The 48,733-nt window shown below is 70.7% G+C and carries 43 protein-coding genes and 6 pseudogenes; 20 read left to right on the top strand and 29 right to left on the bottom strand.

The window, feature by feature from the left end:
- Window positions 1–279: 279 nt before the first annotated feature.
- Together JJV70_RS17725 and JJV70_RS17720 are read right to left on the bottom strand one after the other, a co-directional pair.
- Window positions 280–834 (bottom strand): hypothetical protein, encoded by a 555-nt coding sequence (locus tag JJV70_RS17725; protein ID WP_219048981.1) that lies wholly within the window; start codon window positions 832–834, stop codon window positions 280–282.
- Window positions 835–917: 83 nt separating this feature from the next.
- Window positions 918–3,314, bottom strand: coding sequence for a type II toxin-antitoxin system prevent-host-death family antitoxin (locus JJV70_RS17720; protein ID WP_219048980.1), 2,397 nt, complete (start codon window positions 3,312–3,314; stop codon window positions 918–920).
- A gap of 318 nt (window positions 3,315–3,632) precedes the next feature.
- On the opposite strand from JJV70_RS17720, the gene JJV70_RS17715 reads away from it, so the two are divergent.
- Window positions 3,633–4,682 carry a helix-turn-helix transcriptional regulator gene (locus JJV70_RS17715; protein ID WP_219048979.1) on the top strand — a complete coding sequence of 350 codons (1,050 nt, stop codon included), beginning with the start codon at window positions 3,633–3,635 and terminating at the stop codon, window positions 4,680–4,682.
- A 163-nt stretch (window positions 4,683–4,845) separates the two neighbouring features.
- On the opposite strand, the gene JJV70_RS17710 is transcribed toward JJV70_RS17715, so the two are convergent.
- Window positions 4,846–5,811: a hypothetical protein gene (locus tag JJV70_RS17710; protein WP_219048978.1), complete on the bottom strand. Its 966-nt coding sequence runs from the start codon at window positions 5,809–5,811 to the stop codon at window positions 4,846–4,848.
- Between the two features lie 965 nt (window positions 5,812–6,776).
- On the bottom strand, window positions 6,777–7,070 hold the full coding sequence (locus JJV70_RS17705) for a hypothetical protein (protein WP_219048977.1): 294 nt from the start codon (window positions 7,068–7,070) through the stop codon (window positions 6,777–6,779).
- Window positions 7,071–8,015: 945 nt separating this feature from the next.
- Here JJV70_RS17705 and JJV70_RS17700 point away from each other — a divergent pair.
- Together JJV70_RS17700 and JJV70_RS17695 are read left to right on the top strand one after the other, a co-directional pair.
- On the top strand, window positions 8,016–8,435 hold the full coding sequence (locus tag JJV70_RS17700; RefSeq protein WP_219048976.1) for an MBL fold metallo-hydrolase: 420 nt from the start codon (window positions 8,016–8,018) through the stop codon (window positions 8,433–8,435).
- Complete coding sequence (locus tag JJV70_RS17695; protein WP_219048975.1) at window positions 8,413–9,012, top strand: MBL fold metallo-hydrolase; 600 nt, start codon at window positions 8,413–8,415, stop codon at window positions 9,010–9,012. The genes JJV70_RS17700 and JJV70_RS17695 overlap by 23 nt, the downstream gene beginning before the upstream one ends.
- Before the next feature lie 30 nt (window positions 9,013–9,042).
- Here the strand turns inward: JJV70_RS17695 and JJV70_RS17690 are convergent, their stop codons facing one another.
- Window positions 9,043–9,450 carry a glyoxalase/bleomycin resistance/extradiol dioxygenase family protein gene (locus JJV70_RS17690; protein ID WP_219048974.1) on the bottom strand — a complete coding sequence of 136 codons (408 nt, stop codon included), beginning with the start codon at window positions 9,448–9,450 and terminating at the stop codon, window positions 9,043–9,045.
- A 295-nt stretch (window positions 9,451–9,745) separates the two neighbouring features.
- Between JJV70_RS17690 and JJV70_RS17685 the strand changes: the two genes are divergently transcribed.
- A complete protein-coding gene (locus tag JJV70_RS17685; protein ID WP_308294879.1) occupies window positions 9,746–10,936 on the top strand; it encodes a winged helix DNA-binding domain-containing protein in 1,191 nt (396 codons plus the stop codon).
- A gap of 229 nt (window positions 10,937–11,165) precedes the next feature.
- Here JJV70_RS17685 and JJV70_RS17680 read toward each other — a convergent pair whose 3' ends face one another.
- The 6 genes and pseudogenes from JJV70_RS17680 to JJV70_RS17665 all read right to left on the bottom strand — a co-directional run bounded on the left by JJV70_RS17680 (window position 11,166) and on the right by JJV70_RS17665 (window position 14,627).
- Window positions 11,166–11,879, bottom strand: coding sequence for an NADPH-dependent F420 reductase (locus JJV70_RS17680; RefSeq protein WP_219048973.1), 714 nt, complete (start codon window positions 11,877–11,879; stop codon window positions 11,166–11,168).
- 13 nt (window positions 11,880–11,892) lie between these two features.
- Window positions 11,893–12,483, bottom strand: coding sequence for an aldo/keto reductase (locus tag JJV70_RS17675; RefSeq protein ID WP_219048972.1), 591 nt, complete (start codon window positions 12,481–12,483; stop codon window positions 11,893–11,895).
- A gap of 19 nt (window positions 12,484–12,502) precedes the next feature.
- Window positions 12,503–12,655, bottom strand: a pseudogene (locus tag JJV70_RS23565) (aldo/keto reductase); the annotation flags it as partial.
- 139 nt (window positions 12,656–12,794) lie between these two features.
- On the bottom strand, window positions 12,795–13,739 hold the full coding sequence (locus tag JJV70_RS17670) for a Gfo/Idh/MocA family protein (RefSeq protein WP_219048971.1): 945 nt from the start codon (window positions 13,737–13,739) through the stop codon (window positions 12,795–12,797).
- Window positions 13,740–13,830: 91 nt separating this feature from the next.
- On the bottom strand, window positions 13,831–14,010 hold the full coding sequence (locus JJV70_RS22930; RefSeq protein ID WP_257574141.1) for a VOC family protein: 180 nt from the start codon (window positions 14,008–14,010) through the stop codon (window positions 13,831–13,833).
- Window positions 14,010–14,627, bottom strand: coding sequence for a VOC family protein (locus tag JJV70_RS17665; protein WP_257574148.1), 618 nt, complete (start codon window positions 14,625–14,627; stop codon window positions 14,010–14,012). Before JJV70_RS17665 ends, JJV70_RS22930 begins: the two co-directional genes overlap by 1 nt.
- Before the next feature lie 134 nt (window positions 14,628–14,761).
- On the opposite strand from JJV70_RS17665, the gene JJV70_RS17660 reads away from it, so the two are divergent.
- The 6 genes from JJV70_RS17660 to JJV70_RS17640 all read left to right on the top strand — a co-directional run bounded on the left by JJV70_RS17660 (window position 14,762) and on the right by JJV70_RS17640 (window position 20,033).
- Window positions 14,762–15,736 carry a YafY family protein gene (locus JJV70_RS17660; RefSeq protein WP_219048970.1) on the top strand — a complete coding sequence of 325 codons (975 nt, stop codon included), beginning with the start codon at window positions 14,762–14,764 and terminating at the stop codon, window positions 15,734–15,736.
- A gap of 987 nt (window positions 15,737–16,723) precedes the next feature.
- The gene (locus JJV70_RS23300; protein ID WP_306823487.1) at window positions 16,724–17,371 is read left to right on the top strand and encodes a hypothetical protein; all 648 of its coding nucleotides are present in this window, start codon (window positions 16,724–16,726) and stop codon (window positions 17,369–17,371) included.
- Window positions 17,372–17,383: 12 nt separating this feature from the next.
- The gene (locus tag JJV70_RS23295; protein ID WP_306823486.1) at window positions 17,384–17,668 is read left to right on the top strand and encodes a hypothetical protein; all 285 of its coding nucleotides are present in this window, start codon (window positions 17,384–17,386) and stop codon (window positions 17,666–17,668) included.
- Window positions 17,669–17,914: 246 nt separating this feature from the next.
- The gene (locus JJV70_RS17650) at window positions 17,915–18,073 is read left to right on the top strand and encodes a hypothetical protein (RefSeq protein WP_219048969.1); all 159 of its coding nucleotides are present in this window, start codon (window positions 17,915–17,917) and stop codon (window positions 18,071–18,073) included.
- Window positions 18,074–18,195: 122 nt separating this feature from the next.
- Window positions 18,196–18,471 (top strand): hypothetical protein, encoded by a 276-nt coding sequence (locus JJV70_RS17645; protein ID WP_219048968.1) that lies wholly within the window; start codon window positions 18,196–18,198, stop codon window positions 18,469–18,471.
- Window positions 18,472–18,632: 161 nt separating this feature from the next.
- Complete coding sequence (locus JJV70_RS17640) at window positions 18,633–20,033, top strand: hypothetical protein (protein ID WP_219048967.1); 1,401 nt, start codon at window positions 18,633–18,635, stop codon at window positions 20,031–20,033.
- Window positions 20,034–20,409: 376 nt separating this feature from the next.
- Here JJV70_RS17640 and JJV70_RS17635 read toward each other — a convergent pair whose 3' ends face one another.
- The 3 genes and pseudogenes from JJV70_RS17635 to JJV70_RS17625 form a co-directional block, all read right to left on the bottom strand.
- Window positions 20,410–22,170 (bottom strand): hypothetical protein, encoded by a 1,761-nt coding sequence (locus JJV70_RS17635; protein WP_219048966.1) that lies wholly within the window; start codon window positions 22,168–22,170, stop codon window positions 20,410–20,412.
- Window positions 22,171–22,578: 408 nt separating this feature from the next.
- Window positions 22,579–23,483, bottom strand: a pseudogene (locus tag JJV70_RS17630) (methylenetetrahydrofolate reductase).
- Between the two features lie 6 nt (window positions 23,484–23,489).
- Window positions 23,490–24,471 (bottom strand): annotated as a pseudogene (locus tag JJV70_RS17625) (PfkB family carbohydrate kinase).
- Between the two features lie 191 nt (window positions 24,472–24,662).
- On the opposite strand from JJV70_RS17625, the gene JJV70_RS17620 reads away from it, so the two are divergent.
- The gene (locus JJV70_RS17620) at window positions 24,663–25,712 is read left to right on the top strand and encodes an IS630 family transposase (protein WP_219048965.1); all 1,050 of its coding nucleotides are present in this window, start codon (window positions 24,663–24,665) and stop codon (window positions 25,710–25,712) included.
- 32 nt (window positions 25,713–25,744) lie between these two features.
- On the opposite strand, the pseudogene JJV70_RS23560 reads toward JJV70_RS17620, so the two are convergent.
- From JJV70_RS23560 to JJV70_RS17600, 7 genes and pseudogenes are all read right to left on the bottom strand, one after another.
- Window positions 25,745–26,032 (bottom strand): annotated as a pseudogene (locus JJV70_RS23560) (methionine adenosyltransferase domain-containing protein); the annotation flags it as partial.
- Window positions 26,033–26,155: 123 nt separating this feature from the next.
- Window positions 26,156–26,269: pseudogene (locus JJV70_RS23555) on the bottom strand (hypothetical protein); the annotation flags it as partial.
- 119 nt (window positions 26,270–26,388) lie between these two features.
- Window positions 26,389–26,934, bottom strand: a pseudogene (locus JJV70_RS23550) (S-adenosylmethionine synthetase N-terminal domain-containing protein); the annotation flags it as partial.
- A complete protein-coding gene (locus JJV70_RS17610; protein WP_219048964.1) occupies window positions 26,922–27,944 on the bottom strand; it encodes a 2,3-diaminopropionate biosynthesis protein SbnB in 1,023 nt (340 codons plus the stop codon). The gene JJV70_RS17610 and the pseudogene JJV70_RS23550, both read right to left, overlap by 13 nt.
- A 73-nt stretch (window positions 27,945–28,017) precedes the next feature.
- Window positions 28,018–28,488: a DUF2000 domain-containing protein gene (locus tag JJV70_RS22925; RefSeq protein ID WP_257574140.1), complete on the bottom strand. Its 471-nt coding sequence runs from the start codon at window positions 28,486–28,488 to the stop codon at window positions 28,018–28,020.
- 52 nt (window positions 28,489–28,540) lie between these two features.
- Window positions 28,541–30,289, bottom strand: a complete 1,749-nt coding sequence (locus JJV70_RS22920; protein ID WP_257574139.1) for a hypothetical protein — start codon at window positions 30,287–30,289, stop codon at window positions 28,541–28,543.
- Between the two features lie 86 nt (window positions 30,290–30,375).
- Window positions 30,376–31,344: a cysteine synthase family protein gene (locus JJV70_RS17600; protein ID WP_219048963.1), complete on the bottom strand. Its 969-nt coding sequence runs from the start codon at window positions 31,342–31,344 to the stop codon at window positions 30,376–30,378.
- Between the two features lie 162 nt (window positions 31,345–31,506).
- On the opposite strand from JJV70_RS17600, the gene JJV70_RS17595 reads away from it, so the two are divergent.
- From JJV70_RS17595 to add, 9 genes are all read left to right on the top strand, one after another.
- Window positions 31,507–32,226, top strand: coding sequence for an AzlC family ABC transporter permease (locus JJV70_RS17595; protein ID WP_219048962.1), 720 nt, complete (start codon window positions 31,507–31,509; stop codon window positions 32,224–32,226).
- Window positions 32,223–32,534 (top strand): AzlD domain-containing protein, encoded by a 312-nt coding sequence (locus JJV70_RS17590; RefSeq protein WP_219048961.1) that lies wholly within the window; start codon window positions 32,223–32,225, stop codon window positions 32,532–32,534. Before JJV70_RS17595 ends, JJV70_RS17590 begins: the two co-directional genes overlap by 4 nt.
- 86 nt (window positions 32,535–32,620) lie before the next feature.
- Window positions 32,621–33,289: a class I SAM-dependent methyltransferase gene (locus tag JJV70_RS17585; protein WP_257574137.1), complete on the top strand. Its 669-nt coding sequence runs from the start codon at window positions 32,621–32,623 to the stop codon at window positions 33,287–33,289.
- Between the two features lie 480 nt (window positions 33,290–33,769).
- Entirely contained in the window at window positions 33,770–35,236 is a 1,467-nt protein-coding gene (locus tag JJV70_RS17580) for an FAD/NAD(P)-binding protein (RefSeq protein WP_219048960.1), read from the top strand.
- Window positions 35,233–36,468, top strand: a complete 1,236-nt coding sequence (locus JJV70_RS17575) for an ATP-grasp domain-containing protein (protein ID WP_219048959.1) — start codon at window positions 35,233–35,235, stop codon at window positions 36,466–36,468. The genes JJV70_RS17580 and JJV70_RS17575 overlap by 4 nt, the downstream gene beginning before the upstream one ends.
- A 28-nt stretch (window positions 36,469–36,496) precedes the next feature.
- A complete protein-coding gene (locus tag JJV70_RS17570) occupies window positions 36,497–37,492 on the top strand; it encodes a hypothetical protein (protein WP_219048958.1) in 996 nt (331 codons plus the stop codon).
- A gap of 182 nt (window positions 37,493–37,674) precedes the next feature.
- On the top strand, window positions 37,675–38,256 hold the full coding sequence (locus JJV70_RS17565) for a TylF/MycF/NovP-related O-methyltransferase (RefSeq protein ID WP_219048957.1): 582 nt from the start codon (window positions 37,675–37,677) through the stop codon (window positions 38,254–38,256).
- Between the two features lie 2 nt (window positions 38,257–38,258).
- The gene (locus tag JJV70_RS17560) at window positions 38,259–39,539 is read left to right on the top strand and encodes a nucleotide sugar dehydrogenase (RefSeq protein ID WP_308294878.1); all 1,281 of its coding nucleotides are present in this window, start codon (window positions 38,259–38,261) and stop codon (window positions 39,537–39,539) included.
- A gap of 33 nt (window positions 39,540–39,572) precedes the next feature.
- Complete coding sequence (add, locus tag JJV70_RS17555) at window positions 39,573–40,658, top strand: adenosine deaminase (protein ID WP_257574135.1); 1,086 nt, start codon at window positions 39,573–39,575, stop codon at window positions 40,656–40,658.
- Between the two features lie 183 nt (window positions 40,659–40,841).
- Here add and JJV70_RS17550 read toward each other — a convergent pair whose 3' ends face one another.
- The 8 genes from JJV70_RS17550 to JJV70_RS17520 all read right to left on the bottom strand — a co-directional run bounded on the left by JJV70_RS17550 (window position 40,842) and on the right by JJV70_RS17520 (window position 48,252).
- Window positions 40,842–41,519, bottom strand: coding sequence for a hypothetical protein (locus tag JJV70_RS17550; protein WP_219048956.1), 678 nt, complete (start codon window positions 41,517–41,519; stop codon window positions 40,842–40,844).
- A 50-nt stretch (window positions 41,520–41,569) separates the two neighbouring features.
- Window positions 41,570–42,745: a hypothetical protein gene (locus JJV70_RS17545; RefSeq protein ID WP_308294877.1), complete on the bottom strand. Its 1,176-nt coding sequence runs from the start codon at window positions 42,743–42,745 to the stop codon at window positions 41,570–41,572.
- Between the two features lie 23 nt (window positions 42,746–42,768).
- Window positions 42,769–43,293 (bottom strand): hypothetical protein, encoded by a 525-nt coding sequence (locus JJV70_RS22910; RefSeq protein WP_257574134.1) that lies wholly within the window; start codon window positions 43,291–43,293, stop codon window positions 42,769–42,771.
- Complete coding sequence (locus JJV70_RS22905) at window positions 43,188–43,640, bottom strand: hypothetical protein (RefSeq protein WP_257574133.1); 453 nt, start codon at window positions 43,638–43,640, stop codon at window positions 43,188–43,190. The genes JJV70_RS22910 and JJV70_RS22905 overlap by 106 nt, the downstream gene beginning before the upstream one ends.
- Window positions 43,637–44,893, bottom strand: coding sequence for a hypothetical protein (locus JJV70_RS17535; protein ID WP_257574132.1), 1,257 nt, complete (start codon window positions 44,891–44,893; stop codon window positions 43,637–43,639). Before JJV70_RS17535 ends, JJV70_RS22905 begins: the two co-directional genes overlap by 4 nt.
- Before the next feature lie 196 nt (window positions 44,894–45,089).
- Window positions 45,090–45,848, bottom strand: coding sequence for an ATP-binding protein (locus JJV70_RS17530; RefSeq protein WP_219048954.1), 759 nt, complete (start codon window positions 45,846–45,848; stop codon window positions 45,090–45,092).
- 62 nt (window positions 45,849–45,910) lie between these two features.
- Entirely contained in the window at window positions 45,911–46,738 is an 828-nt protein-coding gene (locus tag JJV70_RS17525; RefSeq protein WP_219048953.1) for an ATP-binding protein, read from the bottom strand.
- Complete coding sequence (locus JJV70_RS17520) at window positions 46,735–48,252, bottom strand: Mu transposase C-terminal domain-containing protein (protein ID WP_308294876.1); 1,518 nt, start codon at window positions 48,250–48,252, stop codon at window positions 46,735–46,737. Before JJV70_RS17520 ends, JJV70_RS17525 begins: the two co-directional genes overlap by 4 nt.
- Window positions 48,253–48,733 lie beyond the last annotated feature (481 nt).

The raw sequence follows: 48,733 nt of genomic DNA, 5'->3' as shown, positions 1-48,733 counted from the left end.
CGCGCCGGTCTGCTGCGCAGCCGCGGAGCGCCGTCGCTGCGCGACGGGGAGGAGCTGCGCTCCTGCGGAACGCTAGGGTTTTTAATGCCGCTGCGCGGCATTAAAAACCGGCGCGCTGCGCGCGCCTTGGCTGGCTAGGTAAGTGGTGTGGCTACGGCAGCAACTGACGAAGGCTCCGAGTGAATTAGTTCCACGAGAAAGGGAGGCGAATTCTTTCAGGCGATTCCGGGCCAGTTCCGTAACTCTGATATCAGTCAACTCAGTTGAGTTCGCTTCATGCTAAAGCGTGAAACCAATATGTGCAACTTCATAGTAGAGTTCTGGTGGTGAGTCAATTTCACTGGCGAAGTCCATCCAGGCGTCTTCCATGAGGGTTTCATCTCCAGTTGCCCAGCTGTCGATGAGTCTGTCCCAACTGCGTTGGGACGGGCGGACGGTGCGTTCGCTGGCGGTACTCTGGGCTCCTTGAGCCTGACGGGCGACATCACGCGGGTCGACGGGCTCGATGGTCATGCGGCGCCCATGGGCACGCTGCCGGAGCTGGGGGGCGATGGCCTGACGGACGGTAGGGGGCAGTGTCCGTCCGGAGCGGCGCCAGTTGGTGGCGCGCAGCGTCCAGTAGGCCTGGTTGATCTTCTCGCGGTTGATGCGACTGACGTTGCGCGCGCCGGCCTGCCAGCGGCGAGCGGTGCGCCTGGGGACTCCGGCGCGATCCAGGGCTGCTCGTCCCCCGCGTCTGCTGGTGAGGTAGTCCAGTTGGGCTTCGGTGTCGATGAGTTCCTGGGGGGGAATGATGTCGCCGGATTCCACGAGGTCTTGAACCTCGCTGTCCATCTGTTCGCCGAAGGTGACTCCGCCGCTGTCGGGGCCGCGCCCCCAGTTCCCGAGCGGGCCGCCTGTGTGTTGTGGGCGCGCCACTACCTTTCCCCTTTCCGGGAAACCCGCTTCGCCTTAATCTGGTTCAGGGCGAACCCTTGAGAGAACAGCGGCTTCCCGTTCCGCTGGGCGGCCCAGGCGTCACCAGTGACGTGGAGTTCGTCGACACCTCCCACATGAACGACTCCCAGGCCTGCTTGGTAGGCTCTGACTGCTTTTCGGCGTAGGTTCGCAAACGCCTGACCGCGAATAATATGTTGCCAGTCTGGACGCTTGAGCTCATGGTTCTTCCGGCTGTCCCCCATGGTGGAGATGAGTTTTGCATACATCGCGGCGACGTATGCCTTGGTGAGTGTGTCGCCGTCCTCGATTGCCCGCATGCGGGCGGTGTTGAGTACCTGTACCAACCCTTTGAAAAGTGCCGCGCTGCCTTTGGCGACGTAGGCCTCCCGGATCACCGGGGGCTCGCATAGCTCTCCGTACGAGGGTGATGCCAGGTCGCGCACTCCGAGTACGGTCGATGTCGGCACCCACAGCGGACCGGATGTTTCGCGGTCGTCGCCTAGTGGGTGGGGAAGGTCGGGGTGGTCCCACTCGATGGGGTCGACCAGGCAGATGCCGGCGTAGTCGATTCCCTTGCCGTAGTTGGACAAGTCTTCGAATCCGTCGGGGTTGTGGGTGATAGTGCGCACTGGTAGGTGCGCGGATTGCAGGGCCGCGAGGTAGGCGGCGTTCACATCCAGGTGCGTGATCTCGACACCTTCCGGTACGACGGGGTGGGTGAACTTCGGTCGGGCTTCCCACACGTCATCGGCCTGGTCCTGCCGTTTCCGGATCAGTGGCTCCGGCAGTTTCGGGTAGGTGGTGTGCTCGTAGTTGGTCTCGACTCGAGTCGCCTCGAACAACTCCATCACGTCCGGGATCGCTGAACCGCCGTCACCGGCCAGTGCGTTGAGGGCCGCGTCTGTGTCACCGCCGTGCTCGGCCAGTGCCTGGGCCACCCGGTCGGAGACGAACGTGGCCGGTGCGGCCTTTGCCGGGCTGACACGCCGCTGGCGCGCAGGGTTCTTCGTGGGTGTCTCCCGTGACGGTGTCTGTGCGGGGGCTGCCGTGGGTGAGGTGCTGGAGCGGTCTGGTGTCTTGATGAAGGGCATGGCAGGTGGGGAGGGCTGGTGCGCGGCGACCTGTGTGGGGCCGGGGCTGGTGGGGATATCGGTGAACCGGGCGCACAGCAGGTCGGCGTGCAGGTGGAGGGTGGCGAGCGTGCCGAAGTCGCGTTCAGCGACGGCTAGGTGGGCTTGGTCGCTGGTGCGGGTCAGGGTGAGGGTGATGTCCGTGTCCAGCGCGGCGACGGTACGGGGGTCGTCGGTGTCCAGGACGGCAAGGACTGGCAGGTGCCGGGTACGGGCGAGGTGGGCCAGGGCCTGGACGGCGTCCGCGATCGCGGTGGGGCCGGACAGGGGCAAGCGTGGGTTGTGGACGGTCTGCAAGCGGTCGACGACCACGAGGGCCAGGCCGTCGACGTCGGGGGCTGTGGAGACGATGGCCTCGGCGTCGAGGTCGGCGCCATCGTCGATGAACAGCGGGGCGCTGGCGAGAAGTTGGGTGGTGCCTGTGACGGCTCGGCGCTCGTCCGCGGTGAGGTTTCCGGCTCTGAGTCGGCGGTAGTCGACAGGAGTGTGTGCGGCGATCGCGCGGGCGGCGACATCGCCGCTGGTCAGGCCGGAAGCGGCGTACAGAACAGGCAGGTTGCCGGTGAGGGCCGTGGTGCGCGCGGCCGTAGTGGCAATCAGGCTGGCGCCAGCGCCGGGCGCGCCGGCGACGAGGTAGAAACGGCCTGGCTGCAGGCCGCCCAAAGCCTGGTCGAGGACTGCGAGACCGGTGGGCAGGCCCGGCATGGCGGGCACGACCTCGGTGTCAGGGTTCTCCGTCCCGGTAGTGGGGGTGGGGAAGGTGGTCAGGGCGTCTGAGAGGGGAGCGAGGCGCCGTGGTGCTGGGCCGGCTGCGGGAGTGGCGGGGGCAGGCGGCTTGGCGGGGGTCGCATGCGGTTGCTGGAGCGTGGCGGCAGGGGTAGTGGGGTCAGGCGTTGGTGACGGGTCGGTGGCGGGGGCGTGGGCGTCGGGGATCAGGACGGCGACCGGGGTGGAGTGGCGGCGCAGGACCTGTGGGGAGCCGGTGGCGGCGTACTGGATGAGTTCTCCGAGCTTTCCTCGCGCCGCTGCGGTCGGCCACGACGCAGCGGCGGCCAGGTCCCATCCGGCTTCCTCGGCGGCCTGGGGGGACGCCAGGAGTGCCCGGTACTCCCGCCCCTCGCTCTTGCGGGTCAGGGGCGTGGGCCGACCCTCAACTGCGGCCTTCACCAACTGCGGCAGCATCCCTCGTGCCTGATGCAGCGTCGATGGTGTTGGTTGGGTCGGCGGTACACCTTCGTCGGACACCACGACGCCCCTTTCTCACCTGTCACAGTCTCCCAGGGAGTGCACGCCTCACCGGGATGTTGTCACGCCAAGCATAGCGGTACAGATATGAGTTCGGTACAGAAATTGGGATGGTGGTGGTACAGAAATGCAGAGGTCGGAGGCGGGCGCGGTAGGGACGTGCCGGGTTGCAGGTTGGCGCCAGGTGGCCGCCGAGGCGTTGTCTGATCGTGGGCTGGGTCCGGTGCGGTCGGCAGCACGTGATGCCCAGACCGAACCGATGAGCGCTCAATGAGTGCTAAACTCGCCGGAGCTCAGCGGGCAACCAGGAGGAGTGGTATGGCCAAGGGGACGGCGAACAACGCGGTGAAGCGGCGTCGCGCCGAGCTCAACCTCACTCAGCAGGAAGCTGCGCGGCGCTCTGACGTATCCCTGGCGACGTGGCGGCGCTTCGAGAACGCCGCAGGCGATACCCACGCGCTGGACGGGTTCCGGGCGGGTAACCTGCAAGGATTCGCACGGGCGCTGAAACTCAGTGTCGCAGCGCTGAGGCAGCTGGGCGGCGCCGATGTGTCATCGGGCGCGGGTGAGGGGCCTGCCGAAGTCGATCGGCAGACGACGGATGTCGTGCGTCTGTTCAACAGCTCGTTCAAAGGTGATCCGCTCACCCCGGCCGATGCCATGGCCCTGGCAACCACCGTCGATTTCTCCGACTTCGCGCCCACTCAGGACGGCAGGCTGCACCTGGACAGCTCTTTCAGCTACGAGTTCGCCGCTTTCCTGAAGGGCGAGGCGACGATCCGGGACGTCGGTCTGCTGTGCGGCCTCCCGGAGCTGGCGCTCACCCAGGTCAACGATCACTGGCTGGTGCGCATGGGGGAGCGCATCATGCGGATTGGCAGCGAGCTGGGAGCAGGGCGCGTCCCGCGCGCTCAGTGCCTCGCCGACGAGTACGCGCTGTGGCTCGTCATCCAGAACACCGCCCCTCCCCAGCTCGACGACCTCCTCGACACGTTCCCCGGACTGCGCGATGCGAACGACGTGTTCGGCTACGACCCCGATGCCGATGACCCTGATGACGGAGCCGCGATCCGGGAAGAGTGGATGAACCGCATGGTGGGCGGTCTCCTCCCGCCGGACGAAAGTCACAACCACCGCCGGTACGACCTGACCGTCATGGAAGCGTACGGACAAGGCGTCTATGACCCTACCGACCCCCGTCACCCCCTTCGCTGGTTCGACCGAGACGACCTGCGCGAACGGTGTACGTCAGAGCTGGACTTCGTCAGACTGCCGAGAGAAGAACAGGAAGCACGAACCGCCGAAGCACTCGGCCGCATGTCCGAGTTGCTGTCTCCACGAGCGGCCAACACCTCACATGAGCGGTAGCGGCCCGCCGGTCTACCCCGCTGAGGCTCCCCCAGCTCTGCATACTGGTGCGAAGACGATGGTCCACAGACCCCATGGACCATCCGGGATGCCCGCAGCACCTGCGGCAACTCCGACGCCCTCTGACCGGCAGCCTGGGGGATGAATGCCGTCCCAAGCGCGATTACGCCTCCCTATTCGGATCTTCGCCAGCCAGACGGCTGGACAGCTCAGCCCGCAGCTCGGGCATCGGGATGTGAGCACCCAGCAAGCCTGCGAACTCTCCCAATCCCCAGGTGATCAGCTGCCCGCTGCGGGTGAGGTAGAAGCCGACCCGCTCCAGACGGTAGAGATCCTCGAAGTCCAGCAGCGCGTACCCGGCCAACTGGTACGCCGCCGCTGGCGGGAGACGGACTGGATCCTTCAGCGCTTTGAAGTCCAGCAGCAGCCGACCGGCGATCAGGTCCGCGTCCGCGCCGCCCACCGCGCGCGAGCCGGCGAAGACAGGCCCTGAATGGCACTCCTCGGCCCCGGAGCCGACGCGCAGCTCACCGAGGGCGTCCTGCGCAAGCCGCACCTGCGCCGTGAGGTCGTCCACCATGTAATCGGGGACCTGGGCAAGCAGCGCGGGCAACGTCAGCCCGGCAGCCAGACGCACAATCGCCGACCCCGGGTACAGGACACCGGAGCGGTAGACCTCCTCGAACCACACCATCGCCACGCACAGGCGGGCCAGCCGGTCCTCAGCCGCGGCGGCCAGCAGTATCGGCTGGCGCCGGTCCTCGGGCCGCTCCTGCTTGAGCAGAATGCGCAGTTCACTCTCCAGGTCCCGGCCGGTTGCCAGAATCGCATCGGCAACGTCGGGGCGCCGCATACTCGCGCACCAGGCGGCCGCGCTCGCGATACCCTCGCGGACCGCGCCGTCGATCACCTGCTGGCAGGTGAAGGCGTAGCGCAATCGGTGGTCAATCGCCGCGCCGAGCGTGCCCCATGCCGGCCGTACCCCAGGCGGTGGTGTCGGCAAGGACACCGGCCGCTGCGCGGCGCGGGCTGCGGCGCGGTAGGTATCCATCGCCGCACGCGGACGTGGCAGGTGTAACGCGGTAAATCGGGTGAACGGGCTGTCGGGCGAATCGATCTGGGACGTCAAGGACAATCCATCGCTCCTCTCTCCAGGCGCGGACTGGCCGCAGGGCAGCCACACGCATCGATCCCATCGTCGCGGTCCTACAGGGCAGATGCGGCAGCTTGCCAAGTCAGGGCTTCCGCCACGCGTCGCAGCGATGCTGTGCACCCTTGCTCACGGCTCCCCGATCACTCCTGCGCGTCGGCTCCCCGTGGGGTGGACGATGACCGGCCAAGGCGTGAGGCTGCACGGCGGCACGGCAAGCGAGGTCCTTGACCGCACGGCGGTTCGCGGCTGGCAGTGCCCGTGATCAACGGTCTGGGCTGCAGTCCGAGCAGACGTTGTCGTCGTTGAACTCGAAGTGCACATCGCTCGGCAACAGATGATTGAACCTGCAGGCGGTACACAGGTCCCCGCCGCAGTTTCCACAGCCGACATAGCGCCCACCGGCGTACTCGTAACGTCGCTTCTCGATCCAAGGGTCATCACACGCCATGTCGAGTCTCTCTTCGTCGAGATCGTCTTCTCCCGCCCCAGGCCAACGAGCGCACCCATAAGGTGGTCACACGGTCAGTGTGGCGTACGCGACCGAGCTCGCCAGGCTCTGGTTCCAGGCCATGCCCGACAGCAACGACGCCCAACGTGCCGCGACCGAGGCCGCCGCGAAGGCGCAGACCCGCACCGCCGAGCACCTCCCTCGCCGCGCGGCTGGAGCAGCTGCACACCCAGGCCCGTCCCGAGCCGGTCCGGCCGGCGCCGTGGTCGTGGCGTCTGCCCGAGCTCGCTGCCGCCCGCTGGACGGTGAGGCCCTGGAGGTGATCGCGTGAGCACCGTCCCGGAGATGTCCGGCGTCGACCTCGCGCGCCGGGCCCTCCTCGCGGCTCTGGAGGCGGCGAGGAAGAACGGCGCCGCCCGGCAGAAGCCGAAGCGGCGCACCGGCACCGCCGTACGTCGGGACGGCCGCGAGCCGCTCGGGCTGGGCGCCGCAATCACAATGATGATGACCGAGCGGCCTGGTCGCCCCGGCCGCTGGCGGCAGCGTCCTGGCTCAGTGGGAGGCCATCCTCGCTGCGGCCGCGCCCGAACTCGTCGGGCGCGTCCAGGCCGTGGCGTTCGATGCGGACACCGGCCGCCTGGATGTCGCCGCCGACGCCCCCGCGTACGGCACGAAGGTCCGCTGGAGCGCCGAAGATGCGGGTCCGGGCGGGTGTCAGGCTGCCGGTGTCGGGTGTCGCCCAGGCGGCCTGGCGGTTGCCGGTCGCGCTCCCTTTTGTGCGTCCCAAGGGAGCCGGTCCGGTCCCCGGCTGGAGAAAGCCTCACTGCGGGCCCACGCCAAGTCAGCAACGCTCCCTTCACTCGTGCTTCCGGTTCTGGTCGACGTGTCGTTCTGGAAGGCTTCGATCTTCGCCAGAGCGCGTTGCCCAGGTCTCGGACTTCGGGGGTGTACTCGATCCCGCATTCCTGGGCGGCTTCCCGGGTCCGGGTCTCGTTCTCCGCCCGGGTGAGCGTGGCGGGCTCCCTGTCGAGGATGCCGTCGATGAGCAGGCCGGTGTTCACAAACGGCTCAGCGGCCGGGCCCTGCCCCTGGGCCGCTTCCCGAAGGAGCTCACGCTTGAGCTGTCCGTCGCGTGCCCCTCTCGTGGCGGCCTGCCGGACATAGGCCGCGAGAGGAACGTCGAGCTCGGCCGCGTGCTTGCTGATCAGGGCATACTCTTCGGGCGGGAAGGCCGCCAGGACCTCGAGGCCCGAGGGCTCTGTGTCGGTCATGGCACCCAGGATGGCCTTCGACTCTGACAATTCCGCAGCATCCCGCCCTGTCGATCGCGGTTGCACACCCCATGAACGGCAGCAGACCCGCGACCCTACGGCTCCACTATCCGTGCACCGCCGGGCCGGCAGGATCCAGTGTGTGCGGGCGCCTCGATGAACTGTCGCCGCTGGTCTTCTGGTCTTGCTGCGCCCAGCGCCGCCCACATGATCTGGCCGCCCGGTGGATGTGTGAACGCCCAAGGGGGCGGGGGCGCTCTCATAGGAACCGTCGATTCCTCGCCGATGGCTGCGTTGCTCTACTGGAGCGGCCTCCCCCCAGCACGCTCACCGGCTCATTCTTAGGGAACGATATGAGTGTTCTGCGCAGTGCCCCGTGCCCGGATTCAGCCGCCGGCGGTCCCGCCGCCCGCACCGGGCCGGTGATTGGTCGGCGTCCCCTGCTCGGAGGGGCGGTAGCGATGTCGCTGGGACTGCTGGGCTGCACGTCGAGCGGCTCGAAGGACCAGCCCGCAACGGACGCCCGCGCAGCCGCGGCAAAGGAGGACCCGGCTGTCGTGAAGGTCCATCTCCTGGGAACCGGCGGCCCGGAGATGTCGATAGCCCGTGAGGGCATATCCACCTTGATCGATGCGGGCGGCCAGCGGCTGCTGTTCGACGTGGGGCGCGGTGCCACGCAGAACATGTACGAGTCGCGCATCAACCCCAAGAACGTCACCAAGGTCTTCTTGACACACCTGCACAACGATCACTACGAGGGTTTGCCGAGCTTGTGGCTCAACCCGTGGTTCATGCTGGGTCGTACCGAGCAGTTGGAGGTCTGGGGGGCCGCCAGGGACCGCCGGGATGGTCACCGGCATGCGCGCGATGTACGCCCATGATCTGGAGCACCGCTCGAACGAGCTGTTGAAGAAGGAGTACCTGGACATCAACGTCCACGAGATCGAGCCGGGAACGGTCTATTACACCGGCGGCGTCAAGGTCACCGCCTTCACCGTCGAGCACAGGGACGGCAATCCCGCCTACGGCTACCGCGTCGACCACGCCGGCAAGTCTGTGCTGCTGTCCGGAGACACCACGTATCACCCCAACGTCGTCGAGCACGGCAGGGGCGTGGATCTGCTCGTCCACAACGTCATCGCCTTCGACGAGGAGCTCACCCGGAGCGGGAAGCTGAAGGCGGTCGAGGAGAAGCTCACCACGCCCGAGCAGGCCGCACGGGTCTTCTCCCAGGCCCGGCCGCGCGTCGCGGTCTTCTCGCACATCGCGAAGAAGGGCCTGCACGGCAAGGAAGGCGACGATGTCATCATGGACCGCACCCGCAAGGCCGGGTACGGCGGCCCTCTCCACATGGGGCTGGACCGCATGACCGTCCACATCGGCGACGACGTCACCGTGCATCCGCCGGCTCCCACCGACGGGCTGCCCGAGCTGGACAGCCCTGAGGTCAAGCTGTGAGGACGATGCCTGCGCGAGGCGCGGTGGTGTTCAGGCGTATTGGCCCAGGCCGCTTGCCTGGAGAGCCGCCTTGTCGTTGAAGCCGATGACGTAGCCGTCGGGGTCCTGGATGTAGAACTCGCGCTGATTGTTGTGGTCGGTCGTCATCTCCTTGACGACCGTTGCGTGCTGGGAGGCGTGCTGGTAGAAGCCGTCCAGGTCGTCGACGGCGAGGTAGAGCATGCCGGCGAAGCCGATGGGCTGGTCGGCCAGGACGGGCAGCCACTGCTTGAGGTCGTCGTTGCGGTAGAGCATGGCGCAGAACTCGCCTTGGTAGAGGAGCATGTGGATGTCGTCCCCGGGGCGCGAGGTGCTGGAGTCGACGTCGAAGCCGAGCTTCTTGTAGAAGGCGATGCTGGCGGCGGTGTCGGCCACGCTCATGCACGGTGCGAAAGGCATCGGGGAGTCCCTTCTGGACGCGGTGGTGTTTCGTTTCTCGCACATCCCGGCCCGGTCGGCTTACCCACAGCGGCCAGCCGGGTCATGACCACCCCTGCTCCGGTTGGCCCGTGAAGCTCCTTGGGGCGGCGCTCCTGCGGATCGCCGGGGGTGCGGGGGCGTCACCTTGCGCGGATAGGCGGTCTGCCGCTCCGGCTATCCGCGATGATGCAGGGGTGATCCTGTGCCGCATCCTGACTCCTGAGCCCGTTCTCGACCTTCCCCGGGCGGTCTGGGCCGGGGCGGGCGGGGACTCGTGAGCGGGCCCCGGCGCTGTGTCAGCGCCGACGAGCGCCGTGCACGGCTCGGCATCCGGCATCTCCTCGCTCCCGCCCATCACGCGCAGCGGATGGAGGATGTCGCCCGCGCCCTGGTCGGCCTGCACGCCACGGACCCCTCCACCGTGTTCCTGGCCGCCGCCGCCCGCACCAGCGCACCCGAGATCACGGCGATGGAGCACGCCTTGTATGAGGAGCGGAGCCTGGAGCGGATGCTGTGCATGCGCCGGACCATGTTCGTCGTCCCCGCCCAGCTCGCCCCGGTCATCGAGGCATCCACCGGCCGCGCCATCGCCGCCAAGGAGCGCGCGGCCTGCGCCGTCTACCTGCGCGACGGCGTCGGCTGGAGCGCGGAGCGGTACGCGGCGGTGGAGGAGGACCTGCTGGCCGCGCTTGCCGCCCGCGGTGAGGCGAGCGCGGCGCAGCTGGCCGCCGATGTGCCGGCCCTGCGCGAGCAGGTCACCGTCGCGCCCGGCAAACCGTACGAGGCGCGCCAGTCGGTCTCCTCACGGATCCTGCGGGTTCTGGCTGCGGAAGGCCGCATCCGCCGTGGCCGCCCCACGGGGAGGTTCAATTCCAATCAGTTCCGCTGGTCCCTCTCCCCTCTCGCCGAAGCGGCCGACGCCTGGGAGAGCGGCGCGGCGAAGGCGGAGCTGGCCCGCCGCTACCTGGCCGCCTTCGGCCCGGCCACCGTCGAGGATCTCAAGTGGTGGACCGGCTGGACCCTCACCGACACCCGCAAAGCCCTCGCCGCCACCGGCGCCGAGCCCGTCACCCTCGACGACGGAAGCGCCACCGGCTACCTCCTGCCCGACGACCTCGAACCCGTCCCCGCCCCCGAACCATGGGTCGCTCTCCTGCCCAGCCTGGACCCCACCCCCATGGGCTGGCGCCAGCGCACCTTCCACCTCGATGCGGCACACGTCGGCGACCTCTTCGACCGCAACGGCAACATCGGGCCCACCATCTGGGCGGACGGCCGCATCATCGGAGCCTGGGCCCAGCACCCCACCGGCCGCATCCACACCCACCTGCTCACCGACCCTGGACCATCCGCCCGCCGGGCCGTGACTGCCCGGGCGCGCGCCCTTGCCGAATGGCTCGGAGACCTGCGGATCACCCCGCACTACCGCACCCCCCTGGAACGCCGGCTCGCGCAACGCCCATGACCCCCGGCAGCTGCGGGATCATCGTTGCGTTGCCGGCCAGGTCGCGGCGGAGAGGGTGGGGGCGGGTTGTAGGGGTCCGGTGGGTCGGCGATCGAGGGCGACGGCGGCGTTGGGGTGGCTGAGCAGGTTGTTCACGGCGCCGGTGAGCGTCGGCGTGCCCAGGGGTGCTGGGGCGGCGTGGCAGCCCTTCGGTGGTGCGGGGAGACGGGCGGCGCGGTGACGCGGCCGGTCAGCGGATGATCTTGACGCCGAAGCGGGTGCCGAGGGCCAGGCCGAGGGCGGTGTGGAGGTGGGCGTACATCTCCATGCCGCGGGCCGCGGCGAGGGGGCCGAGGTCGATGACGTCGTGCCAGCCGTACCCGGTGAGCAGGTCGGTGGCCTGCTGCTTGGCGTCGGCGTGGTCGCCGGCGATCAGCATGGTGTGGTCGCCGCCGGCGATCTGTTCGGGGTGGGTGACGGTTTCCTGTTCCTGGGTGACGAAGGCTTTGACGACCTTGGCCTCGGGCAGGGCGCGCTGGATCTGCTCGGCGAGGCTGTTGGTGTCCACCGGGTCCAGGCGCGGCATGACACCCCACGGGGTGGGCCACGGGCGCTCGACCTGGTCGGGCTGCTGGTAGACGTAGGGGACCGTGTAGTCGATGAGGGTCTTGCCGGCCAGCGCGGCACGGGGGAGGGCGGTCAGGGCCGTCACGGCGTGGGCGCCGTCGATGCCGTTGATGACCACCTCCGCGCTCTGCGCGGCGCCGGCGAAGGTGTGCAGCGGGATGCCGGGGTGGGCGGTGTGGAAGTCGCGGTAGGGCGGTGTGCCCATCATGTCCGGCTCGGTGCGGGCCAGGGTGGCTGCGGGGTCGCGGGTGCCGACGGTGATGTGGTGGCCGAGTTCGGTCAGGCGGGTGGTGTGGCAGCGGGCTCCGGCGCCGGTGCCGAGAACAGCGATCTTCATAGCGGGCTCCTTGTCATGCCGCGGGTGTGCGGCGGGATTGGGTGGCGAGGGTGTTGATGCGGGTGATGTCGTCGTCGGTGAGGTGCAGGCCGGCCGCTTGCAGGTTGCTGATGATGCGGTCGGTTCGGGCGGATTTGGGGATGACGGCGATGTCGTGGGCGGCCAGGTGCCAGGCGATGACCACCTGGACGGGAGTGGCGCCGTGGGCTTTCGCGATCTCGGTCAGGACGGGATGGTCCAGGCCGGGCTTGCGCAGCGGGCTGTGGCCTTGGAAGACCACGCCGCGTGCACGGTGCGCGGCCAGGAGATGGGGGTCGTAGCGGGCGGGGTTGAAGCGGACCTGGTTGACCTCCGGCATCCGCCCGCTGGCCTGGGCGAGTGCGTCGAGCTGTTCAGGATGGTGGTTGCTCACCCCCACGGCCGCCGTCATCCCCTGCTCGGCGGCGGCCAGGAACTCATCCCACACCCAGGCGTGCTCGGCGGGGTTCTTCAGCGGGAAGTGCATCAGCCACAGATCCACCTGTTCTACGCCCAGGCGGTCCAGGCTGCGGGCCAGGGTGGCGTGTTCCCTGCCCGGGTGGTGCTGGGCGAACTTCGTCGTCACGCACCTCACCGCGCGGGATACTGCTGTCTGCCAGGGCCCGCCCCACGGCTTCCTCGTTGCCGTAGAGCTGGGCGGTGTCCAGGTGCCGGTAGCCGGCCTCAAGTGCGTGCAGGACGGCCCGATAGGCGTCCTCGCCCTTCAGCTGCCAGGTGCCGAACCCGAGCAGGGGCATGGTCCGCCCGCCCGGCAACACGGTGGTGGGGACTTCCATCAGCGAGGCGCCTTTCTGGTTTCGGTGAGGTACGGGGTTGCGCCTGCCGCCCCCGCACGGGGGCCCGCCGTACGGCGGGCCCCCCTGCCCCCCGGTGGCGTCAGCGTGGGCTGTTGACCTTCTGGTCGAGGTCGAGAGTGAGACGCAGCGCATCGAGCACGCTGTCCGGGGCGATCTGGTTCTCCGCCTCGCCGTGCAGCACGTCCATGACATGGCTGATCATGGCGGTGTACTGGTCGGCGGCCGGCAGTTCGAGGTCGCGAGCGCCGTCGGGGGTGTACGCGGTGAGGGTGCCGGACGGCTTGCCGTCGAAGCCCATCGTGGAGGAGGCGTCCAGCACACCGCGCTCGAAGGTGGCGGTGTAGCCGCCGCGGGCACCGAACGGCTTGGGCATCAGCGAGGAGATGGAGCTGCGGGCCGCCGCACGCTCGAACTGGAAGGCGGCGTCGATAGCGCCGGAGTCCTCATCGCGCGCGACCGTGGTGACGGTGAGGTCCTTGGGCAGGCCGAGGGTGCGGGTGATGATGTCCATGTCGCTGTGCATCGCCTCCAGCGGCAGCACCTTCAGCCCCAGCGAGGCGCCAGGCCACAGGTGGGCCATCAGATTCCACAAGGTGAGCTGTTCCAGGCGCCCGTAGGTGTTCTCACGGACCGCGTCGAAGAGGGCCTGGTTGGCGGGGATGAACCGCTCGAACATGTCCACGAACACGTGGCGGTCGCTGCGATTTGCGGCCTCGGCGACCCGCTCGGCGTCGGCGAGGCTGTCGGCCAGCGGCAGCTCGACCAGCGCGTGCTTGCCCGCCTGAAGGGCGCGCAGCACATACTCGGCGTGCAGGGGGATGGGCAGGCAGATGTCGACCAGGTCGAACGAGCCGTCCTCGAACGCGGCGTCCATGTCGGTGGAGGAGGCCAGGCCGAACTGGGCGGCCACCTTCGCGGTCTTGGCCGCATCGCGGCCGAACATCACCACCTCGACGTCGTCGCGGGCGGCGTAGACGGCGGCGTGCGCCTGCCCGAACCCGGTCCCCAGCAGTGCGATCTTCATCGTTCGTCTCCTTCAGTCACGCGAGTGGATGGTCGAAGTTGGCTGATCCCGCGGGCACGCGGGTGGCGTGCTCTGGGGCACCGGGCTGGCGTCAGCCGGCCGCTGGCTGGGCGGGCGGGGCCAGGAGGCCGAAGCGCCTGCCGTGGGGGTCGCGGATGCGGGCGCGCACCGGGCCGCCGGGCATCGAGGACGGTGGCTGCTCCACGGTGGCGTCCTTCTCCCGTGCCGCGTGGGCGGTGGCGGCGACGTCTGTGACCAGGAAGGTGGGCATCACGTAGTCGGCTGCGCCAATCCGGCCGCTGTGGTCCCGCCGGGGCCGTAAACGTCCAGGCACGGCACACCGCCGATGGCCTCACTCTTCTCGAACCGCCAGCCGAAGGCGGCGGAGTAGAAACCGGTAGTGGCCGCCGCGTCGGTGGTGCCGATCTCGAACCCGGCCATCGCACCCGGCGCAGGGGTGAACGCGGCCTGCCGCGTGTGCTCCTCGGTCCCGGCGATCCGCTCCTCGAACCGCTGGGAGGTGGACCGGGAGAACAGGGAGAACAGGTTGCCGCGCGGATCCGTCAGGCGGGCGAAGACGGTCACGTCCCCCACCGGTGTGGCCGGCAGCACCACCGTGGCCCCCAGCGCGGTGAGCCGGTCCACGTCCGCGCGGACATCGGCGGACAGAATCGACAGGTTGATCGCCTCACCGCCGGTGTCGCCTTGCTGGATGGCGCCCATCGGCCACGGCACGCCGGGGGCGAGGATGCGGGTGTAGGTGCGGCCGTCGATGGAGGAGTCGGGGTCGACTTCGAAACTCCAGCCCAGCAGCGGGCCGTAGAAGCCGGTTACAGCCGGCGGGTCGCTTGTGCCGATCTCGAACCAGACGACCTGGCCCGGAGACATGAAGGTCACGTGGATCCTTCCCTTGAGTGGCTCGCCCCTGTTCAAGGGGCTCATGGATGCTTCGTCTTCGCATCCACCACGCTAGGAGCCTTTTAGGACAGCTCACGTCCTTGAAGCGAGGCAGCCTGGAGGGCATGACGACCGACCTTCCCGCCCGCATGCTGCGCCTGCTCTCCCTGCTGCAGACCCGCCGCGAGTGGCCTGGCACCGAGCTCGCCGAACGGCTCGGCGTCACCACCCGCACCGTCCGCCGCGACATCGACCGCCTCCGCGACCTGGGCTACCCCGTCGAAGGCACCACCGGCCACGCCGGCGGCTACCGCCTCGCCTCCGGCACCGCCATGCCCCCGCTCATCCTCGACGACGGCGAGGCCATCGCCACCGCCGTCGCCCTGCGCACCGCCGCCGGCCACCTCCCCGCAATGGAGGAAACGGCGCTGCGGGCCCTCGCCAAACTCGAACAGGTCCTCCCCGCCCGGCTCCGATCGCAGGTCACGGCCCTGCACCAGACCACCGCTACGATCACCTGGTCACCGCACGGCCCACGCGTAGACGCCGACACCCTGGCCGCCCTGGCCGCCGCCTGCCGCGACCGAGAGATCATCACCTTCGACTACACCACCCGACAGCACACCCGCGCCCCGCGCCGCGTCGAGCCCCACCACCTCGTCGCTTCCGGCGGCCTGTGGTACCTCCTGGCCCACGACACCGGCAAGACCGGCTGGCGCATCTACCGCCTCGACCGCATCACCCACCCTGCCCCCACCCGGCACCTCTTCACCCCCCGTCCCATCCCGGGCGACGACCCCGCTGCCTACGTCGCCGACAAGATCGCCACCGCTCCCACCCGCTACCGCGCCATTGCCACCGTCCACGCCCCCGCCGACACCGTCCGCCACCGCACCCGGGCCTTGGCCGGCCGCATCCAGCCCCGTGACGAGAACACCTGCACCCTCGACTGCTCCAGCAACCACCTGCCCTCCATCGCCCAGACCCTCACCGCCCTCGACGTCCCCTACACCCTCGACGCCGACCCCCAGGTCACCGCCTACCTCCGGCAGGCAGCCCAACGACTCCACCACGCGGCCACGCACCGGGCAGACAGGTAGCCTGATTCCTCAGGCTCCCACGTCACAGGACACCAGCAAGGCACCACCACCCCGCCCCGCCCCGCCCCGCCCCGCCAGGGAACCGCCGGGTTAGGGCCTGGTCACCGCACCCACCGTGCGCCCGGAACAGGGCGACGGCCTCGTGCGGCAGGGGCTCACACCAGCCGCTGGGACGGTCGACGAGCGGCGCGAGGCCGACTGGGCCAGGTGAAACGCCCCTTCCTCTCGGACTGATCGGCTGGCGTCCCCGATGATGGGGATCGCCCCGGGGGCAACGGATCAAGGGAGTGCACATGGCGGTGGAGGCCGGCGCACGGCAGCAGGAGCGTGTCGCGGGACGGGTATGGACGGTACGCCTGGACCCTCACGGCCGCCCGTCCGCCGGCGCGGTGAAACTCTCCTGCTCCCGCCCGGCCTGCGCCGAGCAGCGCGTCCCAGGCGCCGCCGCGGGCCGCAGGCCGCGATCGGCCACGTCAACACACACCTGGCCCGCATCCGCGCGGGCGGAGGGCCGCGCGGCGAGGCGTGGTGCGCCTGCCGCGCCGCCGACTGCGCGTGGCACACCCCCGATCCCACTGCCGTGCGGCGGGGCGGGGCGAACCCGGCAGCGGGGGCGGTGCGGTGCGGCGGCCCGGTGGTCCTGACGGTGTACGCGGACCGGACGGGGAGGCTGTGGCGGATCGCGGAGATGTGCGCGCGGTGCGCGGCCGCCATCTCCGACTGCCGGGTCCTGGACACCGCCCCGCCCCCGTCCCGCACCGCCCCGGCCGGGGCAGGTCAGGCATGGGGCGAGCCGGACATGAAGCCGGGGCCCGCGGGCGGCACAGTGGGCGAGGGCACGGCGGCGGTGTTCTCCGACCGCGCCTCCTCCCTCGCCTCCGACGCGGCTTCGGCTGCCGGGCCGGCTGCGCTCCCCCGCGCCCGCACCGGCTCACCGGCTCACGCGTCCTGGCGGGCGAAGCGGTGGGGAAGATCGCGCAGCGGACTGTGCCGCACGACCTTGAACCCGATGTCCTGCGCCTGGAACTGGTCGAACTCGGGGATGCGTTCCGGGCCTACCAGCAGCGCACCGGACCCGACCTCGTCCTGCTGGCCCATCTCCACGAGCGCAAGGCCCGCGCATTCGCCCTGTGGGCCGACGTGAGCGGGGACGGCTCCCTGCGCCACGAGGCCAAGCGCGCCGAGAAGGCCGCGCAGACCACCCGCGAGATGCACGCCAACCGTGGCGGCCAGGCGGCCGGCGACACGGTCAGTGGGGACGGGCCGGTGGTGGAGCGGCTGCTGACCCGGCAACAGGCCGTGCACGCACGCACCGTGCTGGACTACGTCGCCGCCCACGCCCGGCGCCCGGAGGCCGAGGTGCGCCTGGCGGTGCTCATGCTCACCCTGCGGGCCGCGCGCGCCGGCACCGGGAACATCACCGGCCAGGACCTCACCGGCTGGCTCCCAGGCAACGCCGAGCGGGTACTTCAGCATCTGGTCGCGGACGGGTGGCTGCGTCTGCCCGGCACCGTCGCCGAGGTGATGGCCTCCCGGTCCGAGGACCCCACCGCCATCACCGTCCCCACCCTGCTGCCGGAGCGGCCCCGCCCGTTCGGCTTCGGCAAGACCACCCGCGCGAGGATCTCCGGCTGAGCCCACAAAGCCGTGGGCGACCGGAAGATCCGCAAGAAGAAGCTGGGTGCCACCGCCCGGCTCCTGGCCCTGTACACCGCCGCCCACACCCGCCCCGACGGACGCCTCGGACCTGCCGAGGACGGCGGGCTGGACCTGGACCAGGTCGCCGAGTTCGCCGCCCTGGCTCCCGGCCAAGTCGCCGAGCACGCCGAGCTGCTGGTCGCCGCCGACTGGCTCACCGAAGCCGACACCACTGGGGGACGGCTGCGCGGACAGCTCACCGAACGCGTCCTGCCGCTGGGCGGACTGCTGTGACACGCCCCGCCCACCGTGCCAGCGGCCTCGCATACCGCCACCCCGGGTGCGCGCACACAGCAGCGGCATCGGCACCGTCCGGCGCATGGGGTCTGCTCAGGCCGGTGACCACCACACGGCCCGCATCGGAGGTATGACCTACGTCAGGGCCGGATCTGCCGCCGGCGACCGCGCCGATGACCGTGGAAGCGCTGACAGGGCGGTGGCCGACGGGGGCCGAGAAGGTGGAACTCATTCCACGGAGTGATGGTCTTCGCCGGCCATTTCGACGAACGCGACCTCGAAACGGCCCGGCGCACCTATCCCGGCCGCCGCCCCGTCATCAACACCGACGGCGGCCTGGAGATCCATCCAGCCGGTCCCGGCCAGCCCGCCCCGCTCCTGGGCGATCCGCACCACCGCTGAATCGCCCCGTCGGCCCGGTGGCCGATCGCAGGGAACCGGCCAGGTGCGCTCCGGGGCCGTCACCCATACGGCTGAGGGTCGTTTCCGGTGTGGACCAACACATCGGATGCCAAGGAGGCCCAGTGGGCCCTTCGTTTGTGATCGAGCGGCTCGAGTTCCAGCGGGGCGACCTCTGGTACGCCCGCTACTTCAGAGGCCTGGTGACCTTCCTCGTGGGTCACTCCAAGGCCGGAAAGTCCACCGCGCTGGAAGCGCTGCTCTACCCGCTGGGCCTCCTCACGGCAACCGTCATGCCGGAGGTCCGCGGCTGCCAGCAGGTCCGGCTGGTCTTCCGGGTTGCCGGAACCCGCTGGCAGGCCACCCGCAGCGGATCGAACCCGCGGGCACGGTGTCCTTGAAGAACCTCGACGACGCGAACGAGATCGAGCATCTGCTGCCGGTCACGAGCGCGAAGGCCGGGGAGATGACGGCCGGCGCCTTCGTATAGGACCTGCTCGGCCTGCCCCAGGCGGTCCGCGGGGCCACGCGTGTCACCCTGGACGACTTCTACAGCACCGTCATGGCGCTGCGGCAGAACACGATCGCCTCCGAGTTCCTCGGCGGAGGAAAGGACGAGGCGAGGGTCCTTGCCCTGGAGGTGCTGCTGGGCCTGTGGAACGAGGACCTTGCCGGGCTGGAGAAGAACGCTTCGGAGACCGCGTCCCGGTACCGGGCGGCACGGTCTGCTCTGGCGGCGTTCAAGAAGCTGCGGGACAGCGGCGCTCTGGCCGATCCGGCCAGCGTCCGCGCCGCGTACGCGCAGAAGCAGCGCGAGCACCGCGCGGCGGCGCAGCGGTGGCAGGAGGCCGATGCGGCGCTGAAGGTCGCCGTCGGGGAGCGCGGGCGGCTCGTCGCCCTGCACCAGGCGGCCGAAGCCCAGCGCAGGAAGAGTGCGAAGCAGGCTGTCGCCGCCCAGGCCAAGGTGAACGGCGCCACCGCCGAGCACGCGCGCGCCGAGGGCGAACTCGCCACCCTGCTGAAGCCCACGCCGCAGGACTGCACCTGCTGCGGACAGCCCCTCCCCGACCGGGAGCCGGGCCTGTGCCGCCAATGCGGTCAGAGCCACGACGGCGTCGAAGACCGGCGCGAGCAGCAGATCGCCGCGGCCCGTGCGAAGGTAGACCGGCTCCTGCTCAGGCTGCGGGGGCTTCAGGAGGCGGCGGCTGCCGCCGCCGACCAGGCTGCCGAGGCGGATACGGCGGCCGCGGCCGCGCTCGCCGCCCGCGACGAGGGCCATCTCCAGCCCGCCCGCAAGGCCGCGCAGCAGGCCGAGAAGGAGGCCCACGGGCTGAGTCGCGACGTCGCCCAGCTCAAGGAGCGTCTGGAGTCGGCCGACTACATCAGCGCCCAGGAGCAGGTCATCCGGGCGGCCAAGGAACAGATGGACGCGGCGCAGGCCGCCCGGGATGCGGCGGTCACCGCCCACGACGTGCGCCGCAAGGAGGTCACCGGCCGCTGGTCGGAGTTCTTCCTTGCCCGGCTGAAGCAGATCAACCCCGACGTCGAGACCGCCCACATCGACCCCGCCGACTTCACCACCCGCGTCAAGGAACGGCACACGGCCGACAAGACCTTCGCCGAGAGCTCGGTCGCCGGAAGCCCCAAGGTGGCCACCAACGTCGCGCTGCTGCTGGCCCTGCGCGATCTCGGCCGCGTCGACCGCGGCGTCAGGGTGCCGCCGCTGATGGTCATCGACTCGCCGCTGGCCGGCCTCGGAGCCAAGGGCCTGGACCACGACACCGGCCTGCGCCTGATCGACACCCTCATCGACATCGCCGACGACTCCTCCCCCGACGGCTACGCCTGCCAGGTCATCGCCGCCACCAACGACCCCCTCCCCCGCCCCTATCCCGGCGTGCGGGAAATCCGCATCGACACCGACAACCGGTTCTTCGATCACGCCCCGCGCCGCGACAACTGACCGTCTGTGCCCTGCACTTTCGCAGAAGAGCCCAGGGCGGCCGCCAGCCGCCGCCACTCCCAGATGGCCGATCCCTGCAGCGGCCCCTTCAACACACGAACCATGGCGCGGGGCCGGGCTGTCGGAGCCGAGTGCCCGTCAGGGCGCGACGTGACTGTTGAGCAGGGTGAGGCGGTCTTTCGCGATGTCGACGGCGACCAAGGAGAGGTCGTTGCAGGTCCAGTGGCGTCGGGTCAGTTCGGCGGTGATGGCTGTGGAGCCGTGCCGCCGACAGGTCGACCACGTGGGCGCCGGGCTGGGTGAGCAGTTGATGAACCGGCCTCCTGCCCTATGGCTGCGCCGTCGCCGTCGCCGGTGCGGGCCGCCCTGGTGGGCGTCACGCGTCCTCCTCCGCCGGCGCGGTCGCGTACTCCGTGAAGCGGTGCACGCTCTGCGGGTTCAGCCGGTAGCCGGGGCGGCCCTGGAGGACGGCGTCCTGGATGAGGCCGTAGTCGGCGACGTCCCGGAACCGCTCCTGGCAGGCGATGCGGAATCTGCGCACGGTCTGCGCCAGGGCTGCGGAGGTCCGCGCTGTGCGCTCGGCCAGCTCGGCGGCGGACAGGAACGGCGGTTCGGACCCGGACGCGAGGTGCCGGGCGAAGTCGCGGCCGAGCACGCGCAGCATGTCGATGAGGGGCTGCGGGGTGTTCTCGTAGACGGTGACGCCCTCGATGGACAGCAGGGGGCCGTAGAGGGTGACTTCCAGCCGGTTGGGCTCTGGCAGCTTCTCGTCGTCCAGGTCGAGGGAGAGGAACTTCGGCGCCAGGTGCCCGGCGCGCAGCCCGATGTAGCGGCTGAGCAGCTGGCCGCGGTCTGCGGTGCGGGGCGCCTGCAGGTAGTCGACGACGGCGCCCAGGGCGTCCGGCAGGGCGGGCCGCAGGTCCCGAAGATAGCGGGTGATCCACTCCACCGAGGCGTCCCTGCCGTGCAGCCGGGCGTGCAGGACGGCGGTGTCCAGCAGCACCAGGGAGGCGCAGGAGTCGAGTTTGGCGTAGCCCAGGCGGTTGTGGAGGGTCGCGGCTGTGTCGATGAGCGCGCCCGGCTTCACTCGGATCCGGTAGCTGCGCAGCATCCGGTGCCAGTTCTCGTACGCCGTGAGGTGCACGTTCCACTTGTCGGCGGCCGCCAGGTAGCGGTCGCCGAGGTGCCGGAAGATCCGCGGGTACGGCGACTGCTGGTAGGTGGCCCAGCCGAAGGAGAAGGTGTCGAGTGCCGCGTCGAAGTCGCGCTGGGTGCTGTAGCGGCAGGCGGAGATGAGGAACTCGCTGGTGCGGACGTAGCGCAGCAGCAGAGAGCGGTCTCGTTCGGTCAGTTCGGTGGGGCGCAGCGCGGAGGACTCCACGAAGGTGCTGTACTGGCCGCTCTGCACGTCCCCCAGGTGGAAGGCGAAGGAGCGGCCCGCGCCGGACACTGCCGTGGGGTGGTCGGCGAGCACCTTCTCCACGTACGTGCGCTGGGTCTCCAGTTCGGCGGCGGCCTCGTCCTGCCGCCCGGCGAGCAGATGGGCGATGACCAGGTCGGTGTGCAGCCAGGACGCGTCCGCGAAGTAGCGGTAGCGGCGGTAGCGGTCCAGGGAGGCATGGAAGAGCGGCACGGCCCGCTCGGCGTCGCCGGCCGCGGCCGCCGCGAGACCCTCGTGCCACAGGACGAAGGAAACCTGCGCGAAGGCCTCGGGGCCGGCGTCGCATCCGGCGTCGCGGGCCAGCCGGGCGAACGCCGAGGGGAACATGGAGTCGGCGTATCCGGCCCATCCCTGGCTGAGGTGGTCGGCCACCTCGGTCAGCAGGTCGAGGGAGCGCTCGTGCACGGCCCGGCCGAAGAGGTCGATCAGCTCCCGGGTCCTCGGCAGGATCCGGCCGGTGTAGAAGAAGGAGGTGTCGACGTACTTCTCGGCGGTCGCCAGTAGCACGGGCGCGGCCGAGGACCCGCCGTCCATACGGGCGCACAGTTCGCCGAGGAGCAGCAGCAGCGCCACATCGTGCTCGTCAGCCTGCCGCAGATCGGACGCGGGTACGTCCACTACGTCTCTCACCACGACCCGGCGGCCGCCGGCCACGTGCTCCTCAAGCGCCCGGTAGCGCTCGACTACGCTGCTCATCTTCGCTGTCCCATCGTTACTCGCCCATGCGCCATGGCGTCTCCGCCGGCCGGACCTCTCGATGGTGGTGCCGGGAACCGGTCGGTGCCGCTCGTCCGGAGCAGTCCCACGTAGGGCCACCCGGTTCTGACCAGACATGCTTCAGGCGGTCCGACTGCTGCGTGAGTGTGCCACGCGTGCCGGTTCCCCCACGGCACCCGCAGACGTCTCGACGTCATCTTAGACAAGCCGGATGACTCGGCGTCCCGGCCGTGGCCCCAGCCCGACCGTGGCCCCCGCCGCGCCCATGGCGGCCGCCCCCGCATACCCGTGCGCCCCACCCGCACAGCGAAGCGGCCCCGGGCGGCGGGGAGGGTCGGCTTGCGGCTTCCCCGCCGCCCGGGGCAGTGGTGAGAGGCCCTCGATGGCTCAGGCGCGGCGGCTGTGGGCCAGAGCGCCCTCCTCCCGGCCGCACGCCCGGTCCACGGCCGAGCCCAGGACGTTGCGGTGGATCTCGGTCGTCGCGGTGGGCTTGTTCAGGGTGATGTCGTGCAGGCCGGGGGCGCCTCGGCGAGCAGCCGCTCGGCCAGGGCGGTGGCGTGCTCGACGCCGATGTGGTGGCCCTCGCCGGGCCGGTCGCGGACGGCTTCGAGCCGGTGCGCCAGTTCCTCCGGGAAGGAGGCGCCGCTGAGTTCGGCGAAGCGGCTGATCTGGCGGACGTCGGTGGCGGGCATGATCTCCAAGATGATCGGGATGTCGCGGCCCGCGGCCGCCACCCGGTCCCGCAGGCGCAGGTAGTCCTCGGCGTGGAAGAGCATCTGCGTGATCGCGTAGTCGGCCCCGGCCCGGTACTTGGCCACGAATTGCCGGATCTCGCTCTCCCCGTCCGGCGAGCGCGGGTGCCGTTTTGGGAACGCGGCCACGCCGATGGTGAAGTCGCCCAGCGAGCGGATGAGTTCGACTAGTTCGCGGGCGTGGGTGAGGCCGTGCGGGTGCGGCGTCCAGGGGCCGAGCGGGTCGCCGGGCGGGTCGCCGCGCGGCGCCAGGACGTCACGGATGCCGGCGTCGGCGTACTGCCCGATGATCCGGCGCAGTTCGGCGACCGAGTGCCCGACCGCGGTGAGGTGGGCGACCGGGCGCAGGGTCGTCTCGGCCGCGATGCGCCGGGGGAGGGCGATGGTGCGGTCCCGGGAGGAACCGCTGGCCCCGTAGGTGATGGAGACGACGTCGGGGCACAGCGCCTCGACCCGGCGCAGGGCGTGCCACAGCGTGCGCTCGCCGGCCTGCGTCTTCGGCGGGAAGAACTTGAAGGAGAACGTCCTGGTGCGCGGCACGTCCGGTCATGCCATCACCGTCAGGCGCGCGGCGATCTCCTCGGCTGGCCGCTCACCGCAGACCGCGCCGATCCGGTCCAGGAGGGCGGAGGCGAGCAGCTTGTACTCCTGGGTGCCCAGGGGCTCGATCACCACGGTGGCCAGGGCGCAGCCCAGCTGGGCCGCGCGCTCGCAGGGCAACCGCCAGGCGAGGCCCGCGAGGAAGCCGGCGCGGAAGGCGTCCCCCACGCCGGTCGGGTCGACGACGTCCCGCGTCGGCACGGCAGGTTCGTCCTGCCGGGGCCCGTCGGCGGTCTCCAGAGTGACACCGTGGGCGCCGCGGGTGACGATCCAGGCGCCCACCCGGCCAAGCACCTCCTCACGGCTCCAGCCGGTCCGCTCCAGCAGCAGGGCCTGCTCGTACTCGTTGGTGAACAGCAGCCGGGCGCCGTCCACCAGGCGCCGGGTCTGCCCGGTGTACGGGCGGGGCAGTTGCTGGGTGGGGTCGGCCGCGACCGGCACGCCCAGGGCGTGCGCGGTGGCTGTGTGCCGCAGCATCGCCTCCGGGTCGTCGGCGACGGCGAGGACGAGGTCGAAGGGCCCCGCCCCGGCGGTGCGCGGCAGCGAGGTCGATGCGGTGCGCCTGGGCTATGGCCGGCGTAGAAGTAGCGATCTGGTTCTGGTCGGCGTCGGTGGTGGACACGAAACGCGCGGTGTGCAGGGTGTCGCTCACCCGGACCGGCACGGTGTCGACGCCGTGCCGGGTGAGCCAGGCGCCGTACTCGGGGAAGTCGGTGCCCGCGGCGCCCACCAGCACGGGACGCGGGCCGAACCTGCCGGGGCCGAGGGCGACGTTCGCGCCGACGCCTGCGCGCCGGACGTCGAGGCGGTCCGCGAGGAAGGACAGCGAGACGGTGTCGAGCCGGTCGGTGATGAGCTGTTCCCGGAAACGGCCGGGGAAGACCATCAGATGGTCGGTGGCTATCGACCCGGTGACTGCGAGGCGCACGGCAATCTGTCTTCTGCCTGCCGCGTGGGGCGGTGTCAGGCCCGGCCGGCGGCGGTGCCGAGGGCGTCGGCGCGGTCGGTGCCCTCCTAGTGATCTGGTTGTGAGTTCGTTGGGCACCACGTGAGTCGTCTTCCGTACCAGTTCACGGGTTTGGCTGACGGGTGCTGGTTGGCTTCGGTCTGCTGTGGGTTGTGGGTGACAGCAGGCTGGAGCCGCTGGTCCTGAGTGAGACCGAGCGGCAGACGTTGAACAGCTGGGTCAAGCGCCGGACGACCGCGCAGGGTCTGGCCCTGCGAGCCAGGATCGTGCTGGCGTGCGCGGAAGGCGGTCCGAACCTGGCGGTCGCGGCCCGGCTGGGGGTGAACCGGGGCACCGTCTCCAAGTGGCGCACGAGGTTCCTGCGTGACCGGCTCGACGGACTCGCCGACGAGCCCAGGCCCGGGGTGCCGCGGACCATCACCGATGCCCAGGTGGAAGAGGTGGTGGTCCGCACCCTGGAGGAGACACCACCGGGCGGAACGCACTGGTCCAAGCGGGAACTGGCCAAGGCCGTGGGGATCTCTCCGGCGAGTGTGCTGCGGATCTGGCACGCCTTCGGCCTCCAGCCGTGGCGGACCGAGACCTTCAAGATCTCCCCGGACCCGTTCCTCATCGACAAGATCCGCGACGTCGTGGGCCTCTACCTGGCCCCGCCGGCGAACGCGGTGGTGTTCGCGGTGGACGAGAAACCGCAGATCCAGGCGCTTGAGCGGACCGCGCCGGTGCTGCCCATGGTGCCCGGGGTCCCCGAACGGCGGAGCTTCGACTACGTCCGGCACGGCACCGTCGACCTGTTCGCCGCCCTGAACACCGCGACCGGCAAGGTAATTACCAAGCTGTCCGCCCGGCACCGGGCCGAGGACTTCCGGGACTTCCTCGACGAGATCGACCGCCAGACCGGCAAGGGCCTGGCAGTCCACGTGATCTGCGACAACCTCTCCACCCACAAGGCACCCCTGGTGCACAAGTGGCTGCTCGCGCACCCCCGCTTCCAGCTCCACTTCACCCCCACCTACTCGTCGTGGATCAACCAGGTCGAACGGTGGTTCGCCGAGCTGGAACGGCGCTGCCTGGCCCGAGGCGTGTTCTGCTCCCTCGACGACCTCAAGACCGCACTCGAAAACTGGATCAAGGTCTGGAACGACGAAGCCCGGCCCTTCAAGTGGACCAAGACCGCCGACCAGATCCTCGACCGCATCTGACGCTACTGCTCACGCATCTCCGAACCAGGTCACTAGGTGAGCTCGGGCAGCTCGCGGCCGAAGTGGCCAAAGGCGGCGGTTTGGGCGTAGCTCGGGCGCAGCAGGTCGAGGTCGGGGATGATGGCGGCCGGACGCAGGTCGAAGACCTCGCGCACGGTTTTCTCCAGGGCCGCGTGCGGCACGGTCGCTGTGCCGAAGGTCTCGATGAACAGCCCGACCGGGGCGCCTTGCCGATGGCGTACGCGACCTGCACCTCGCAGCGGGAGGCGAGGCCCGCGGCGACGATGTTCTTCGCAACCCAGCGCATTGCGTACGCCGCCGTAGGTGTCCACGATGATCTTGCGGCCGGTCAGGCCGGCGTCGCCCATCGGGCCGCCGATCTCGAAGCGGCCGGTGGGGTTGACCAGCAAGCGGTGGCCGTCGGTGTCGAAGCAGATGCCGTCCTCGGCCAGCTCCTTGAGGACGCCGTCGACGACGTGCTCCTGTATGCCGGGCGCGAGCAGCGACTCCAGGTCGAGGTCGGTGGCGTGCTGGGAGGAGACGACGAACCTGTCCAGGCGGACGGGACGGCTGCCGAGATACTCGATCGTGACCTTGCGTCTTGCCGTCGGGGCGCAGGTAAGGGGAGGGTGCCGTCCGTGCGTACCTGGGCGAGCCGTTCGGACATGCGGTGCGCGAGGTGGAGCGGCAGCGGCATCAGCGCGGGTGTCTCGTCGGTGGCGTAGCCGAACATCAGGCCCTCGCCGGCGCCCTGCCGGTCCCGTGCGTCCGCCTCTCCCCCGGCGCCCTCCACCCGGGCCTCGTAGGCGGTGTCAACGCCCTGCGCGATGTCCGGGGACCGCGCGCCGATCGCCAGGGAGACTTTGCAGGAGGCGCCGTCGAAGCCCTTCGCCGACGCGTCGTAGCCGATCTCGAGGATCTTCTTACGCACCAGCTGCGCGATCGGGACGTAGGCCTGGGTGGTGACCTCGCCGGCCAGGTGGACCAGGCCGGTGGCGATCAGGGTCTGGGCGGCGACCCGGGAGGCTGGGCCCGCGCGCAGCAGCGCGTTGAGGACGGTGTCGCTGATCTGGTCGGCGATCTTGTCAGGGTGACCCTCGGTCACGGACTCCGAGGTGAACAGTCGACGGGACAACGCCGTTTCTCCTCTGCTGCGCCGGGACGTGCGGGGCGGTGGGCGGTGCCGGGTGAAGGGCGGGGCGGTGAGGGTCAGGAAGTGCATGCGAAGCCGGGGACGGACACGACGCCTTCCGCGTCGCGCGACCGGTCCAGGACGAGCTGGGCCAAGGCGATGTCCAAGGAGCCGAGGCCGAAGGGCGAGTAGACGGCGCGCCGGTCCCGGTCGGGCTTGGCCACGCCGCGCAGGAAGTCGCCGACGGGGAGGATGCCCTCGCGCTCCACGGTGCCCTGCTCGACGGCCAGGGCGAGGGAGGTCTTCTCCCGCAGGGCGTGCGCCACGTCGTCGACGACGTGGACGGCGCCGGCCATCGCCTCGGGCGTCAGGTCGCGCAGCGACATGTGCAAGACGACGGCGTGGTGCTTGAACTCGCGGGACTCGCTCAGGTGCGGCACCACGGCGGTGGTGGCGAACAGCACCACATCGGCGTCCTCCACGGCCTCCCGCAGGGAGCCGGCCGCGACCGCGTTCCCCGCCAGCTTGGCCGCGAACTCCCCGCTGCGCGCGGCGAAGTCGCGGGCGCGCTCCTGGTCGACGTCGAACACCACGAGGTGGTCGCAGCTCCAGCCGAGGCCGGCGAACACATCCAGGGTGGTGCGGGAGATGTACCCGGTGCCGATGACCGCCATTTTGGCTGGGGCGCGGTCGCCGGCGCGCAGCGCCTCGGCGCCGACGGCGGCGGACAGCGCGGTGCGGTGGCCACTGATCTGGGCGCCTTCGAGGACGGCCGTGGGGAACCCGGTGCGCGGGTCGTTCAGTGCGATCAGCGCGGAGGCGCGGGGCAGGCCGAGATTGAGGTTCTCGGGGAAGCTGGAGATCCACTTCACGCCCATGGCCTCGGACTCGCCGGCGACGTACGCGGGCAGCGCGATGATGCGCTCGCGGCGGGTGTCGTCGGGGCGCAAGAACAGGCTGTCGGGGTTGACCAGCTGCCCCAGCGCCGCCTTGACGTAGACGTCCTCGACGATCTCCTTCGACGCCGTGCCCAGGGACCGCAGCGCTTCCTTGACCGCGGCCGCGGGGACGATGGTGAGACGGTGATCGGCGTGATTCATGTGTTCCTCACTGTCGGTGTGGTGTCGAGGCGCTGCGGGTGCGGCCCCGGCGCGGTCGAAGGAGACGGCGGGGCTACCGCAACAGGGAGAACTTCTTGGTGAGCGGGTCGATGACGTCGCTCGGGCCGAAGAGGGCCACGCCGTAGTAGTCGAGTTCGGCCTCCGGGGTGCTCCGCATCCGCTCCAGCTGGTTCAGGTGGCTGCCGCCGGTCATCTGGGCGGTGAAGTCGGTGCTCAGCAGTCCGGCCGCGGCGGCCTCGCCCCGCAGCCGGCGCAGCCAGGCGGGGCGTCCGTCCAGCACGACGAGCGAGAGGCCGGAGACGGGCGCGTGGCTGCCCCCGTCGGCGTCGGGGAAGTCGAGGAAGGACATGTGCGCAAGGAGTTCGGGGCGTTCGGCGGCCCCCTTCGCCAGCAGGCCGAGGCAGAGGTGGCCGACGGCGTTGGTGGCGACGCCGGGCTCCAGCTTGGTCTTGAGGGCGACGACGAACTTGTACTGGCTGTCGACGTCTTCGGGGGCGACGACGAGGCGACCGTTGTGCTGCATGGGCGTTACCTGTGGTTCCTTTTTCTCGGCACGTACGGGGACGTGGTGGGTGTCAGGCGCTGAGCGAGTAGTCGAGGAAGCGCTGGACCTTCGCGGGGTTGATGCGGTATCCGGGCCGGCCCTGGATGAGGGCGTCCTGGTCGATCGCGTGCTCGGTGGTCTCTTGGAGCGTCTCCTGGCAGGCGTGCCGGAAGCGGCGCACCGCCTGGGCGATCGCCGACGGGGTGCGGTTGACGCGCCGCGCGAGTTCCGCCGCGGACAGGAACGGCACCTCGCCGCCGTCCGGCCGGGTCCGGGTGAACTCCTGGCCGAGCGCGCGCAGAATGTCGGCGAGCGGCCGCGGGGTGCTGTCGTACAAGGTGACGCCTTCCAGGGAGAGCAGGGGGCCGTAGAGCACGAACTCGAACAAGTCGGCGTCCGGCAGGGGTGTCTCGCCGAGTCCGGGGCCGGGGAAGTTGGGCGCCAGCTGGGCGGGGCGCAGCCCCCGGTAGGTGCCGAGCTGCCAGAAGAACTCGGTGCCCTGCGGCACCTGGAGGGAGCGGGCCGCGGCCTGCACCAGTTCCGGTACGACGGGCCGCAGTTCCTGCAGATGGCGGCTGACCCATTCGACCGCGCCGTTGCGGCCGTGCAGCCGGGCGTGCAGGAGGGCCGCGTCGAGCAGGACGGTGGCGGCGCAGGTGGGCAGGCCGGCGTAGGCGAACCGGTCGTGCAGCGTGGTCGCGGTGTCGATCAGATGACGTGGCTTAACCCGGACCCGGTAGGTGCGCAGCATGCGGTGCCAGCATTCGTAGGCGGTGAGGTGGGGGTTGTACGGGTGTCGGCCGTCGGTGTAGCGGTTTGCCAGGCGCAGGAAGATCTTCGGGTACGGCGAGGTCTGGAAGGTGGACCAGCCGCAGGTGAAGACGTCGAGCGCCGCGTCGAGTTCACGTTGCGCCCCGAACCGGCAGGCGGCCAGCAGGTGTTCGCTGGCGCGGGTGTAGCGCCGCAGCAGGGCCGCGTAACGGTGGGTGAGGGCGGCCGGGCGCAGGGTGGGGGACTCGATGAAGGTGCCGTAGCCGCCGCTGCGCACGTCTCCGAGATGGAAGGCGCCGGTCTCGCCCTCGGTGTCCTCGACCAGGGCGTGGGTGGCGAGGATGTCGTCCACGTAGGCGCGCTGGGCCCGGGCGGTGGCTGCGGCACGGGCCTCGTGGCCGGCCAGCAGCTGGGCGATGACCAGGTCGGTGAAGAGCCAGGCGGCGTCCGCGTAGTAGCGGTAGGAGCGGTAGCGCTCCAGGGACGTCTCGAAGTGGGCGCGGGCCCGTTCGGCGTCTCCGGCGCCGGCGGCGGCCAGCCCGCGCTGCCAGGACACGAGCGAGACTTCGAGGAACTGCTCGGCGCTCATGCGCAGGCCGAGTTCGCGGGCGAGACGGGTGAAATTGGCCGGGAACGCGGAGTGCGCGTAGCCGGGCCAGCCCTGGCTGAGGTGGTCGGCCACCTCGGTGAGGAGGGCCGGGGACCGCTCGTCCACCCCGCGGTCGAGGAGTTCGATCAGCTCCCGGGCCCGGGGCAGGATCCGGCCGGTGTACAGGAAAGAGGAGACGTAGCGTTCGGCGGCCTTGGTGAGCGTGGGCGCGATCGAGGGGCCGCCGCCCATGCGGGCGCACAGGGCGGCGAGGACGAGCGTCAGCACCACGTCGTGCTCGTCGGCCAGGCGCAGGTCGGCGGCCGGGACGTCGGCCACCTCCGCCACGTCCACCCAGGAGCGCCCCGCGGCGTGCTCCTCGAGCGCCCGATGGCGCCCGGCTAGGTCACTTGTGTGCACCTCGGTCCCATCCTGCGTCGTTCTCGTGCGGGGCAGGCGCGGCTGCCCCGGTTCGTCGGTCGTGTCCCCCCGCCCGGTCCGGCGGCTCACGCCTGCCGCGGCAGCGCTCCGATCGAGGTCATCCACGTGTCGGAGTAGATGGTGCTTTCGTACTTCTCGCCGCCGTCCGCGCAGATGCACAACGCGTCCCGCACGTTGGGGTGTTCACCCAGATAGCGCACGCAGGCCGCGACGACCGCGCCGGAGGAGGCGCCGAGGTGGATGCCGGTCTCCCTCAGGACGGTCCGGCAGTAGTGGGCGGCCTCGCCGACGTCCACGTAGGCGTAGTGGTCGATCAGGGACTCCCTGAGGAAGGAGGACGGCCGGCTGGCGCCGATGCCGGACAGATAGCGCCGGTCGGGCCGGCCGCCGTAGGCGACGGACCCGTTGACGTCGACGGCCACCATACGGGTGGCCAGGCCGCGTTCGCGGAAGCACTGGCTGATTCCGGCGAAGGTGCCGCCGGTGGAGACGGCCGCGAAGAGCGCGTCGGGCGCGGCGGGCAGTTGGTCGAGAATTTCCGGGCCGGTCATCCGGCGGTGTATGTCGGGGTTCTCGGGGCTGCTGTACTGGTCCACCCAGACGTAGCCGCCGTCGGCCCGGAGCATCTCCTGGACCTTCGCCAGCCTGGACAGCAGGTAGCCGCCCGCCTCGTCGACCTCGTCGACCATGACGATGGTGGCGCCGAGGTCGGTCAGCCTGCTGCGGACCTCCGCGGTGCTCATCGGGTCCAGCACGGCGGTGAACCCGATGTCCAGGAAGCGGGCCATGCTAGCCAGGGCGACGCCGAGGTTGCCGGAGGTGGATTCGAGCAGGCGCACGCCGGGGCGGATCCGGCCGTCCCGGACGAGGCCGCGCACGAGGCCGTAGGCGGTACGGGCCTTGATGGAGCCGGTGAGGTTGTAACCCTCGAGCTTCAGGTGGATCGTCCGCGACTCACCCTGGACGTCCAGGGTGATGGGCTTGATCGGGGTAAGGCCCAGCAGGGCCTCGAAGCGGTCCAAGTAGTGCTTCATCTTCCCTCACATGTCTGCGGCCACGGGGCACCCGCCCGCCAATATGTCATTAAGAAGCATTCCGATGACAAGGAACAGTCATAATTAGTAGCGTACATGACGGTAAAGGGGCGTCTCAGCATCTGGGCTGCTCCGCCGACGCGATTCGATGGAGGGCTCCTCGTGGTATTCCAGGAGCAAGATCAACTGCCACGCAAGGAGAAAACGAGACTTGTTCGCGATGCCGTCGGCGTCGGTCTGGCGGTCGGAGCCTACGGACTGTCCTACGGCGCGCTGGCCGTTTCCAGCGGTCTGACGCTCGCTCAGACGCAGTTCCTGTCCCTCGCCCTCTACGGGGGTTCCGCCCAACTCGCCCTGATCGGCACGCTCGCGGCGGGCGGCGGGGGCCTCGCTGCCTCGGCGACTGCAACCCTGCTCGGGGTGCGCAGCCTCTTCTACGGCGTGAGCCTGCGGCCTGTCCTGCGGCCGCGCGGGGCCGCCCTGCTGCCGGCGGCCCACCTGCTGAGCGACGAGAGCACGGCGATGGCGATCGCCAAACCGACACTACGGGAACGCCGCTTCGCCTACTGGGCCACCGGAGCCGTGGTGTTCCTGTTCTGGAACCTGACCACGCTGATCGGCGCCCTGTCCGGTTCCCTGCTGACCGACCCCGAGGCGCTGGGCCTCGACGCGGCCTCCTCCGCCGCGTTCCTGGCGCTGGTCGCACCCCGGCTGCGCGAGCGCGCGGGGCAGTTCGTCTTCGTGCTGGCGGCCCTGGTGGCGATAGCCGTGTCCCCGGTCCTCGGCTCCGGGCTGCCCGTCGTGCTGGCCGGACTCACGGCGCTGAGCGTGCTGTTGCTGCCGGCGACGGCGTCCGCGGCGGCCCGCGGAGGTGCCTCATGAGTTGGTCCTGGATCCTGCTGGCGACGGCCGGGTGCCTCGCGCTGAAACTGGCCGGGTTGCTGGTCCCCGAGAGCGCGCTGAACCGGCCCGCGGTGGCGCGGGTCGCCGGGGTGGTGCCGGTCGCGCTGCTCGCCGCCCTCATCGCGACCCAGACCTTCGTCGCCGACGGCCGTCTGGCCGTCGACGCGCGTACGGCCGGCCTCGCGGTGGCGGCTCTGGCGCTGTGGCGGAGGGCCCCGTTCCTGGTCGTCGTGGTGCTCGCGGCGGCCACCACGGCGCTTCTGAGGTGGCTCGAGCCGGGCGGATGACGGGTCGGCTCAGATCCTGAGACGCCCCTTTACGTGTCATCCAAGATCAATAAGATGATCCATCTAAGTCATCCCAGGGAGGTCGCATGACAGAGACCGTGGAGTACGCCGAGCTTCAGTACGGTTGGGAGAAGGCCTACCAAGATCAGAACGCAGGTCCGCTCTGGCAGGAAGACCCGATTCCGGTCATTCCCCAGGCGATCGACGCCCTCAAGCAGCGCAACACCCACACGGTGGTGGACCTGGGCTGCGGTGACGGCCGCAACCTCGCCGCGCTGGCCGACGCGGGCTTCAACGCCCTCGGCGTCGACATCGCCCCCACCGGTCTCGCCCACGCGCGCCGCGTGATCAAGCAGCGGTCCTTCCTGCTGCGCGCCGACGCGACCAAGCTGCCGCTCATCAACGCCTCTGTCGACGCGGTGACCTGCTTCGACGTGTTCGGCCAGATCCAGGACCCCTCGCACCTGATAGCCGAGGCGCGACGCATCGTCGCCCCGGGTGGCCTGTTCGTCACCAACGCCTTCACTCTGGACGACGGCACCTACGGCGAAGGCGACGAGATCGCCCCGCACACCTTCGCCTACAAGGACACCCTGTTCCGCTACTACAGCGAAGACGAGATGCGCGGCCTCTTCAGCGACTGGACGATCCACGAGATCCGCCGGATCTCCTGGGACGACCCGCCGCACGGCGACTTCCGCCCCTACCCGCACACGCACGACAACTGGGTCGTGTACGCCACGCCCCAGGACTGATCCGGTCCGGGCCTCTCCAGGGCGTCCCTGCCCGGTCATCCCCCGGTCAGGGACGCCCTGGGGCACCTCGCCGTGCGTCACCGTCCACCGGCACGACCGGCCCGCCCGCGCCGCATGACGATCGCGGGCCCGCGCGCACATGCCCCCCGGCTCGCGAGACACGGCCCGCCCGGCGCGCCGTGTCTCCCCGCCACCGATCCCTTCGGCCCTCTCCCACGAGCGGGCCGTCCGCGTGTCGACGCCCCCGTGCGCCACGTCGGTCGACGCCCCCGTGGACGACCTCCCGCGCAGCCCGGGCCCCGGCTCCCGGCGCACCACGGTGGATCGGCCCACGGCCCCGCCCCCGAGGAGAAGCGCCCGTCCGGCCTGCCGCCCCACACGACGCCCGGGCCCTGCGGCCCGGCGGTGGTAACCACCCCCTCTGCCCGCCCTGTCCGCGCTGCCCGGCCAGGGACCAGTCGAGCACCAACGGATAGGCCTGTGACCAAGCGAATTGTCATCATCGGCGGTGGTGCCACCGCCGTGAGCGCCTTGGCCCACGTGGCCGGCGCGCCCGGCATCGAACGCATCACCCTGGTGGCGCCCGGACCCATCGGGTTCGGCACCGCGTTCGGCACCACCGACCCCACGCTGCTGTGCAACACCTCCGTGGACGTCACCTCCCTGCTGGCGGAGGGACGCTCCGACTTCCTCGGCTATCTCGCCGCCCACGGACACCCGGTCCACCGCGACGACTTCGTGCCCCGCTACCTCGTCGGGCAGTACTGCCGGACCCGCTACGGCCAGTACCGCGACCGCGCCCTGGCCCACGGCACCAAGGTCACCCACATCCGGGAGCGGGCGGTCGCCATCCACCGCCTCGACGACGACACCTACCAGGTCGAACTGGCCGACGGCGCCACCGTCACCGGCACCGACGTCCTCTTCTGCGCCGGCGCCGAGGAACCCCGGCTGCCCGCCGAGGTCAGCGCCCACCGCGGCGACACCCGCCTGCACGAGTCGCCCTACCCGGCGAGCCGGTTGCGCCGCCTGCCCCACGACGCCCGCGTGCTGGTGCTCGGCACCAAGCTGTCGGCCATCGACGCCGCCCTCGTCCTGTCCCAGGAGGGCCACCGCCACACCGTCCTCACCTCGCCGTCCTCCACCCTGCCGGCCGTACGGACCCGGCTGCGCCGCAGCGCCGAGCCAGCCCTCGGCCCCGGCGACTGGGCCGCGCTCGATCCCGACAGCGCCTCCTTCGACCGCTCCCTGACGCGGATGCTGTTACGGGCAGTCCGGCGCGGCCACCCGACGGCCCGCGCCCTGCGCGCCCGCGCCACAGGCCCCGCGGCCACCCGGCAGCTGAACGAGGAGGCCCGCCTCGCGGACGAGGGCCGCATCCCCTGGCAGGATGTCGTCGCCGAGGTCATCGACGCGCTCAACGAGCAGATACCGAGGTGGCGTCCCGGGGCCGCCGCCGGAGCCCTCGCCCGCCACCACACCCTGATGTCGCGGTACATCTCCGCGATCCCACTGCGCAACGCCAAGCTGCTGATGGCCCACGCCGCGGCGGGCCGACTGCGCGTGGCCCCCCGCTACCCGGAGGAGATCCGGCGCACCGGCACCGGCTGGCAGGTGGGCTGGCCGGACGGCTCGGGCGAGAGCTTCGACCACGTGGTCGTCGCCGCCGGCTACCGCGCGCGCCGGCTCACCTGCGCGCCGGGCCTTCTGCTCATCGGCCACGACGGGGACGGCCCGCAGCCCGACCTCCTCGCCGACCTCAGGGTGCGGCTGCCCGGCCGGGCCGAACCCGAACGCGTCTGGGTGCTGGGCTCCGCGGCCGGCGCCCGCCACCCCATCGTCAACTACCTGCGCGCCGCCGCCCAGCACGCGGCCGTGGTCGGCGCGCAGATCGCCCGGCCCCGCACCGGCGAGGGCGCCCCGTACGCCGAAAGGACCACCCTGTGATCGCGCTCGTCGTCCCCGCCTCCAGCGGCGTCCAGCTCGCCGACGCCCTGCAGGAGGAAGGAGCTGCGTTCGTCGAGGTCTACCCCGAGGACCGCGCACCCGCCGCCGGGGAGCAGCGCGGCCACGTCAAGTCGGTCGTGCACAGCGACCCGGACGCCACGGCCGACCGGTTGCGTGCCCTGGGCGTCCGCGCGGTCGTCGCCGGCAGCGAGTTCGGCGTCACCCTCGCCGACGAACTGGCCGAACGGCTCGGGCTGCCGTACCACGACCACGGGCTGCGCACGGCCCGGCGCGACAAGTACGCGATGCAGCAGGCCCTCGCCCGGGCCGGCCTGCCCCACGCCCGCAGCCAGGTCGTGCACGGCGAGGAGGAGCTGCGAGACCTTCTCGGGCGGTGGGCGTCGTACCCCGTGGTGATCAAGCCGTTCAACAGCGCGGGCAGCGACGGTTGCCGCATCTGCGCCACGGAGGAGGAGGCGCTCGCCGGCTACCGCGCCGTCGCCGGGCGGCGCAACCTCCTGGGCGAGATCAACGCGGGTGTCCTCGCCCAGGAGTTCCTGGCGGGCTCGCAGTACATCGTGAACACGGTGAGCCTGGACGGCCGGCACCTACTCGCCGAGCTGTACGCCGAACGCGTCGACCGCGTCGAGGGCAGCCCCGTGCTGCGGCACATCATCAGCCGGACCACCCCGGACGAGCGCGAGCAGGAGCTGGTGGAGTACACCGGACGCTGCCTCGACGCGCTCGGCTTCCGCGACGGCGCGGCCCACACCGAGGTCATGCTCACCGCGGACGGGCCCCGGCTCGTCGAGGTCAACTCCCGGCTGATGGGCCCCTACCTCTCCCCCGACGCCTACCACTGCGCCTTCGGCTACAGCGGCCCGCACCTGGTCGCCGAGCGGTTCCTGCGCCCGGACGACTTCCGCAACCGGTTCGACCTGCCCTACGGCCCGGCCCGCACCCTGGCCATGGTCTTCCTGCGCGCGCCTCGCCCCGGCGTGCTGACCTCCCTCGAGGGTCTGCGGACCGTGCGTCGGCTGCCCGGCTTCCACAGCGTGGCCCAGCTGCCGCAGGTCTCCGACGTCCTGCGCGACACCCACTTGACCACCGGCTCCTGCGGCATCGCCTTCCTCGTGCACGAGGACGCCGAACTCATCGAGCACAGCCTGGCGGTGCTGCACGAACTGGAGGACTCCGGAGCCCTCTTCCAGGTCGCCGAGGCCGGGGCCTGACATACCGGTGCTGTGGATCGCCGCCTCCGTGCTGCTGCAGTCGGGCGTGTACGGCTTCGTCTCGGGCACCCTCGACTCCGGCGACAGCCTCGCCCTGTCCTGTGCCGGATTCGCGGCCGCCACCGTCCTGTTCAACGCGGTGCTGCTGGTCCGCCGGCTGCGGGGGACGGGCCGGGGATCGGGTGCCGCCACGGGTCCAGGGGCCACCGGTCTGCTGCTGGCGATGAACGTCGTCACCGCCGTCACCTTCCTCAGCTTCTACGCCTCGCTGACCTGGGTCCCGGCCACGCTGGCGACCGGTGTCGAGACCGCCGTCGGACCAGCCGTGCTCGCGCTGCTCGGCCTCGCCGGGCGCGGCCGCCGGGCCTCCCGGCAGGGCTGGTGCGCCGCGGGCGGGCTGGTGCTGCTCGGCATCGCGCTCGCACACCGGTTCACCGAAGGCGGCGCGTTCGGGCCCGGCCTGGTGGCCGGCCTCGGACTCGCGCTGGCCGCCGGCGTCGGGGCGCCCGTACTGGCCCTGGTCTCGGCCGAGCTGGGGCGGCGCGGCGTCGATCCTGTGTACGTCACCGCCCACCGGTTCCACCTCACGTACCTGGCCAGTGGGGTGCTGCTGCTCACCGTCGGCGGCCCCAGCGGGGACGGGACCGGTCGGCTGCCGGGGCTGCTGTTCACCGGTGTCCTCGCCGTGACGCTGCCCCTGTTCTGGCTGCAGACGGGGCTGCAGCGCACCGACCCCATGGTGGCGATGGTGCTGCTCACCACCCTGCCCGGCATCACCTACCTCGCGGAGTGCGCGTTCCACGGCTCCTTCGACGCCGTCTCGCTCGCGCTGATCTGCGCGCTGGTCGTGGTCGCGCTGTGGTACGTGCGAGTGTCGGCGAAGGCGGCGCCCGCGCCGGACGCGGGGCAGGCGCCCGGGGGCTCAGCGGAGTCCGGAGCGTCCTCGTCGTCCGTGGCCTCCACGTCTTCTCCGTCCCCCGCGCCCTCCTCGTCACCCACGTCGTCCGAGACGTTCCAGGTGTGACCCTCCCCCCACCCGCACCCCCGCACAGGACGGTCGGATGGAAACCGCCGCGCAGCTGTACCTGGACCTGATGAAGAAAGTCCTGGCGAACACGATCTACGAGGATCCGCCCGTGCCGGCCAGCGGGCACCCGGCGCGAGTACGACGAGCTCAACCGCCGGCTCGGCGCCGACTGGCCCAGCGTGGCGCACACCATGATCGGCATACGCCGCCTTGAGAACCTCGAGCACTGCGTGCGGACGGCCCTCGCGGACGGCGTTCCCGGGGACTTCATCGGGACCGGGGTCTGGCACGGCGGAGCCTGCATCTTCATGCGGGCCGTGCTCAAGGCGTACAGGGTGAACGACCGGCTCGTCTGGGTGGCGGACTCCTTCCAGGGCATGCCGAAGGCGCAGGAGTCCGCCCACGCCGGCGGCGGTGAGTCCGGCGAGAGCCCGCAGCAGGCCGCCGTCCGCGAGGCGTGTGAAGAGCTCGGCCTTGACCGGACCGTCGCGCTCTACCCGCTGCAGACCACCGCCAGCATCCCCGCCCGGTTCTTCGCCGATCGCGACAGCTGGCCGGCGGGAACCTACGTAGTGCCTGAGTACTCGTTCGCCGCGGACCTGACCGACGTCGAGATCAAGCTCTCCGACGAACACACCGCCGTCCAGTGGCTGGACTACAAGGCGGCCAGCGACCTGCTGCGATTCGACAGCAACCGCACCGCTGTGGGGGAGCTTCACGAGCGTCTGCTGGCCGCCGACCTGCCCCGACCGGTCGAGTAGCAGTGGCCGACACCTCCCCCGAACCGCTGCGCACAGTGATACTCGGCCAGGGCTACGTCGGCCTGCCGCTGGCCATCCGGGCCGCGCAAGCAGGCCACCAGGTCGTGGGGTTCGACACCGACGCGGACCGCGTGAAACGGCTGCAGGCCGCGGAGTCACTGAGCCCCGACGTGCCCGCGGAACAGATCGCGACAGCTCTGACGAACGGGCTCTACACACCCACCACGCGCCCAGAAGACCTGACCGGATTCGAGGTCGCGGTCATCGCGGTACCGACCCCGCTGCGCGACGGCGCGCCAGATCTTTCCGCGATCGAGCACGCCGACCAGGCACTCGCCCCACACCTCCGGCCGGGCTGCGTCATCATCCTGGAATCCACCACCTACCCGAGAACGACTGACGGCGTGCTCAGACCCGTGCTGGAAGCCGCCTCCGGGCTCCGGGCGGGCGAGGAATTCCATCTCGGCTACAGCCCCGAGCGGATCGACCCCGGCAACCGGACATGGACCCTCCGGAACACGCCGAAGATCGTCTCAGGGATAGACGAGGCGTCTTTGAAAGCCGTGGGTGACTTCTACCGGAGCCTCGTCGACACCGTCGTCGAGGTCGCTGCGGTGCGCGACGCTGAACTGGCGAAACTCCTGGAGAACACCTTCCGCCAAGTCAACATCGCCCTGGTCAACGAACTCGCTGTCCACGCCCGACACCTCGGCACCGATATCTGGGCGGCACTCGATGCCGCATCCACCAAACCATTCGGTTTCATGCGCTTCAACCCCGGCCCCGGCGTCGGCGGGCACTGCCTGCCGGTCGACCCCACCTACTTGTCCTGGCAAGTCCGCAGGCAGACAGGCCGGGCACTGCGACTGGTCGAGGCGGCCGACGAGGTCAACTCCGCGATGCCCGCCTACATCGTGCAGCGCCTGACCGAAGCGCTCAACCGGAAGGGCCTGCCGGTGGGCGGCTCACGCATCCTCCTGCTCGGCATGGCCTACAAGCCCAACACCGGCGATATCCGGAAATCCCCGACGATCACCATCGCCCGGCTCCTGGCCGGACACGGAGCGCACGTCGAGATCGCCGACCCTCACGTCGACGATCCGGCCGGCCTCGATACCCGAGTGCACCACTCCCGGCTCACCTCGAACACCGCGGCGGCCTGTGACGCGGTCGTCCTGCTGACCGACCACGATGCGTTCGATCTCCAGCTCGTCGAAAACCACGCGCCGTACGTCCTGGACTGCCGAGCACGCCTGAGCGGCGCGAACGTCGAACGTCTTTGACCTGTCTATCCGATTGCCTCTTACCCCGAGGACATGGCCATGCCCCACGCACCCTCACCGGCGAAGGACCTCGCGTCGGGTGACCGCGGCCTGGCGAGCCTGCCGAAAGCTGACCTGCACCTCCATCTCGAGGGTGCCATGCGGCCCGGGACCGTCGCGGACCTGGCAAGCACCTATGCCGAGCCGCCGCCGCAGGCCGGTTGCTACGACTCGTTTGACGAGTTCCAGCACTGCTACCGGGCGGTCGTCAAGCTGATTCGAACACGAAGCGATCTTCGACGCCTGGTACGAGAGGTCGTCGAGGACGCGGCAGCCTCAGGAGCCGTCTGGATCGAACCCCATTTCAATCCGAGGACCTACGCTCCCGCGCTCGGCTCTGCCCAAGACGTGCTTGACCTCGTCCTGGACACCGGAACCTCAGCGGGCGGACACGTCGGCGTCGGCTTCGGCCTCACGCTCAGCGCAAGCCGCAACCGCGATCCGCGAGACGCCACTGTCCTCGCCAGACTCGCCGCCGACTACGCCGACCACGGCGTTGCGGCCTTCGGCCTGACTGGTGATGAGGCCGCCATTCGTCCGGAGGCGTTCAGTGAAGCCTTCGCCATCGCCCGGGGCGCAGGACTGATCAGTGCGCCGCATACAGGGGAACTCGCGGGCGGGCTGAGCATCCGCAGCACCCTCGACGCGTTGTCCCCCGACCGGATAGCCCATGGAGTCCGCGCCGTCGAACACCCGGCGCTCGTGGAACGCCTTGCCGACGAACGGATCACCTTGGACGTGTGCCTGACGTCCAACCGCGTTCTGGGCGTGATAAAGCACACCGAAGAACATCCCCTACGGCACCTGCTGGACAGCGGGGTGCCCTGCTCCCTGGGCTCCGACGATCCGCTGCTGCTGAAGACCAGCCTGCTCGCGGAGTACCAGATCGCCCGGACTCAACTGTCGATGACGGACCGGCAACTAGCCACATTGACCGGCACATCGATCCGATCATCCGGGGCGCCCGCCGATCTCATCGCGCGGGCCGTGACCGGAATCGAGGGTTGGATGAATCGGGACGTCCCAGATCCGTCCGACGAACCTCAGCGCCGTGCCCGGGAGGACTGCGATACGCACTGAATCCACCGGACCTCCGGCGACGTCAGTACGGGTCGCTGGCATCGAGCGGTACGTCGCCGCCGTCGCTCGGCGAGCGCCCGGCGCCGCGGCGGCCGTAGAGCACCCGGTAGTTGGAACCAGGTCCGGGTGCTGGGCCACGGTCGTCTCGATCGCCGCCAGGGACTCTTCTCCCGGCCGCGCTGCTCAGGTCGTCATGCGGCGGTGGTAGTCCTCGACCTGCTTCGCCAGGTCGTCTTCAGGGATGCCGGTGAAGGCGCTCATCTGGGCGTAGGAGAGGCCGGCTCTGAGTCCGACCAGCGCGAATTCGTGCAGGGCCTGGTTGATCCGGGCCGCGGCGCCTGCGAGGGAGACCATGCCGAGCTCGACACCATCGGCGGCCGGCAGCGTCCCTTCGATCTTCAGCTCCGCCAGGTCGCGTACCGCACTGGTGATCAGGTAGGTGACGAAGCTCGGCATGTCGGAGGGGACATTGCCCGCCCTGGCTCGCTCGTGTGGTTCCGGTGAGGTGCCGGGAGCGTGCTGGGAGCGGCGATGGGTGATGTACTCCCACACCCGCCGGTAGGACACCGGGAGCCTGTCGGTACGGAGGTCCAGCTCCTCATACATCTCGAAAGCCGAGCGGCGTTCCTCGGGCACCTTGGCCTGGTCTTCTTCCAGCAGCGCATCGAGGAACTGACGGGCCTGGTCCAGACCCTCCTCGTCGTCCGGGAGGGCATGGGGCAGGGGCAGCACGGTCGAGATCGCCTCGTTGACCGTCTGGCGGGAAACGGCGTGCCGGGTGGCCAGGGAGCTCGGCAGTCTGTCGCCCGCGCGGTGGTCGCGGCGGATCGCTTCGAAGAGTTCTGTTCCTGGCTCGGCCATCGTCTGCTCCCTGCTGTGTTTGCGGGTGCGGGTGGGGGCGCTTGCCCGCCTCATGCTGCCCGGCTCGGCGTGGGTATGCTGCCCGCGCCGCGGAGAGCGGCGGCCGGCCGGCCGGAACGCGAGGTGGTCGCGGCAGAGTGTCGCTTCGTGGCCGGTGCCTGGTGCTCGTGCAGACCGCAGGCGTGGGCTGCTGCGGTCACGGCCGTCTGGTCCCAGGGGCTCAGCCGCAGCGGGCGGGCGCTGGGCTGGCGCCCTTCCAGTTGCCCGAAACAGCGGGCTGCCTCGATCAAGTCCACCGCCCAGGTGGGGGCCGGGTGCTCTGGGCCGCGGTTCGGTAGGGCCGGCGGGGCCGTGTGGGCTGCTGGTAACTGCAGTTGTGTGGCCGGGCAGCCGGTGAAGACGCGCACTGCCAGGGCCGCGGCGTGGACGGGATGGGCGATACGCGTGTGGAGCCGGTGCGCCAGGAGCGCGGTCGGCTCGTCGGGCTCGGGCGGGAAGCGGCCTGCGGCGGGCAGCGGGAGCACCGCGCGGCCCAGGTGGCGGGTCGCTGCCTCGATCATGCCGCGGCCGGGCGTACGGCGGGTGGGCAGCAGGAAGCACGGCTCGTCCTCGCGGGGCGGGAACTGCTCGCCTGCCTCCCACCACGCGAACCGGCCTGTGGGCGGTGGCGGAACGGGCGTGGTGAAGGCGCGGTGGGCCGCGGCCAGGGTGTGCGCCTCTTCGTACCGGAGGGTGGCCAGCGCGGGGGCGAGAGCGGGCGGGAGTGGGCCGTGGCACAGCAGGGTCAGGCGGATTTTGGTGAGTTCCTGCAGGGCGAAGAGGTACTCGAAGTGCCGGGAGCTGATGCGATGGGCCCGGGTGACGATGAGATGACCGGTGCGCAGCGCGAGCGTCCAGGCGGCGAGGGCGCGCCAAGCGGTCTCGGTGTTGCCGGTCCAGTACGTGCCGTCCTCGCTGCCGGCCAGCGGGAGGTGTTTGCCCATGCTGCGCAGCAGGTCGTGGGCCAGAGAGGCGGGTGCGCTCGCCACCGGGGTGGGGTGGACGGTGATACGGCCGGCCTGGGGGGTGTGGGCGGCCAGCGCGGCGGCCATGAAGGCGTGGTCGTCGTGGGGATCGTGCACCACGGTGAGCGGGGGCAGGCCGGGGCGGGTGTGGCCGGGTGACCACGTGGGCTTCCACGGGCTTGTGGTGGTGTTGTCGGACGAGTCGGTGGTGGTCTCGGACACGGCGGCCGTACGGGGAGGCGGCGTCATCGCGGCCTGGGCGGCTGTGGCGGGGCAGCGGCGGGCACGGGCAAGAGGCTGTCGGTGAATTCCGCGTGGGCTGCGTCGGCGTGGTGGACACGTCGGTGTGGTCCCGGGTCGGCCGCGGCGGGGCGGTGGTCCAGGACTTGGGGGCCGGCGGCGTCCAGGAGAGGGTGGGCGGCCAGGCCGAGGGCGAACAGCACATCGGGGTGGGCAGCAGGCTGATTTCCGGCTGGGGCGAGCAGGCGCCGGTTGGCCAGGCGCGGGATCTGGTCGGCGGGCAGGTCGGGGGTGAGTCCGCGGGCGGTGCGGTGCAGCAGGCGGGTGAGGGCGGCGGCCTCGCCGGGGGCGAGCGAGGCGGCGGTGTGGCCGGTGTTGTACAGGTTCTGCCGCTGTGTGCCGGTGAGCAGGCCAGGGATGCAGGTCAGGTGGATGGTGGTGTCGGTGTGGATGAGCCGGTGCGGGCTGCTGGGCTGCTCGAGGTGTGCGCCAGGGCGGTGGCGGCCCGCTTCAGGCGGTGCGGGGGCCATTGAAGGGCGCAGGCCAGGTCGTCGGGGTGGATGCGACCGACCTCAAGCAGGGCCGCGTGCAGCACGGTGGCATGGGTGGCCGCCCCCGGGACGGAACGGCGGGAGGCGTGCTCGGGGACGCGCAGGAGGGACTCGGGTGAGGTGTCCAGCGCGCGGGCGAGAGCGAGCAAGGCCGCGGCGGGGAGGGTGTGCGGAGTGAGGTGGGTGTCCCAGTCGGCGGTGGGGATGCCGGTCAGCGCGGTCAGGTCTTCGTCGCTGAGCCGGCACTGGGCGGCGCGGGTGCGCAGGAACATCAGGTCGAACGCGGCCGCGGACGTGTCGCCGGGCGGCGGTGGCTGGTCGGTCACGGACATAACTCCCCACGGCGCGGCAGGACGTCGGGGGCGGGTGGCGCGGGAGTGTGCAGGTGCCAGCAGCGGGCAGCGGTGTGCCAGTCGTCCTCGGAGTGGGGGTGGACCAGGGCGGGTACCGGGATGCCTGCGTCGGCGATGAGGGCCTCGAAGCGTGGTGTGGTGCCGAAGCAGTTCGCGAACAGGCCGTGGTTATCAGCGGTGCGCGGGGTGCGGCGGCGGAATTCGACCGCGGCGTGCAGCAGGGGGCGGGCGCGGGGCGGGATCGCGTACAGGTGCCGGGGCCCGGGCTCCTCACCGATGTTGATCCGCGAGTCGCGGTCGATGGCCACGGTGGTGCCGTCCTTGTCGACGCCGGCGATCTGGGTCATCGACAGCAGCGACGTGTCGGTGCCGGTGAACAGCAGGGCCGCGACGGCGGCGGCGCGCAGCGGGTTGGGCAGGCGCACGGTGATCGTGTGCACGGTGCGCGGGGTGAGAGGCACGGTAGTGAGGCCGGGACCGGCGCGGCTGGTGAGGTCGTCGGGCACGTTGAGCAGCAGTGATCGGGACAGGAAGGCGGCCTGGGCGCCGCGCACGCGGGCCACGGTGTGCTGGGCGCTGGGACTTGAGACGGTCAGCCGGGCCAGGAACAGCCGCACATCCTCGGTCTCCTGCAGGGTGAAGGGGGTGGGCTCGGCCGGGTGGTCGGCTTCTTCGGTGACCTCGGGTGGGGTTGGCTGGGGTGGCAGGGTGCGGGTCAGCCAGGTGCGGGTCAGCCAGGTGCGGGCGGCGGCGTAGCCGGCGCGGTACTGGCCGTCGGTGTGCGCGAAGTCGGTGGCGTTCTGGCGGCGCCAGCAGTCCGCGCGGAACGCGGCCACACCGCTGCGGGGCAGCGTGGGCAGTTGGTGGGCGTGATCGTGCGGCGGCGGGCCGGTGCGCCGTCCGGTGGCGGCCGGGCCGATCGCCTCGAGAACGGCGGCCGTGCCGCGTACGGTCGCCACGTCCACCAACTCGGCGGCTGTGAGGTGTTCGAGCAGGCGCTGGAGGTCGGTCTGCTCCGGGGTGTGGGCGAGGAGGGTCAGGCGGATGCCGGTGTCCGCGCGCCACGCGGCCAGGCGGCGCAGCCGCTCGGTGGTGAGGCGGTGGGCGCGCAGCATGATGACCTCATCCAGGCCGCTGCAGGCCAGGGTCCAGCAGGTCACCGCCCGCCAGGCGGGGTCGGTGGACATCCGCTCGGCCTCGGGGCGCAAGAATCCGTCGCGGCCCATGGCGCGCAGTACGTCCAGTGCGAGGTAGGCCGGGCTGGTGGTGTGCGGGGTGGGTCGACGGTGATCCGCCCTTGGGCGGGATCGGCCCACTGGTAGGCGGACCGGTGTACCGCGTGGTCGTCGTCGCTGTCGAGGAGCAGCCGTACCGGCGGCGCCGCCGGTGCGGCGGGCTGTTGTGGGGTGCGAGGGGGTGTGGTCATGGGCGCCGACCCGGGCTGTCGATGCGGTCGACGACGGTCTGCAGCAGGCGCGCATCGGGTGCGGCGGCTGAGGTGGCGGCCAGGGCCCGCTGGGTGTGGTGGGTGAGCAGGACCCAGCGGCGCAGACTGCCGCTGGCGAAGCGGGCGTCCAGCGCCTGCAGGCGGCCGGGTGCGACGGTTTGCCACAGCGGGTGCAGGGCGGGCACTGCCAGGGGGACCTGGTCGCGGGTGAGCGCACAGAGGTGAAGCCAGGCGGCAGTGCGCGTGGCGAGCATCCGCTGGGCGCGCAGGTGCCGTTCGCCGCGCTGCCCGGCAATCAGGACCACGCACAGCCCGCCGGGGGTGCCGTCGTGCAGGAAGCGCAGGTACTCCAAGCAGGACCCCGACATCCGGTCGGCGTCGTCGACGACGATCCGCGGTGTGGCGGCCAGGGCTCGGCGGATCAACGTATCGGCGGCTCCGGGGTCAGCAGGCGGTGCGCCGGTCAGCTCGAGTGCGCCGTGGAGGCCGGCGCGCAGGTCCACCGGCGCCGACTGGGCCCGAAGGTCAAGCAGTACTGCCGCGCCGAGACAGCGTGCCGCAGTGCGGACGGCGAAGGTCTTGCCGACCCCGGCATCACCCAGCACGCACAGGAAGCGCCGCTGGGCACAGGCGTCGGCGAGTGCCTCACCCACGGCGAGCATGCCCGGGGTGAGCAGGGTGCGTACCCCGGGGACGGCGAGGAAGTGCAGACCGGACGGGGCAAGGTCGCCCACAACGGCGAAAGGTTCGGGTGCTGCCGCCTCGGCCCAGCCAGCCCGCGAGCAGGGCGCGGTGGTCAGCACCGTGCCAGGGCCCAGTCCACGATGGCGTCGTCGACCTTCTCCGCGCCGAAGTGCTGAAGTCCCTTCAGGACATGCTTGGTGATCCTTACCCATTCGCGGAAGGAACCGTCGGCATACTGGGTGTCGATCCGTTTCAGCAGCGCCTCGTCAACGTCCCGCCACACCGGGTGGGAGTCGGGAACGGTCGTGAGGACCTCCTCGGGGGACATCGCGAGGATCTCCAGACGAATGTAGATCCGCGAGGCCAGCGCCGGGTCGCTCTGCAGCGTGTCGTACGCCTCCCGGCCGCCGACGAAGAGGATGGCGGGCTTGGGGTCGCGGGTGTCCCACAGCTTGCGCAGGAACTCGAAGTTCTCCCGCCGGTACTGCTGGGCCTCGTCACACACGATCACATACGGGCGCCGCGGGAGGGTCTCGCGCAGCAGCTTGTCGAACGCGGTCGGGGTGCCGGGCATCTTGCAGGAGAGGTTCATCTGGTGGAACAACTCCTCGCGCAGGTCCTTCGGACCCGGGCGGGAGCGGGCGAAGTCCAGCGGCAGGATCAGATCCGGGTTCATCTCCTGGATCGTGGCCCGGGTGGAAAAGCTCTTGCCGAGCCCGGCATCCCCGTAGATCACCGACATCGCCCGCGACTCGACGGTGTCAACGACGGTGTCCTTGATCTGCAGCAGAGTATCGGTAGCGACCAGGTGCGAGTCCGGAATATCGAGGAAGAACTGCGGACGCAGATCGGGCCGGCGGCGGGGCGCCGTGGCGGACCGGCCCGCGGCCGGCTCGGCGCGGCGCTGGGGCACGTGCTTGCGCCTGGGTGCGGTAGTCATGATGCATCCTTTGACGTCGGATCGGCGGAGGCAGTGGCCTGGCCGGGGCGTACCCAGCCAGCCGGGACGGGGGTCAAGGGCTGGTACGGCTCTGCGTGCCGGCGCGGCGCGGCAGGCGCTCGCTGGCTGGTGCCCGCGAGTTCGGCGAGCGCCTCTTCTTTGGTCATGCGGGTGGCAGAGACGGGCAGTTGGGGTTCGGTAGCCGGCAGATAACGGTCGTGTTTGCGCTCACCGGAGCGCTGCAGGGCCCGGCGCAGCTCAGCGCTGTGCTCCCGGCGGTCGGCAAGGACCTTGGCGCGCAGCTCCTCGGTGGCCTCGTCGCTGAGGAACGCCCGACCCAGGTAACGGTCGCCACGGAAGGAGTACAGGTCGATCTCGTGGCTGTGGTGCGGCATCCACCGCACCCGCACCTCGACCCCGATCCGGCCGACACCGTTCTCGGGCATGTAGCAGCGGCCCGCGAACTCCACCCCGTGGCTGGTGATCTTCCGTGGCCTGTGGTCGCTCTCCAGCATGAACGCGCGCAGTTCCGCCGGGGTGGGCTCGGGGCGGATCTCGGTGGGGTCGGCCAGCCACGCCTCGAGCGGGGTCACCCCGGTGCGCTTCACGACGTGCTTCGTGTTGTGCTCGGTGACCCACTCCCCCAGAAGCTCCACGAATGCCTCGAAGGTCAACGGCGGGTCCATCTCGCCGACGCGGCGGCGGTGATCGAGCAGGGGAGCCTTGGTGTAGCGGGGCAGGTCGGCGAAGAAGCGGGTCATGCTGGTGCGGTTCAACCGCTCGATACCGCCCTTGTGGCGGGCGCTGCGCACCCGGTGCACCGGGACACCGAGAAGCCCGAAGGCCCGCCGGACCGTCTTGGACAGGAAGTCGGCACCGCCGTCGACCCGTACCAGGTGAGGCAGTCCCCCGGCCGGCCCGTAAGGATCCTCCCGCAGCACGGACGCCCGTACGGCCGCCAGGACCGAGCCGCGGTGCGCGGAGCCGGCGGTGACCGCCCAGCCCATCACGTAGCTGGTGCCGCGGTCCTCGAACCAGGTCACCCACACCTTCGACAGCTTCTTGTCGGGCATCGTCACGACGAGCGGGGCCTGCTTGTGGTCCCCCTCCCACACCTGGTTCCGGGCCACCGCCGGCCGCTGGAAGGCGGGGTCGAAGCCGCGGGCGGCCGGAATGCCCTCCCGCAGGCCCGCCATGAAACCGGGGTCGAGGTCACGGGCGATCGCGTCGTGCAGCGTCGTCAGACCGATCGGCTTCTGACCCGCCGCCTTGGCGGCGCGCACCAGATACTCGTGAGCGCGTTTCACATTGCCCTGGTGGTCAGCGAGAACTTCGATGATCTCCTCGGTGATACGGAACCGCCTGCGCTCCGGCTTCTCCGGGCTGCCGGTCTTCTCAGCCCTCGCCAGCCAGTCCCACACCGTCCTGATGTGCACGTTCAACGCTTCGGAGACCAGCCGCACATGCGCCGTTGTCAACTCCCCCGCCCTGCGCAGCCCCAACAGTTGAGCCACCGCGGCAGGCCGCAACTCATCCCGATGCCGCGCCAAGCCGTCGTCCATGACCCCCAGGCATCACTGGTCACCGGAGCCGGCACCGCGCAGAGAACGAACCGGCAACAGAGCAGTGATCACAGCGTCAGCCTCCGGACAGTCAACAGCCGCTCTCCATAGGGCGGTTCACGTAGCGCCCCGTGACAGGCGTTACGGACATGACGCTAGAGCCGACACCCTCGACAAGTGTCCGCGTCGATCACCTGGGCGGGTGACACCGAACCGTTTCACCTCGGCCCGACCCCTTGATGCGCTACAGAGCCCACTTCAAAGGAGGTTCGACGAACACTGCACCGGCCGATTCGGGATCACACCACCACTGATTCGGGAAAACACCACCAAGATCAACCATCCGAAACGTCGACTGACCAGGACAAAGACGAGTCAGCACCAGTGGTGGGGAAACCCGAACATCTCGATGACCTCCTCCCCGAACCTCACA

The organism is Streptomyces sp. JJ66 (assembly GCF_019303495.1).
Taxonomy (GTDB): Bacteria; Actinomycetota; Actinomycetes; order Streptomycetales; family Streptomycetaceae; genus Streptomyces.
The sequence above is the reverse complement of the archived record's forward strand: the minus strand, read 5'-3'. Positions and strand labels throughout refer to the sequence as shown.

Bases quoted from the DNA above. Each gene is read 5' to 3' on its own strand.
- JJV70_RS17665 (WP_257574148.1), bottom strand. From the start codon at position 14,627: ATGTCTCCGGGCCAGGTCGTCTGGTTCGAGATCGGCACAAGCGACCCG.
- add (WP_257574135.1), top strand. From the start codon at position 39,573: ATGGCCATGCCCCACGCACCCTCACCGGCGAAGGACCTCGCGTCGGGT.
- JJV70_RS22910 (WP_257574134.1), bottom strand. From the start codon at position 43,293: ATGGCCCCCGCACCGCCTGAAGCGGGCCGCCACCGCCCTGGCGCACAC.
- JJV70_RS17550 (WP_219048956.1), bottom strand. From the start codon at position 41,519: ATGGCCGAGCCAGGAACAGAACTCTTCGAAGCGATCCGCCGCGACCAC.
- JJV70_RS17635 (WP_219048966.1), bottom strand. From the start codon at position 22,170: ATGAGCAGCGTAGTCGAGCGCTACCGGGCGCTTGAGGAGCACGTGGCC.
- JJV70_RS22930 (WP_257574141.1), bottom strand. From the start codon at position 14,010: ATGCCCACCTTCCTGGTCACAGACGTCGCCGCCACCGCCCACGCGGCA.
- JJV70_RS17525 (WP_219048953.1), bottom strand. From the start codon at position 46,738: ATGACTACCGCACCCAGGCGCAAGCACGTGCCCCAGCGCCGCGCCGAG.
- JJV70_RS17600 (WP_219048963.1), bottom strand. From the start codon at position 31,344: ATGAAGCACTACTTGGACCGCTTCGAGGCCCTGCTGGGCCTTACCCCG.
- JJV70_RS17610 (WP_219048964.1), bottom strand. From the start codon at position 27,944: ATGAATCACGCCGATCACCGTCTCACCATCGTCCCCGCGGCCGCGGTC.
- JJV70_RS17715 (WP_219048979.1), top strand. From the start codon at position 3,633: ATGGCCAAGGGGACGGCGAACAACGCGGTGAAGCGGCGTCGCGCCGAG.
- JJV70_RS17670 (WP_219048971.1), bottom strand. From the start codon at position 13,739: ATGAAGATCGCACTGCTGGGGACCGGGTTCGGGCAGGCGCACGCCGCC.
- JJV70_RS17640 (WP_219048967.1), top strand. From the start codon at position 18,633: ATGGCGCTGCGGCAGAACACGATCGCCTCCGAGTTCCTCGGCGGAGGA.
- JJV70_RS17700 (WP_219048976.1), top strand. From the start codon at position 8,016: ATGTCGCTGGGACTGCTGGGCTGCACGTCGAGCGGCTCGAAGGACCAG.
- JJV70_RS17585 (WP_257574137.1), top strand. From the start codon at position 32,621: ATGACAGAGACCGTGGAGTACGCCGAGCTTCAGTACGGTTGGGAGAAG.
- JJV70_RS17535 (WP_257574132.1), bottom strand. From the start codon at position 44,893: ATGGGCCGCGACGGATTCTTGCGCCCCGAGGCCGAGCGGATGTCCACC.
- JJV70_RS17650 (WP_219048969.1), top strand. From the start codon at position 17,915: ATGGTCTTCGCCGGCCATTTCGACGAACGCGACCTCGAAACGGCCCGG.
- JJV70_RS17695 (WP_219048975.1), top strand. From the start codon at position 8,413: ATGCGCGCGATGTACGCCCATGATCTGGAGCACCGCTCGAACGAGCTG.
- JJV70_RS22925 (WP_257574140.1), bottom strand. From the start codon at position 28,488: ATGCAGCACAACGGTCGCCTCGTCGTCGCCCCCGAAGACGTCGACAGC.
- JJV70_RS17680 (WP_219048973.1), bottom strand. From the start codon at position 11,879: ATGAAGATCGCTGTTCTCGGCACCGGCGCCGGAGCCCGCTGCCACACC.
- JJV70_RS17725 (WP_219048981.1), bottom strand. From the start codon at position 834: ATGGACAGCGAGGTTCAAGACCTCGTGGAATCCGGCGACATCATTCCC.
- JJV70_RS17690 (WP_219048974.1), bottom strand. From the start codon at position 9,450: ATGCCTTTCGCACCGTGCATGAGCGTGGCCGACACCGCCGCCAGCATC.
- JJV70_RS17590 (WP_219048961.1), top strand. From the start codon at position 32,223: ATGAGTTGGTCCTGGATCCTGCTGGCGACGGCCGGGTGCCTCGCGCTG.
- JJV70_RS17660 (WP_219048970.1), top strand. From the start codon at position 14,762: ATGACGACCGACCTTCCCGCCCGCATGCTGCGCCTGCTCTCCCTGCTG.